Raw genomic sequence first — 54,413 nt, forward strand, 5'->3', positions numbered from 1 at the left:
ATCAGAATTTGGAACAGCATGAGCAGCCAGCTGACCCAGCCGATCTCTCCCCCGAAAACGCCCCACACCTGTTTGAAATAGCCTGGCTCTGCACCGACGCTGCGCAGCAGGGCGCGCTCTTCGGCGTTCAGGGCCTCATCGATCATCATCTCGAGTTTGTCGGTCACGGCGTTTCTCCTTCCAGTATCGCACGCAATTTGCGGCGCGCATTCATCAATCGTGTTTTTACCGTCCCGGCCGGAATGGCGAGGGCAACGGCAACCTCGGCAACGCGCATATCTTCGAAATGATAGAGCGCAATTGCGGCACGTTCCCCTGCGGGTAACTGCCTGATGGCCTGCCTCAGCGGCTCGGTCTGGGCCGGCTCGTCCGGGGCCGCACACAGGTCGTGCGGCTCGGCGGCTACGGCAGCTTTCAGGTCCCGTTCGCGCACTGCGCTACCAATTTCGCGGGCGCAGGATCGAGAGACGATACGGTAAGCCCATGCGCCGAAGGCCCGGTCGTCTTGAAGTCCGCGTATTCCTCGCAGGATCTCTCGCCATGCGTTCTGCGCCGCCTCGCGGGCCATTTCGCGCTCACCAGTCAGGCGCCAGGCGTGAGCGACCAGTTTTGGATGCCAGCGGCGGGCCAGCTGCTCCATCGCGGCGCCTTCGCCTAGTTTCGCCGATGCGACCAGATACTCGTCCAGCGCCCGCTCTCTATTCAGTCTGGCAGTTGCTGAACCCATCAATCACACCCCGGTTTCTGCCTGATAGGTGCCTGTAACACGCCGGACGGTTCATTTGGCGGCACAAAAAATATGCTGAGTCGCCGGCGCGAGGGGGTTGGATTTGCCCTTAGCCTGTCTCGCTGCGCAATTCATCGGCCTATGAATGGCATTCATCCAGAAGTATATGACGTTTGCCGCTGCCTGGTTGAAATATTCTGCCAAAGGCGCATTTTTGCTCGTGGAGGTAGTGATCAGCCGGATCATTGCCGACACGATCGACCAACGATGCAGCGGCACGAGTAAAATTCGGGACTGTGCTCCGCTTGCTGGTCTGTCCTGGCCGATCATCCACATCAAGAAGGATGATCCAATGCAAATATTCACGAAAGCCGTATTGGCCGCCGGTCTGGCGGTAACCGCAACCACCCCTGTCATCGCGGCAGAGGACCAAGATATCGTTGTCTCATCTCGCACCGCGCTGCAGCAATGGGTCGCCAAAACCAATCACCGACTCGACCGTCAATTGGAGGTCACGACAAGGCTGCAAAAACTGGGTGCGCCGCGCGGAATTGTTCAGATCCGCTTCGATCAGGGGGAAAATGGCCGCCCTGCGAATGTTGAGATCTATCGCAGTTCAGGCGTCCCATTGATCGACCGCACAGCAGCGTGGGCGGTGCGGCGGATGAGCGGTCTGGATGAAGTGCCTGTCGCAGGCGCGGCCAAGGCTAAATTCCAGGCAAACATCATTTTCGCCACTGGTCCTGAAGAAAAGGCCAAATATTTCGCGCAGCTGAGGCAATCGGAAAAGGTCCGTCTGGCGAGCAGCGCGGCGGAACGGGCCGTTATCTCGCTCGGCAGCTGACCGGGCCAATAGATTGCCGCTGATGCCCGCGCATCATAGCGATGGAATGCGCCGCTCCGGTCTTGGGGCGGCGTTTTTCAATTGGCCGCCGCGCTCGTCCAATCTTGCCGATGGCGGGCAAGTGGGTCATGTACCGCAATGACACCGCAAGCGTGGTAAACGCAGCAATCAGGGGCAAGGCAAGTTATGGCACAGGCGACCGCCAACGGGATTACCATCGAATATGAAGATCACGGCGACCCTTCGCACCCGCCAATGCTGCTTATCATGGGGTTCGGCGCGCAGCTGACCCTATGGCCGATCGAGCTGGTAGAAGCCTTGGTCGACCGCGGCTTTCGCGTCATACGGTATGACAATCGCGACATCGGCCTGAGCCACAAGTTCGACGGGGTGAAGGCTCCGGGGCTGATCAAACTCACCATCCTCAGCAAGCTGGGGATCACGCCCAAGGTGCCTTACACTCTGGCCGACATGGCTGATGACGGTGCCGGATTGCTGGACGCACTGGAAATAGAGCGCGCGCATATCGTGGGTGCGAGCATGGGCGGGATGATCGCCCAGCACGTTGCTGCGAGGCATTCGGACAAGGCGCTGTCGCTGACGTCGATCTTCTCGACCACCGGCAACCCGAAACTGCCGGCGGCGAAGAAGGAAGCGATGAAGGTTCTCGTGACCCGGCCCGCGAGCATGGAAGAAGAGGCGCTGGTCAATCACGGGGTCAAACTGTCGCGTACGATCGGCAGCCCGGGATACCCTGCGCCGGAAGAAAAATTGCGTGACCGGGTGCGCGAAAGCGTCCGCCGCAGCGTCTATCCGGAGGGGCCGACCCGGCATTTGTCTGCCATTGTCGCAGACGGCGACAGGCGGCCCATGCTCAAGGATGTAACTGTGCCCACACTTGTTCTGCACGGCGAGGATGATCCGCTGGTTCCGGTCGAAGGCGGTCGGGATACAGCCGCAAGCATTCCCGGCGCGACCATCCGGACCTTCCCGGGATGGGGACATGACCTGCCGATGGAACTGGTCGAAGCAATCGCAGACGAGATCGCGGGACACGCCAAAGCATCTGCCAGCTGATCAGCGCATGGCGTTCGGCGATTTCCGGCCACGCTTGCGGCCCTGGTTGCGACCCTCCTTCAAGGACGCATGAAAACTGCGTCCGGCGGCAGCGCGGACAGGTTGCGCGGAGCGGCCCGAACAAGACCGAAAATTGCGCTGCACGAGTCGATTGATTCAAAGCCCTGAAACAGGCTTTTCCCGCGAAATATTTTTTCACGGATTCATTTTTGGGCTTGCGTATCGCGCCAGCCAAGCTTTTCCGGCGCGTCGCTGCGTTTTAGCAGACTAACACACCCCACATATTGTGTTCGAAAGCTTGGTTAATCACAATTTACCCTCTTGCTTCAAATCGGCGTCTGATTCACTATTTGGGTGTCGGGCCTCGGGGGCACCTACTAGACCTAGTGATTTACGGCTACACGCCACAGGGCGTGGGCAAGGTATGATTCGGTCTGGCGCAAGGTGAGAAAAGGGCTGGCTGTGGGTAGATCGGGGATAAGTAATTCGCCGTTCGCCAGTGAAAAAATGCTAGGTGGGATGCTTCCCGCCGAATCGAACGGATTAGGAACATCGGTATCGCACTACCGTTGTTCGAACTGAGGACGGGGCGGGAAAAATATGGAATTCAGAACTGGGGATGACGCGGCCATGGGGCTTGAGCAGGATAGCGAAAACACGAGCAGCCAGCCGGCAGCCGCACCCACCAAGAAGACGGCTGATAAAGGCCCCGAAGCGAAAGCAGTGACAATGGAAGCGAGTGACAGAGGCAGCGACGAACTGGTCGCGGAAAAGGCCAGCGAAGCCATGGCCGGCGCCTTGGGCGAAGCGATGAAGGCCGCTGCGAAGCCAGTGGACGACAGCAAGAAAGTCAATGATCGCCGCTTCACCATCGTGACCGACGAATCGCGCGATGAAAAGCTGACCGAGTTCGGCAAGGAAACGCTGATCGACCGTTACCTGCTGCCCGGTGAAAAATTCCAGGATCTGTTTGCGCGTGTGGCCGATGCCTATGCCGACGATCAGGAGCACGCCCAGCGTCTCTATGACTATATCTCGAACCTCTGGTTCATGCCTGCAACGCCGGTGCTGTCCAATGGCGGCACATCGCGCGGTCTGCCGATTTCCTGTTACCTCAATTCCGTGTCGGACAGCCTCGACGGGATTGTCGGCACCTGGAACGAGAATGTCTGGCTGGCTTCGAAAGGCGGCGGCATCGGCACCTATTGGGGCAATGTTCGCGGCATCGGCGAACCGGTTGGCCTGAACGGCAAGACCAGCGGCATCATCCCGTTTGTCCGGGTAATGGATTCGCTCACCCTCGCGATTTCGCAGGGCAGCCTGCGCCGTGGATCGGCCGCGTGCTATCTCGATGTGTCGCACCCTGAAATCGAGGAATTCCTCGAAATCCGCAAACCGTCGGGTGACTTCAACCGCAAGGCGCTCAACCTGCACCACGGCGTGCTGTTGACCGACGAATTCATGGAAGCGGTCCGCAATGGCGACCGTTTCGAGCTGAAATCGCCCAAGACCGGCGAAGTTCGCGGCGATGTCGATGCGCGCTCGCTGTTCCAGAAACTGGTCGAAACCCGCCTCGCCACGGGTGAGCCGTACATTGTGTTCAGCGACACCGTGAACCGCATGATGCCCAAGCATCACCGCGAACTGGGCCTGAAGGTTTCGACATCGAACCTGTGCAGCGAAATCACTTTGCCGACCGGTATCGACCACCTCGGAAATGACCGTACTGCGGTTTGCTGCCTGTCATCGCTCAACCTTGAAAAATGGGATGAGTGGAACGGAGAAAAATCGTTCATCGAAGACGTCATGCGCATGCTCGACAACGTCCTGCAGGACTATATCGACCGCGCACCCGACGAAATGGCTCGCGCCAAGTATTCGGCGATGCGTGAACGCAGCGTCGGCCTGGGCGTCATGGGCTTCCACTCTTTCCTCCAGGCAAAGAATATCGGCCTCGAAAGCTCGATGGCGAAGGTCTGGAACCTGAAGATGTTCAAACACATTTCGGGCAAGGCAGAAGAAGCCAGCATGGTCCTCGCGCATGAACGCGGCCCGTGCCCCGACGCAGAAGAAATGGGTGCGATGGAGCGGTTCAGCTGCAAGATGGCGATCGCACCGACCGCGTCGATCAGCATCATCTGCGGCGGCACCAGCGCCTGTATCGAACCGATCCCGGCCAATATTTACACGCACAAAACCCTGTCGGGCAGCTTCATCGTGAAGAACCCGTATCTGGAAAAGCTGCTGCGCGAAAAGAGCAAGGATTCGACCAATGTATGGAATTCGATCCTGGAAATGGGCGGCAGCGTCCAGCACCTCGATTTCCTGAGCGACGAAGAAAAGGCCGTGTTCAAGACCAGCTTCGAAGTCGATCAGCGTTATCTGCTCGAATATGCGGCTGACCGTGCGCCGTTCATCGATCAGGCGCAGAGCCTGAACCTGTTCATCCCGGCTGACGTGGATAAATGGGACCTGATGATGCTGCACTTCCGCGCATGGGAACAGGGCATCAAGTCGCTCTATTACCTGCGGTCGAAGTCGGTCCAGCGCGCTGGCTTTGCCGGCGGGGTGGAAGCGGACAACACCGTCGACGCCGCAAAGATCGAGTTGATGGCTGGTGCCGAGCAAACCGATTATGAGGAATGTCTGAGCTGTCAGTAAGCCAGCTTTACGGCGATAACTCGAAGTAAATCGGCACCGGCAGGATTATCCCGCCGGTGCCGTTTCTTTTGCGGCTCATGGATTGCGTCAGTCCAAGTCCGGCGGATAAGGCTGCGCAGCACCGTGATCGTAGCTGAGCGATTCTAGCAGCCTGAAGCGCCTTTCTTCGGGCATCCATTGCCACACGTGCATATAGCGCGCGCCGCCGGTCATTTCCCATTCGCCGCTGTCACCATCCTTGTCAGCGCGCCATTCGTGGAATGTGTGCTGGCCCTGTTCCAGCGCGCCCCATTGGCCCATCCGTCTGATAATTCGGCTGCCGGGAACCAGAAGTCGCCGGTTGCTGTACCCCTCACTCGAACCACCCGGCTTGCGCGCCTCGCAGCGTTCGCTGGCCTGTTCCAGCATGAAATCCCTGTTTGGAATCGCCAAACCTTCAAGATCGTGCACCATCCGGAAATCGGGATGGATCACCTCCGCCTGCAAGGCCGGATCGCACCCTTCGAAAAACGCCCAGAACAGCTGGGCATCGGCCTTGCGGATCCGCTCGTGCATTTCGGTTTCTTCCGGAAACGGGTGAGCGCTTGCCGGGGCAGAGGGCGAAGATGCCTGCAACGCGGCCGCAGCGAGAATTGATAGCATGGGAGCTCCCTGTGTGATTTACTGTAGTAATACAGTGCATATGCTGTATGTCAAAGGCTCCGCAGCGCGCCTGACTTGCTTGTTGCTCCGCCGGGCTTGCGCGCGTTACAATCCCGGCGGGAGCTTCCCGGGGAGTTTATAATGCGCCGTATTTTGCCAGTTCTTGCCATCACTCTTTTTCTCTCGGCCTGCGCGTCGCAGATCGATGCGGGCGTGGCGAAGGAAGCCGGATCGCCCGGTTTCTGGTGGGGGCTGTGGCACGGGTTTATCTTCCCGTGGTCGTTCATCGGGTCGCTCTTCAACCCGGACATTGCGGTTTATGCCGTGCCCAATCGCGGGGGGTGGTATGATTTCGGCTTCTTCCTTGGCATAACGGTGCTGGGCGGCGGGTCGTTCTTCGGTTCGAAGAAGAGCCGCGGCTAGCATCAGGCTCAGATAAACCGGCATCCAGACCGGGCAGGGACGGGGACAGGCGCAATGATTGGGGTACTCGGGCTGCTCGCCGGAATGGGGCTGCTGATTTTTCTCGCACTGCGAGACGTGAACATCATTTTCGCATCTGTCCTTTGTGCTTTGCTGGTGATCGTTTCCAACGGTCTGCCGTTCGCTGAAAGCCTTACCCAGTCATACACCTTCGGCGACCTTGGCGCGTTCACTTTCGCCGGACGGTTCTTCATGCTGTTTGCTGCAGGGGCCGTGTTCGGGCGGATCATGGGGGAAAGCCATGCCGCAACCAGCATCGCGATGGCGCTGGTCCGCCGGCTGGGCGCGCACCGGGCGCTGTGGATCACCGTGCTGGCATGCGCACTGCTGACCTATGGCGGGGTGGTGGTGTTCGTTGTGATTTTCGCCATGTATCCGCTCGGCCTGAGACTGCTGAAAGAGGCGGACATTCCCAAGCGCCTGTTCTGCGGCGCACTGGCGCTGGGGGCGGGAACATTCACGCTTACTGCGTTACCGGGTACGCCATCGATCCATAATGTGATCCCGACGTTGAAGCTGGGGACTGACCTGTTCGCCGCCGCCTGGCTCGGACTGTTCGGAGGGGCGGTCATGTTCGCGCTCGGCATGTTCTATCTGGAACGTGAGCGGAAGAAGGCCCGCGCCAACGGCGAGGGGTTCGAACCCGGTCCGCGCGACGTTATCCCGGATTTTGCGGCAATCGAGAAAGATGTGCCTCACTGGGCGGTGGCGATCTTGCCGCTCGCGTTGGTGATCGGGACGATCTTGGCGCCGCGGCTCCTGACCATGGCGGACATCGGAAGTGGCAGCGAATTGCTCGCCTTCGCCAATTCGCAGCCGATCCTGTGGCCTTCCATCGCGCTGATCCTCGCGAGCATCGCTGCGATTGTGCTGTTCCCGGCAGTACGCCGCGCGCCCTTGCACAGCATGGGGCTGGGCACGCAGGACGCGATCATGCCGCTGATGGCGACATCGGCAGTAATCGGTTTTGGCGGTGTGGTGGCGCAGACGGGCGGGTTCGCCAGTTTTACCCAAGCCGTAGTCGGGCTGGATGTGCCGCCGCTGGTTTCCATGTTTGCTGCGGCCAGCACGGTATCGGGCATCACCGGTTCTTCGTCGGGCGGGTTGCAGATATTCATGGCGACAATGGCCGATTCCTATCTGGCCATGGGTGTGCCACCGGAAATCCTCCACCGCCTGGTTGCCATGGCAAGCGGCGGGTTCGACTCCCTGCCGCACTGCGGCGCGGTTATCGCCATGCTCACGATTACGCAGCTTACGCACAAACAGGCCTATAAAGATGTTGGTGTGGTGACGGTAATTGTCCCGGTAGTCGCGACCTTGCTGACCACTGCACTGGCGATGATGGTCTGACTTCGGTGGCTGAACTTGTTTTTCTTGCCGCGTCTCTGCTGGTCTTGCTGATATTGGGATACGTGTTCTGGGGCGGCGTTGGCAGCAAGCGGCGCGATATCGGCCGCGGGTTCGCGGTCGCGGCGTTCGGATTGGCCGCCTATGTCGGTCATATGCTGTACGACAAGCTCACCTGACCGGGGCTGTGCACAGGCGCAGAGCACAAAAAACCCCGGCGCGCTCTACCGCTGATGCGGGAGCAAGCGCCGGGGTCTGATCAGCCTGCCGTTACCGGCGGCTTTTCATCCCGCAATTATGCGGTTTCTGTTGCCCGTGTTCCGAGACCGTCTGGAATGCGTGCGCTTTCCTTCAGGTAAATCCGGTTGTCATCGATCTTCTCGACATCATCGAGCGAAAGGAAGTGGTGCATTTGATCGCCGCTGTCCGATTTGGTCAGCTTGATCGCATCGTCCTGTACCGCGTCGACCGTGCCGACATGCAGTCCTTCCGAATTTGCGACTTCCATATGTTCCTTGATCCGTAGCTTCTCAAACATGAATTCCCTTTCGTTTTCATTTACTTATACTATACTAACGGGCTGCTCGCGGGTTCGTTCCTCGGCTCACCGCAGCCACAGAACGCCTCATTCGCCGGATCGCCGAAACACGTGACATTTCGCGACAGTTTTGCGCTTGCGCCCTCAACCGTTGTTGGTAATGCGAACCAATTGCATTTAACCAACAGGGTTTCGGGAGTTTCTATGCGCAAGTGGCATCGCTGGTTGTCGGTCTTTTTTGGCGTGATCATGATCTGGGTCGCGGTTACCGGCCTGCTTCATTACGCTGCGGTCTGGTGGCCATCGGGCGAACCCACTGCAGAGGCTGTGGCCGCTGCTGCGCCGCCACCCGGCTTCAAATGTCCGGAGGGATGGCGCTGCCGCCCGCCGAGCGTGGAAACTGACAACCCGCTGCGCCCCTATCTCGGGCTTTTCCACCATCTGCACTCGGGCAGCGAAGGGGGTGTCTGGGGCGAGATTATCGTCATGCTATCCGGTCTGGCGCTGATGTTCTTCACCGTCTCGGGCCTGTGGATGTATATCCGCATGTGGAGCGACCGGAAGCGGCGCGGCGCGAAGAACCGCTGGTTCTGGAAGTAATCCGCCCGGCCAGGCCGACCCGAAAACAAAAAGCGCCTCCGTCCCGTAAGGGAGGAGGCGCCGAGGGAGCGGAACTGAGCCCGCGAAAGGGGAAAACGGCCTCAGCCGCGATCGCCCTCGTATAGTGGTCTGTTCGCCGCTGCCTTCACGCTAAGGTCGGGCCGATCAGATGTTTCGCCCACAATATGCTGGTCACCCTGCATCGGCGGGACTTGCGACAGCGCGATGTCCTGTTCCATCTGGCCGTCCTGATTGCGCGAATTGCCATAGCCCATCTGAGTGTCTGCGCCCGTGCCACCTTCATCGTTGCGGTTTCGGGGTGCGGTGTTGCTGTCGGTACTTGCCATTGAATGTCTCCGTTTGATCGTTACATAATCAATGGAGAAAGCCGCCGCGCGGTTCCGAAATTTTTGTTGGAACACAATGCAGGCGGGCGACTCATGGACTTGCGCCGCATAGCCATGGTGCAAGCAGAATTTCGGGTAATTTATCCACGTGCAATCTTTGCACTTGCTCTCGATTCCCGTTTCTGATTCTGTACAACACAATCAACCTACAACAGGTAGCTGTTCACAGCCCGATGGAGCCACAAGATGTCGTTGACCGAAGCCAGAAAGACCTACAAGCCGTTCGAGTATCCGTGGGCCTATGATTTCTGGAAACGCCAGCAGCAAATCCACTGGATGCCGGAAGAGGTTCCACTGGGTGAAGACTGCCGTGACTGGGCGCAGAACCTGAGCAATCACGAACGGAACCTGCTGACGCAGATCTTCCGTTTCTTCACCCAGGCCGACGTCGAGGTGCAGGATTGCTACCACGAAAAATATGGCCGTGTGTTCAAGCCTACCGAAGTCAAGATGATGCTGGCCGCGTTTTCCAACATGGAAACGGTCCACATCGCTGCCTATTCGCACCTGCTCGACACCATCGGGATGCCGGAAAGTGAATACGGCATGTTCCTCGAATACGAGGAAATGAAGAACAAGCACGATTACCTGCAGGAATTCGGCGTCGACAGCGACGAGGATATCGCCCGCACGCTGGCGATGTTCGGCGGCTTTACCGAAGGACTTCAGCTGTTCGCGTCGTTCGCCATGCTGATGAACTTCCCGCGCTTCAATAAAATGAAGGGCATGGGGCAGATCGTCAGCTGGTCGGTTCGCGATGAAAGCTTGCACTGCGAAGGTATCACCCGCCTGTTCCACGCATTCTGCAACGAACGCGATTGCCTGACGAAGGCGGTGAAGGAAGACATCATCGATGCCTGCCAGAAAACCGTTCGCCTGGAAGACGCATTCATCGACCTCGCTTTTGAAGACGGTCCGGTTCCGGGCATGACGCCGAAAGAAATCAAGAAGTACATCCGCTACATCGCGGACTGGCGACTGGGCCAGCTGGGCTTCCAGCCGATCTACATGGTGGAAGACCACCCGCTGCCATGGCTCGCCCCGCTGCTCAACGGTGTGGAGCACGCCAACTTCTTCGAAACCCGCGCAACCGAATATTCAAAGGGCGCGACCAAGGGCAATTGGCAGGACGTCTGGTCCAGCTTCGACAACCGCAAAAAAGCCAAGGCCGCGAACGAGGAGGAAGCCGAAGACAACGGCCCTGGCCTGTTCGAAGATAATGGTGAAGGGACTGTCGCGGCGGAGTAACCAGTCCGCATATATTCCTCGAAATAAGAGTATTAGAGTATAACTTCGGCGTGCATCAGCGAATCGCTGGTGCGCGCCGAGTGGTTTGTCGTGTCTGTCCTATCGTGATTACGGACTAAGAACCCATAACCCCCAACAAAGGGGGCGATATGACGAAAACGCAGGCAACTTATACTGGTTCAGCACTGGCATTGGTGCTCACTTTCATGGTTCCGACTCAGGCTCTGGCTCAGGCGAACGCGAGCGAAAAAGATTCCGCGTGCACGCTGCAGCCGGAACTTGGGAATGTGGCCGCGGTCGAAAGCAAGCGGGCCGATCTGGTCGCGCTGCAAAGCCAATTCGAGTCTGAAAAAGGCCTAGCAAACGATCTCTACGCTGAAACTTCAAAGGCCGCCGATGAATGGTTTGTCGGCTACAAGAATTTTCGCGACCAGCTCAATAAATATCGGGAGATTGAAAAGCGCCTAGAGGTGCTGGGCAAGCTGCCTTCAGATACGCCGGGCGCAGAGGCCGCGGCAGAGTTAAGCGCACAGATCGAGGCCGATACAAAGGCACTCAAGGCAGCATGCAAAGCCGTTGGCGCTGCCCGCACCCCGCTGTCGGAGAAAGGCGCAATCTACACCCGTTTCACGCGACTCGCGGCGATATCTCTGGCTTACGGCGTGCCGGCACCGGCAACGCCGGGCGATCAAGAGGAACGCAAAGAGGCGCGTCTTGGGCGGGCGCAGGCCAAATCCTGCCCCCCAGGCAAGAGTTACGCCGATACACAAGAAGACGCCTACAATTTGCCCTGTGCAACAATGCGTAAGGGCTTTGAACTTGCGAAACGGAATTACGGCGCTCCGAAAAACCTGTCCGCTAGCCGATTTTCGGTGCCGGGCCGGGCCTTGGACAAACGCGGCGTCACTTCAGCCGTTTCGGCAACAAAAAGCGGCAGCAATATATCGCTGGGCTTCAAAGATGAATTTCGCTTTCGGCGCCCGGACTACAGAGGCACCGGAAACCAGCGCATCTCGACAATCGGTTACGGCCTATCCCTGACGACCGGCGCTGACCCTTTCTTCTCCCGCACCGACAATGAAAGAGCAAATGATCCGGCTGAGGAATCTCTCGACCGGATCGCCACTGACACGAAAATCGGGGCCAGCCTCTCCTGGAACTTCTACCGGCCGGAAACGGCCAGCAACGTACGCGATCGAGCGAATAAAATGCTGACTGCAGCGCAAACGGCTTGCTTCAGCGAACAAAAGGTCGGGGCAGAATACCCGTCTTCGTGCGAGGGTGACGCGTTGTTGGCATGGATTTTTGCCATCAACAAAAAGACGGGTGACTACGCGCACCCTGCGACGGTCAGCGCCTGGAATGCGGTTTACTGGGGAACAAAGGATGGCGAGAAGAATGCCCGTTTCGGTTTCGGGTTAAGTGCCGAAGTCGGCTGGAATGACTTCAGTTTCTATAATGGGACAGCGTCAGCCGCCGACTTGGGAAAAATCTCGACGTCGAAAAGCAAGACCGATTTCTCGATCGCGCCATACATCTATTGGGCTCCGACGCAGAAGCTGTCGCTCGTTGGCCAGCTTTCATACAAGGACGAATGGAAGGCCGCCAAAAAGGCGCGCTTTTGCTCTCCATCCGACGCGGCGCCTGATTTTGAAGGCAGTCTTGAAAATTGTGTAGACCTCGCAGTGCAGGGTCCGAGCAAAGTGGACACATTCGTTCCTTCAATTGAGGCCCGATACCTGTTCAGCGGATTTCGGCGGGGCAGGATCCTTATCCCCGATCTGGGCATTGCGCCGAAGCTGGCACACGACACAAACGACAATCGTTGGGAAGCGGAGTTTCCGATCTATTTCGTGGCTGACGAGGGCAAGCTGACTGGCGGATTGAAGCTGGTCAATGAATGGGGCGGAAAAGACCCGGCAGAAATCGGCGTGGCAATCTTTGCGAGTACGACATTCTCCATCCAACCGTGACTGGGAAGCAGTCTCGAAAGACCAAGTCTGGAAAGTTGCTGCAAATAGCCTTGCGAACGGATTTTCAGCCGATAAATCATAGCGATGGCCCTGATCATCGCCGAAATCGTCACCTACTACCTTATTTTCATCAACCTCATCACCTTCCTGGTTTTTGGATTCGACAAGTTGCGCGCTGAAAATGGGTGGCGGCGGACACCGGAGGCGGAATTGCTTATCTTGGCCGGGATGGGCGGCACGCCGGCCGCTTATGCTGCGCGTGCGCTGTTCCGGCACAAGACACGAAAACAGCCGTTCAGCAATCAGCTTCACATGGTCGCGGCGGTGCAGCTTTGCGTTGGTGTGTTCATCGCGGTGCTGACTTTCTGAATTGTATTCAGCCATGGGCCTTCACTCACCGGCGTTCAGGCATCAGGGCACGCCGCCGCTATGTTCGTCCGCACTCTGCTCCGCCATCTTGCCAACCGGTTTGGCGCTGCTAGTCTTCGCGTCATGAAAAGCCTCAGCAAAATTGCCGCGCTTGTGCCGGCGCTCGCCCTTTCCATGGCGCTGCCACTGTCCCCGGCATTGGCGCAAAACGAAGACGCCGATCCGATGGAAATGGTGGAGGAAAGCGATCCGGTGATGAACGCCGCGATTGCGGAGGCGCAGGCGACCTTGCCCGAATGGCTCGCCGTGCTGGAAGATCCGCCTGCCGGTTATGAGTATATCGTGTTTAAATTCCCGCTCGAAGGGTGGGAGCATATCTGGGTCGAGAATGTCCGCCGCGATGGCGATGTGCTGGTCGGTACTCTGTCGAACAATCCCTATAACGAGAAGTACGCGCTGGGCGATACGGTGCGGGTGAACCTCTCCGATGTTAGCGACTGGGCCTATTATGACGAGCGCGGAATTGCCCATGGGCACCGCACGACCGCGGCGCTGTTCGGGCAGATGGATGCTGAGACCGTTGCCAGTATCAAGAGCAGCCTTGGCTGGGACCAGTAAGGGCCAAAAGAGAGTAAGGGATTGCCGCACTTGCCGCTGCCGATATGCAGTGCAACACTTGGCCGCAAACACAAGCCAAGCCGTTTCTGACAGGAGAACACACATGAACACCGTCACATTTTCCCGCCTTGCCAAAGCTGCCATTCCCGCACTTGCCGCGATGGCGCTTGCGGCTTGCGCCGAGCAGGAAGAAAAAACCTATGAGGCCGATGCGGAAGATCTGAGCGGAGGCGAACTGATCGTCACGGAACAGGATCCGGCTGCGGTCGAGGTGGACATTCCGGAAACCGAAATGACCATGGTCCCCGGCGGCGAGGTTGAAGCGCAGGAAAGCGAAGCGCCAGAAGCCGAAGTTCCGCCAGCAGGCTAACCCGCAGGCAACCGGCTGGCAGCTGCCAGCAGTACTCAGCTGTCCTCGAAGCCCCACGGTGCCGGCGGCGCGGGGACTGGCTGGGTCAGGTCGAATTCGACCATGAAATCGCGATCAGCCGGCGCGCCTTTCGCAGCCCGGCGAGTCAGCTTGTAAGCATAGATCGCATCATCCTGGCCTGCCAGGTCGACCCGCACCCGCCAGACATTGGTGACCGATGCGTCGAGCCCTTCGCGTTTGAACAGCTCGATGCTTTCCTGATCGACCGGGAAAGCCTGCGCAACGCCCTCTACGGCGGCCGCAGTCTCGCCACCATACATGGTCACAGCATCAGGCTCGCCGTCTTCGTGCCGGTGGTCGTGCTTCAGACGGTAACCATTGTCCGTGCGGGTAAAAACCCAGGTGCGCGACCGGTCCCATTTACCGTCGGCACCCTGGATATGAAACGGCACCGCGATCCGGTCGTCGCTGCATTCGCGCACATGCATAACCATGGGTGCGCCCTGCATGTCGGCATCGGCCGCGTCATCGCTAACGAGGCCGCCCTGATAGGCGTTGCCGCAATGCGAAGACAGCGCAGCCCAGAAATCTTCCCCGGGTGCAGGGGCCGGATCGGCAGATGAATTGCAGGCCGACAAAATGAAAAGCGGCAGAGCGGACAGCAGTGATCGTTTGTTCATGGGCATGGTGTTGCAGGCGCCCCGGCAGAAGGCAAACAGTTTGACCGCTTGCGCCGCTGCCCGGCTTGCGTCACCTTCCTGCTGAGGGAGATACGGGCAATGGACACAGGCACACCGCGCCGGGCGCATTCGATCGAGGAACTGGCGCAGGTCATGGGTAATCTCGCACCCAGCGAGCAATTGCTCGCCTCATCTGTACCGCTCGCTGTTCGCCCCAGCGACGTGATCATCACGCCGTACGGCAAATGCGGCACCACGATGATGCAGCAAATGTTCCATCAGCTGCGAACGGCAAAACTTGGCGGGGATATGGATTTCGACGATATCAGCCGCGTCGTGCCATGGATCGAAACGGCACCGGCGCTTGGCATCGATGTCAACGCAGAACAGGTTGCGGAGCCGCGCGGTTTCAAGAGTCACCTCGACTATGAAAGTCTTCCGGAGGGCGCGCGCTATGTCGTGACGCTGCGCGATCCAAAGGAGGCTTTCGTGTCGATGTACCATTTCTTCAGCGGGTGGTTTTTCGAGCCTGGCACGATTGAGCTGGAGGAATTCATGCCGGTATGGCTGATGGGCGGGCCGAGCGGGTTGAATTACTTCAGACATCTGCTCAGCTGGTGGCCGCGGCGGGATGAGGAAGACACGCTAATCATGGACTACCGCAGCGTGATCGCAGACAAGCGCGGGGCGATCGGCAGGCTGGCTGAACATTGCAGCATTGATGCAGACGAGGCAGCGGTGGACCTGGTCGAGGCCCGGACATCGCGCGAGTTTATGGTTGCCAATGCCGGACCGTTTGCGGATCCGATGATGCGCGAAATGAGCGAGGAAAAAGCGGGCCTGCCGGCGAACAGCGATTCCGCCAAGGTCCGGGCGGAGGATGCAGAGCGCCGGGCGCTCCCGCAAATAATTTCAGAACAACTGGATGCCGAGTGGGCAAGGCTGGTTACGCCGGTGACCGGGCACGCGAACTACGCTGAAATGGCCGCCGATCTGACCGGTTAACTGCACCAACCGCCGCGCGCGAAGCCCCAGCCGCTTTGCTGGGCAAGGTCCCGGCGGATCATCCAATCGGCAAGCCAATCATTGCCGCGCCGGAATTCCCGCAATTCCCGGCCGTATTTGTCATACGGCGGCTCATCGCCGCCACCCATCAGGAACGGACCGGCGTTAAGCCACTGTAAAAGCGCCGCGCGAGATTTGAGAGCCAGTGTTTTTTCCGCGCTGCATTCTCCGGCAAGTTCGGGTGCGTTGTACCCGCTCATCCGGATTTTGCGCTTGCCGATCATGATGGTGTCGCCGTCGATCACGCAGGCAGATGACGAGCGGTTTTCGCACAGCGTGAACGCGGTATTCTGCTGGACCCAAATTTCACCGTTACCCGGCTGGCGCACAAACCAGCCAATTGCCCCGGCAGCGATCGCGATGACCAGCCATGCCGGTATCCGCCGCCAAAACCGTGCACGCGTCTGCCTGCGTCTGTGCCTTTTGCGGCCTGAATCAAATCGGAGGGGCTTGGCCATGCGGCCTTGTTCCAGATTGTTCGTCAGGCTGGAAGGGCAAACGGGCGGTGATCAAAACCAGTTCTTGCGGCGCCCGGTCCAGCTTTCTGCCAGCCCTTCGTTGACCAGAATACCGCCCAGCGACTTCCCGCCGCGCATGGCAACGCGCAGCTTGCGGCCATAGCGATCTTCATCGCGGCCCGCGCGGACCAGCTGGAACGGCCCTTCGTTCAGGAGCGTCTGCATCCTTGCCGTTGCCCGGTTCCCCAGCTCCCGTTCGCGGGGGCACGACGGGAGGGAAGTTTCCGGCGTGTTCACATCCGCGATCCGAACCTTCGTTCCGTCATGCCAGAACGTATCGCCATCGACGATGCAGGTTACGCGCTTCGCACTGCCGCATTTCTCAAACGTCGCCTCCACCGCATCGCCGCCCTTGATCTGGCAATTTGCCGCGGCCGGGGCCGCCATCAATAGCGCGAAGAACAGGATCCGAAGCATGGCCATTGTGTGCGCTTCACAGGCGGGGCAGCCAATTCAGGCTTAATGCCTAAGCAGAAATACGTGGGCCTGGCCGCGCGGCAGGTTCTTTCCCTTGGGCCGGTCAACCGCTAAGCGCAGCGGGGAACGGCCGGTGGCGGCCTGCGGCAAGGATTGTGCGATGAGCGCGAGCGAGAACACCATTACCCTGAGCAAGGCGGAAACGCTGATCGAGGCGCTACCCTATTTCCAGCGCTATGCCGGGCGTACTTTCGTGGTCAAATATGGCGGCCATGCGATGGGCGATCCCAAGGCCGCGCGGGAATTTGCCGATGATATCGTGTTGCTTAAAGCGGTCGGGATCAACCCTGTGGTCGTGCATGGCGGCGGGCCGCAGATCGGGGCCATGCTAAAGAAGCTGGGCGTCGAAAGCGAATTTATCGACGGGCTGCGGGTGACCGACAAGGCCACTGCAGAGATTGCTGAAATGGTTCTGTCTGGCGCGATCAATAAAGAACTGGTCGGCTGGATCGCCAAGGCCGGCGGCAAGGCGATCGGCATTTCCGGCAAGGATGGCGGCCTCGTAACTGCCCGCAAGGTGCAACGGACCGCACGCGACCCGGAAAGCAATATCGAGCGGGTCATCGACCTCGGTTTCGTCGGTGAACCTTCTGAAGTCGACACGACGATCATCGACACGGCGGTGGCGGCGGGGATGATTCCGATCATTGCCCCCATCGGCGCAGACGAAGATGGACACACCTACAATATCAACGCGGATACCATGGCTGGCGCAATCGCGGCGGCACTTGGCGCAGCGCGCCTGTTCCTGCTGACCGATGTTGCCGGGGTTCTGGACAAGGAGAAGCGTCTGCTGACCGATCTCAAACCTGCCGATATCGCCCGCCTTCGCGAAGACGGGACAATCAGCGGCGGGATGATTCCCAAACTGGAAACCTGCGTTCAGGCGGTGGAGTCCGGGTGCGATGCGGCGGTCGTGCTGGATGGCCGCGTGCCCCACGCAATGCTGCTGGAATTCTTCACCAGCCGCGGTGCGGGTACGCTGATCAGCGCAGGTTAGATGCTCGTCGAAAGCCGCGTCTTAGGGTGTTGATACACCCCCTTCGGATCGCGTAAGGCATCTGCAACCGCCTCTCGCTTGAAAGACCCAATATGATCGCCTTCATGCAAATCCTTGGAATGCTGATCAACGTGCTGGTGATGCTCGTCATCGTCCAGTTCGTCATCGGCCTGCTGTTCGCGTTCAACGTGATCAATCACAGCAACCAGTTCGTGGTGCAGATTTACAATTCGATCAATTCTCTGCTGGAACCGGTTCTGTCGCCGATACGGCGGATCCTGCCGCAAACCGGTACGATCGATTTCTCCCCGCTGGTGCTGATCCTGCTGCTCAACGCGCTGATGATCGTGCTTTCGAACGTTGCCTATTCATGACCGCGACACGGATCGACGGGAAGGCGTTTGCTGCCAATCTGCGCGAACGCGTTGGCGCGATCGCTGCCGATTTCGAATCGCAGGCAGGACGTAAGGCGGGACTGGCCGTGGTGCTGGTCGGCGAAGATCCGGCCAGCAACGTCTATGTCCGCTCCAAGGGCAAGGCGACGTTGGCCGCCAACATGGAAAGTTTCGAACACCGCCTGCCCGCGGATACGACCGAGGCTGATTTGTTGGCGCTGGTCGAACAGCTCAACAACGATCCGGCAGTCGATGGAATACTGGTCCAGCTGCCCCTGCCTGCACATCTCGATGAACAGGCGATCATCTCGGCTATCAGCCCGGACAAGGATGTCGACGGGTTTCACGTGATCAATGCAGGCCGCTTGTCCGTCGGCCAAACCGGCTTTGTGCCGTGCACACCGCTTGGCTGCATCATGCTGCTGACCGACCGCTTGGGCGATCTTTCCGGCCTTGAGGCTGTCGTTATCGGTCGCTCGAACATCGTGGGCAAGCCGATGGCGCAATTGCTGCTGGATGCGAATGCGACCGTTACGATTGCGCACAGCCGGACCAAGGATTTGCCAGCTGTGGTTCGCCGCGCCGACATCGTTGTTGCCGCAGTCGGCCGGCCCGAAATGGTCAAGAAGGATTGGCTGAAAGACGGTGCCACGGTAATCGATGTGGGTATCAACCGCCTGCCGCCGGAACCCGGCAGCGACAAGGGCAGGCTGGTCGGCGATGTCGATTTTGGCGAGGCCAGTGAAGTTGCCGGGGCAATCACACCTGTGCCCGGCGGTGTCGGACCGATGACCATTGCCGTGCTGCTGCGCAACACGCTGGTTGCCGCGCATCGCAATGAAGGAATGGAGCCGCCGGAGGGGCTTTGACCCTTGGGCGGCAGGCTCATTCATTCCTTCGACAAGCTGGCGCTGAATGGCTATGGGCCATCCATGCTCAGGAACCTGCAAATCCTCACAGTCACAGCGGCCGCAGTCACGCTGTCTGCGTGCGCCCCGTCCGGTCCGCGCCCTATGGCGCGCGATCATTTCCAGCGCGCTGTCGCCGGTGCGCCGGGTGCGGCCCAGCCCAGCAGGGTGGTCGCGGCTGAACTCGCCTTTGCCCGCGCTGCAAAAGAAAACGGGCAGTGGACTGCTTTCCGCGAATTCGCCGCCTCTGATGCAGTGATTCACCTGCCCGACGGACCCGCCGCTGCGCAAGCTTGGCTGGCTGGCCGGGCAGACCCGGAAATTGCCGTGCGGTGGAACCCCCGCGCTGTGTGGATGAGCTGCGACGGGTTGCTCGCCGTGAGCCAGGGCCGCTTCCGCGATGCTGAGAACAAGGTCGGCAATTTCGTCACTGTGTGGGAACGCCAGAAGGACGGCGAGTACCGTTGGACCTATGATGCGGGCGTGCTTGACGATCCGCAGCCACCGGCGCGCGCCGTACTGGAACCGGCCGGTGAAGACGATATCGTCGTCAGCGCATTCGACGCGGTCGAAGGCTTTGTTGCTGACTGCCCGAAACGCGGTGAAGCCGTGCCTTCAGCGCCGGCCTATGCCGCTGCTCTCGATGTGCAAAGCGCGGCAACACTGGCCAAGGATGGTACTCTGCGCTGGCGCTGGGAACATGAACCGGGCAAATCGCGCCGGGTGATTGCCGATTACCTTTCCGGCGGAAGCTGGGAAGTCGCCTTGACGCAGGAACTGGGCGGGGCTTCACCGCAGCAGGCTTCCGAATAAAGAGCGAACGAGAGATATGACCGAGCTATTCATCTCTGCCTTCATCACGCTGTTCGTGGTTATCGACCCGCCCGGCTGTGCGCCGATCTATGCCGGGCTGACAAAAGGCGCGACCCCGGCACAGGCGCGGTCGATGGCGATCCGGGCCTGCGTTATCGCGGCGATTATTCTGCTGATATTTGCGCTGTTCGGCGAACAATTGCTGGCCGCGCTGCATATCGAACTGGACAGTTTCCGCATTGCAGGCGGTTTCATGCTGTTCTGGATCGCGTTCGAGATGGTGTTTGAGAAACGCACCCAGCGGCGCGAGGAACGGGCTGACAAGGTTGCCGCGACGCCGGAGGTGGAAGACGTTTCGGTGTTCCCGATGGCTATGCCCATGCTGGCCGGACCCGGCGCGATTGCCGCGATCATGCTGCTGACCAACGAGGCGGAAGGAGACGCGGAAACGCTGGTCGTGCTGGGCGCGCTGGGCGCGGTATTGCTGTTGACCATGCTTGCGCTGATCGCCGCCGGCCCGCTGATCCGCCTGCTCGGCGACCGGGTGGAGGCGGTGATTACCCGCTTGCTGGGTGTCTTGCTGGCAGCGCTTGCCGCGCAATATGTGATTGACGGCTTGAAGGGCAGCTTCGGGTTCTAGGCCATGGCCCTCGGGCCAGACAGCCTATTGCAGCGTGATGATCTCGTCATCGCCGTCGCGGCGGCCATAGAACTGCATCAGCTGAATCAGGGTTTCACAACGGGACCTGAGGTCGGGTGCCTCCAGCAGGGCCTGTTTGGATGCCGGATCGAACGGGGCGATCTGCGATACGCCGTCGATCAGTGAAATATCATCGAGCCGGGTTACCGATTCCCAGTCCACACTGTATCCTTGCGCGTCGGCAAACCGTTTCGCCTCGCGTTCAAAGCTTGCACGTTCGATGCTGCTGAGGAACTCTTCTTCCGGTTCGTCGATCAATTCAGCCTCGACCTGACGGAACATGGTGGTGACGTCGAGCTCGCGAACGACCCGGAACCGGCTCTCACCTTCCAGAACGATGTTGTAACGCCCGTCATCCATGGCCTCGACATCGCCGATCCGCCCGACACAGCCGATATCGAACAGCGGTGCGCAATGGGCCGGGCCCTTGGGCTGGATCATCGCAATGCGCCGGTCACGCGCCAACGCGTCGCTCACCAGAGCGCGGTAGCGCGGCTCGAAAATGTGCAGCGGCATTTGCAAGCCGGGAAACAGGATTGCGCCTGTCAGCGGGAAGATGGAGAGGCGCTTGCTCATAGGCTCACCCGAACAGGATTTTGGAAAGACGGCGGCGGGTCGTGACAACCCAAGGGTCCTCCAGACCGACTGCCTCGAATATCTGCAGCAGTTTGGCCCGTGCGGCACCCTCGTTCCATTCGCGGTCGGCCTCGACCATGGTCAGCAGGGTATCGGCTGCCTCGTCCCGTTCGCCAGCGGCAAATGCCCCTTCGGCAAACGCGAACTGCTTGTCCATGTCGGCGGGGTTTTCGGATGCGGCAGCGCGCAGCGCCTGCAATTCGCCGTCATCGACCTTTGTTGAGGCCAGCTCCAGCGCGGAAAGCGCCTGCTGAATTGCGGCGTCTTCTTTCAGTGCCGGCTCCAGCGCGTCTGCGATGCTCTGTGCTTCTTCGGTGCGTCCGCCGGCCACCAGCGCGCGAATCAGCCCGCCATGTGCGGCTGCGTTGTCGGGCGCCATCTGGACAACCTGCATGAAAACGCCGCCAGCCCGTTCTGCATCGCCTTCGGCCAGAACCTGCTCGGCCATTTCGATGAATTGCCCGACATCCTGCTGCGGCTGCCCGCCAGCACCGCCCGCTGGGTCGAGCGGCAGTTTCTCGATCAATTGGTCGAGCACCTGCTTGAGCTGGCTTTCGCTGCGTGCCTGCGTCAGGTCAGCGACAGGCTGGCCCTGGAACATCGCATAGACGGTGGGGATCGACTGCACCTGGAACTGGCTGGCAATGAATTGCTCCTCGTCCACGTTCACCTTCACCAGAATCACGCCCTTGTCGGCGTATTCTGCAGCGACCTTCTCGAGCATCGGCGCGAGCGCCTTGCACGGGCCGCACCACTCGGCCCAGAAGTCGAGGATCACCAGCTTGGTCATGGAGGGTTCGACCACTTCGGTCTTGAACCGCTCGACTGCTTTTTGCTCCTCGATATTCAAGCCCATGCTTGCCACGCGAATTTCCTTTTCAATGCCTTGGTATGAACCATAGGTGGTCTTTCTACCGGATATTTGAAGGGTGAAACAGGCGCAGCGAAAATTCCTTCGCTTCGCTGCAATTTTACACTTGCTGGCACATCAAACCGCTGCTAACTGCCCGCTTCCCCACCGGGACAGAGCGAATTTCGCCAGTCCGGGGGCCGGATTTTTCCGGATGCGTCTAGTGAGCGGGCGTAGCTCAGGGGTAGAGCACAACCTTGCCAAGGTTGGGGTCGGGCGTTCGAATCGCCTCGCCCGCTCCATTTCTAAAATCGCAGGAAGATATGCTGCGCCGTTCGGGCCGGACGGCGTCCTGGGCGGCAGATTCTACGCGCCATGCGGTTCGTCGCACGAAAAACCACATTCGTCAGTTTTAGCACTTGCGCCGATCTAACTCGCTGCTAGGAGCGCGATATGTTGTATCATTCCCATATTTCGCGGCTCCTCGCTGGCGCCGCCTTCATCCCTGTTGCGGCAGTCCTCTTTCCCCAGATGGCTACGGCGCAGGACACTGCTGCTGTGCAGGAAGAACTGGACGACGATGTTCACGACCGCCGGCTGAACGCAGCCGGCGAAATCGTGGTCAGCGCAGTCGGTGTCACGCAGCTTGACGTTCTTGCCGGGACATCGGTTGTCGAAGGTGTCGAATTGCAGCGTAACCTTGCCGGCCAGGTTGGCGACGTCCTCGAAAAACTGCCCGGCGTTTCGGCCACCAGCTTTTCACCGGGTGCTTCGAGACCTGTCTTGCGCGGCTTTTCCGGTGAGCGGGTGAAGGTTCTGGTCGACGGTATCGGCGCGATCGACGTGTCCAACACATCGGCCGATCATGCCGTCACGATCGACCCGCTAACCGCAGAGCGTATCGAGGTGCTGCGCGGCCCAGCCGTGATGCTGTACGGCAGCCAGGCGATTGGCGGTGCAGTCAATGTTATCGACAAACGGATACCGCAGCGCCGAGTCAACGAACCGATCCACATCGACGCTCTGGTTTCCGCAAACACGGCGGCGAACCTTTATGAAGCAGGCGGTTCGATCGACGTGCCAGTGGGCGACAGCGTGGTGTTTCATGTAAACGGTTCGTACCGGAACACCGATGATGTCTCGATCCCGGGCTTCGTGGTTGCGGATGACTTGCGCGCGGACCTGCTTCAGGATGCAGCTGCTGAAGAGGCGGAGGGCGAAATTGAAGAGGCTGAGGAGCTTCGCGAGGCGGCTTTGCAGAAGGGCACCTTGCCCAACAGCGCGACGGAAACCTGGAGCGCAGATGTCGGTGCGGCTTTCTTCAAGGGCGATAGCAGCCTTGGTATTGCGCTGGGGGTTTACGACACGAGTTACGGCGTGCCTGGGCGGCCCGGTGCCGGTCATCACCACGGCGAAGAAGAAGGTGCTGGCGAGGCCGGTGCCGCTGAAGAGGAGGAGGGCGATGTCCCCGTCTCCATCGATATGCGCCAGTACCGGGCAGATTTGCGCGGCTCGCTCGACATGGGTGACGGGCTGTTTTCCGAACTGCGTACGCGGGCCGGTTTCAGCGATTACACCCACACTGAATTCGAAGGCGATGAAGTAGGAACGGTGTTCGATGTTACGGGCGTGGAAGCGCGCGCCGAACTTGTGCAGAATACCCGCGGCACCTGGAAGGGCACGATCGGTGCGCAATATTATTTCCGCGATTTCCGTGCAGAGGGCGCCGAAGCGTACGTGCCCGACAATGACACCGATCAGTTTGCCGTCTTCGCCTTGCAGGAAGTGGGACTGGGGCCGTTCCAGCTGGAAGGTGCCGGGCGCTACGAAACTACAAACGTACGGTCGCAGATCGTTGGAGTTGACCGGAATTTCGATGCAGTTTCAGGCGCACTCTCGCTGGCCTATGAAACGGAAAATGGCCTGCGCTTTGGCATCACCGGATCACGCGCCGAACGTGCGCCATCGGCGGAGGAGCTTTTCTCCAACGGGCCGCATATCGCGACGCAAGCTTTCGAAATCGGCGACACGCAACTGAGCACGGAAAAGGCTTGGGGGGCCGAGGCATTTGTGCGGGGACGCATTGGTCAAGCCAGCGTCAATATCGCCGTGTTCCAGAACTGGTTCGATGATTACATCTATCTATCCGCAACCGGGGCAGAGGAAGATGATCTGCCAGTGTTTCAGTACCTGCAAAGCGACGCCCGCTATTTCGGGGTCGAAGGCGAATTGAGCTATCCGATTATCGACAGTGGGCCATTTTCGCTGATCGCGGACCTGCGCGGTGATTACATCCGCGCTGAATTGTCCGACGGTACGCCGCTGCCGCGCATCCCGCCGCTGAGCCTGCTGGGAGCATTGGAAGCGCAGACAGATCGATTCGACATCCGCGGCGAAGTGCAGTGGTATGACAAGCAGGATCGGCTTGCCCCGTTTGAAACCGCAACCGACAGTTTCGCGCTGGTCAATGCGTCCATCGCATGGCGCCCGTTTGGCGAGCAGAACCGGATTACCGTGCTGCTTCAGGCGGACAATATCTTCGACACCGATGGACGGCGGCACGCCAGCTTCACCAAGGATTTCGTGCCGCTGACCGGCAGGAACTTCAAACTGAGCGTGCGGGCCAGCCTCTAGCCGGGCCCGCACGCGCAGCCGAAATCAGCTTTCCAGTGCGAAGCTGATTTCGGCATTGTCTTCGAGACGTTTCACCAGGTCTTCGCCCAGGAACGATCCCGGTGTTCCGATGCCGCCTTCCGCGCTGCACGATAGCAGGGCAATGCCCGTCTCGGTCAGCATCCGGCTGGTGGAGCCATAGCCGGGATCGTATTTGCCTTTCACGCCGTATTCGATGGTTTCGCCATCGGGCATTTCACCGACAAACAGCACATCGTAGAACCCGTTTTCGCGCTCTTCCTTTGTCGGGCCTTCGCCCGGCTTTGGCGGCTTTGCGCCGAAGGGATTCTTCAACATTTCAGTCGCCGCTTTCGCTGCCTTTTCACCGATTTCACCGGCGCTGGTCAGCATCATCTCGTCGTACTTGAAATCCTCCCCATAAGGGTGGCCGAGCAGGAAATTGGTGCGGTGAACATTCTTCGTGTTGATCGTCGCCATGATGAATGGCGCGGCCCATTTGCCCAGCTTCTTGTCATATTCCGGGATCAGTCCCATCGGCTGATCTGGACCTTCGAACCCCGGTGTCAGGCCGAACGGGCTTTGCAGCACAGAAATAAGCTTGGGGTTTTTGGCGACCGACTTCATCGTCGCAGTCAGACTTGCCGCAGTGCCGCCGCTGAACGTACCGGCCATGGCGCGCACCCGGCCTTTGACGCGCGGTGCGGGCTTGCCGAATTTTGCCTTTGCTTCCTTCTGCAGCATGAACACGCCGAGATCGAACGGGATCGAATCGAAACCGGACGAGAAACAGATCCGCGCGCCACTCGCCTTGGCGAGTTCGTGGTTCTTGTCGATCTGTTCGCGCATCCAGCCAGGCTCGCCGCACAGATCGGCATAATCGGTGCCTTCGCGGGCGCAGGTTTCGACCAGTTCATTGCCGTAAAGCTGGTATGGGCCGACGGTGGTCAGCACCACCTTCGTGCGTTTGCACATGTCTGTCAGGCTATCGGGGTCGGATGCGTCGGCGACGATCAGCGGGGTGTCTTTCGGCGCACCGATCAGGTCGCGAACATCCTCCAGCTTTGACTGGTTTCGGCCTGCCATGGCCCATTTGGGGGCATCGTCCCGCCCGCCGTAATGATTCACCAGATACTCGGCGACCAGCCGCCCGGTATATCCGGTTGCGCCGTAGACGACGATATCAAATTCACGATCAGCCTTGCTCATGCAAACTCTCCTTTTCAGGCGCATGAATGCGCGCCCGGGTTCAGAGAGTCAAAGACGCAGCGTCACTGCGGGTTCCGGAATAGGGCGAGAAAATCACGCCCTATAGTTTCGGCAGGGTGACCCCGCGCTGGCCCATATATTTTCCGGCGCGGTCAGCATAGCTGGTCTCGCATGGCTCGTTGCCCTTCAGGAACAGGAACTGACAGGCACCTTCATTGGCGTAAATCTTAGCTGGCAGCGGGGTGGTGTTCGAAAACTCCAGCGTCACATGGCCTTCCCAGCCCGGCTCCAGCGGGGTGACGTTCACAATGATGCCGCAGCGGGCATAGGTGCTCTTGCCAAGGCAAATGACCAGCACATCATCGGGCACCCGGAAATATTCGACGGTGCGGGCAAGCGCGAACGAATTGGGCGGGATGATGCAGACATCAGTCTCGCGGTCGACCAGGCTTTTCCCGTCGAAGTTCTTCGGATCGACAATCGCGCTGTCGACATTGGTGAATATCTTGAATTCGGGCGCGACGCGCGCATCGTACCCGTAGGAGCTGAGCCCGTACGAGATGCAGCCATCTCGCCGCTGTGCTTCCACGAACGGTTCAATCATGCCCTTTTCCTGGGCCTGCGTCCGAATCCATTTATCGCTGAGAATCGCCATGAGTGAGTGATTCCCGAGTGCGGCGCGTGCGGCAAGCTATGGCGCGGTTTTTTCCCCGCTACCGAACATCAGCCGACCGGCTTGGCGCCAAGCGAGGGGTTGAGCCCGGTTATATAATTGAGCCACTTCTTGGGGCGGCGCAGCATTTTGTCGGGAAATTCGACGCGTAGTCCGGCGATCTTCGCCAGTGCACCGACGAAATGGATGCAATTGCGCGTGTCGAGATCGTAATATTTGCCCGGCGCATCACGCCATTTCGCCAGCTCTGCCTTGACCTTGCGGTATTCACTGTCGCTCAGCGTGACGGTGAAGTGGCGGTTGGTTTTCTTGATGTACTTCGGTGTCTCGACCAGAATGTCATGTTCAACCGGGCCGGACAGGATCGCTGTCGATACGGTCTTCGCAGTGAAGCCGAAATTCTCGCTGATTTTTTGTCCGCTTTGCTCCAGCGTTCCCTCCAGAACGACGAAGGTGTGCGGATAGCGCCCGAACAGGACTGAGCCGTTGAAGCTGTGAAAGCTCATCTTCACTTGAGCCGAGGCGGGGAGCGACCAACTGGCGGCGACGAGCGACAGGATCAGGGTCAGGAAACGCAACATGCGCGCTTCCTAAACCCTTTCCAGTGTCATGAAAACAGTCCTTTAGCTTGCCAGCAAACTGGCATTGCCGCCGGCTGCAGTCGTGTCGATGCAAACAACGCGTTCTGTCGCAAACCGTGCGACATAATGCGGTCCGCCTGCTTTCGGTCCGGTGCCCGACAAGCCTTCGCCGCCGAAAGGCTGGCTTTCCACCACCGCGCCGATCTGGTTCCGATTGACGTAGAAATTGCCGACCCGCGCGCGCGCCTCGACAAACCGGCGCGTGTCTTCGATGCGGCTGTGCAGGCCCAGCGTCAGGCCATAACCGGTCGTGTTGATCTCTTCGACCACGTCCCCCAGATGCTCTGCCTTGAAGCGCGCAACGTGAAGCACCGGACCGAAGTTTTCGCGCTTCAGATCCAGGATCGAATCGAGTTCGATAATCGTCGGCGCGACAAAGCATCCGGCGCCGGTACCCTTGGGCAGTTTGCGCCGCCAAACCTTGCGACCGGCCTTTTTGCGCCGGGCGATGTGGCGTTCTAGCGCGGCCTTCGCATCAGGATCGATTACCGGACCGACATCGGTTGCAAGCCGCACGGGATCGCCAATCTCCAGCGCCTCGAATGCGCCGATGATCATTTCCAGTGTCTCGTCGTAAATATCGTCCTGCAAATACAGCATCCGCAAGGCAGAGCAGCGCTGGCCTGCGCTCTGGAACGCGCTGGCGACCACATCGCGGGTAACCTGTTCGGGCAGAGCGGAACTGTCGACGATCATCGCATTCTGCCCACCGGTTTCCGCGATGAATGTCGCGATCGGGCCTTCTCGTGCAGCGAGAGAGCGGTTGATCGCCTTGGCGGTTTCGGTCGATCCGGTAAAAGCGACACCAGCAAGCCGCGGGTCGGATGTGATCAGTTCACCGACATCGCCCGCGCCCGGCAGCAATTGGAACACCGCATCAGGAATCCCTGCCTCGTGGCACAGCTTCACAGCCAGCGCCGCGATAAGCGGGGTCTGCTCGGCAGGCTTGGCGACCACAGTGTTGCCGGCAGCCAGTGCGGCAGCCGCCGGGCCGATAAAGATTGCCAGCGGGAAATTCCACGGACTGATCGTGGCGAAGACACCGCGCCCCGCCATGCTCAGGCGGTTTTCCTCTCCGGTTGGCCCGGGCAGGATGAAAGGTTCGGAGAACATCGCCCGCGCTTCGCCTGCGTAATAGCGGAGGAAATCGACTGCTTCACGCAGTTCGAGAACCGCATCCATCAGCGATTTGCCCGCCTCGCGCTGGCACAGCGACAGGAATTCGTCTGTGTGCTGTTCGAAAAGATCAGCTGCCGCCTCCAGCAGGACCGCACGTTTTTCACCGCCCAGCGCATTCCACCCCGGCTGGATGGCAGAGGCCTGCGCGATAGCTGCATCGATTTCTTCGGGCAGGCTGTCCCGGCGCGTGCCGACCTCGCTGGTCAGATCGTGCGGTTTGTTGATCGGGGCGATCTCCGCCTGGAAATCGGGATCGTCCGAACAGAATGTCGGCTGGGCATGCCAGTGCACCGATTCCAGCTGTTTCAGCCGTGCCATCAGGGGTTCGCGAACCAGTGGGTCGGTTATGTCGACGCCGGCGCTGTTGATCCGATCCGGGAAAATATCGCACGGCAGCGGGATTGCCGGATTCCGCTTGGGATCGAGCGCAGCCATGTCGGAAACCGGATCGGTCGCCAGTTCAGCCGCCGGTATCTCGGCATCGGCCATCCGGTTCACAAATGACGAATTGGCACCGTTTTCAAGCAGGCGGCGAACGAGGTAGGCGAGCAGGTCCTTGTGACTGCCGACCGGTGCATAGATGCGCACCGGGGTGCGCCTGTTGCCTTCCGCCTTTGCCAGTTCGCCGTAGATATCTTCGCCCATGCCGTGCAAGCGCTGGAACTCGAATTCGCTTTCGTGGCTGGTGCTGCCGGCCAGCGCCTTGATCGCGCCAACAGTATAGGCGTTGTGGGTTGCGAAGGCCGGATAGATTGCATCGCCTGCCTCAAGCAATTTTGCGGCGCAGGCGAGATAGGAAACGTCGGTCGCAACCTTGCGGGTGAAAACGGGGTAATCCTTGTACCCGCCAACCTGCGACACCTTGATCTCGGTATCCCAATACGCCCCTTTGACGAGACGAACCATCAGGCGCCGGTCGTGGCGCCGGGCCAGTTTCACGATCCAGTCGCACAGCGGTGCTGCGCGTTTCTGATAGGCTTGCACGGCCATGCCGAACCCGCCCCAGCTGGTGCCGCCGGCCTTGCGGAAAATGTCGTCGTCGCCGGCCAGCGTCTCGATAATGTCCATCGACAGCTCAAGCCGCTCGGCTTCTTCGGCGTCGATTGTGAAATGCATATTCGCCTCGCGCGCCTTGATCGCGAGGTCTTTCAGGATCGGGACCAGAGCGGCCTTGGCTTCGGCGGCATGGGTGTAAAAATATTTCGGATAAAGCGCTGAAAGCTTGACGGAGATGCCCGGCGAAGTGGAAATTCGGCCATCGGTTTCGCCAGCCAGCCGCTCGATCGCGTTCTCATATGCGAGGCGGTACCGTTCCGCATCGGCATAGGTCATGGCCGCTTCGCCCAGCATGTCGAAACTGTGGGTCAGCCCTTCGCGCCGTTCGGGTGCGGCACGCTTCAGCGCTTCCTTGATCGTCCGACCGAAAACGAACTGCCCGCCCAGAATACGCATCGCCTGCAAGGTGGCTTTGCGGATCACCGGCTCGCCCAAGCGGCCTACGGTACGTTTCAGGGTAGTGCGCATCCCCTTCTGGTGGTCTTCGGGCCGTTCCAGAACCTCGCCCGTCAGCATCAGCGAGAATGTCGCGGCGTTGACGAAGGTGGAGGAGCTTTCACCGAGATGTTCGCCCCAGTCGATGTCGCCGATCTTGTCACGGATCAGCATGTCGGCGGTGGCACTGTCGGGCACGCGCAGCAGCGCCTCTGCCAGGCACATCAGCGCGATACCCTCTTCGGTGTCGAGCCCGAACTGGTGCAAGAACGCGTCGATCCCGCTCGCCTTGCGGCGGCGCGCACCCTCGATCAGCTGGACCGCGAGATCGGCGGATTGCTGGTGCAGTTTCGAAGCAGGGTCCGCCTGCTTCATCCGCTCGATCACGCAGGCATCCTCTTCCTGCCGGTAGGCGTGGCGGAAGTTGGAACGGTCCAGCGGAGCGGGTTTGGTCATAGGCGGCTCAATTCTGTGTTGCTTGATTATTGATACTGGCTGTCGATCTGGACCCCATGGCGGTTGCATTCAAGGGGTAGCGTGCCGCATGAGGCGCGAAAGACAAATTGCAGGAGCATTACAATGGCCGGACGGTATTTTGACGAGTGGACGATTGGCGACCGGATCGATCACGAAATTCGCCGGACCGTTACGGAAACCGACAATCTGCTGTTCACCACCATGACCCATAATCCGCAGCCACTACACCTTGATGTGGAGGCGGCGAAGCAAAGCGAGTTCGGCCAAATTCTGGTAAACGGGACCTTCACGTTTTCGCTGATGGTCGGCCTGTCGGTTGGTGACACCACGCTGGGTACGCTGGTGGCCAATCTGGGGTATGACAAGCTGGTGATGCCAAAGCCCGTATTCATCGGCGACACGCTGCGCGCGAGCAGCGAAGTGACCGAGCTGCGCGAGTCCCGCTCGCGCCCAGATGCGGGGATCGTCACTTTCACGCACGAAGCAATCAACCAGCGCGGCGAAGTGGTTTGCCGCTGCCTGCGTTCGGCGCTGCTCAAGCGGTCTTCATAGCGCGGGTAAGCTGTACGGGCAGGGGGGCGGGGAGCAATCGCGCCATTGGTGCGTAGTATTCGGTGCAAGGAGATACATGGCCGAAGACCCGCACAGCATAGAGGACGTGGCCGAAGGGCTTGAAGACGTTGTAGAGGGGGCCGACGAAGTCTCCATTGGCGATGTGCTGGACGAATTCGGCTATCGCAGCTTTGGCCCGCTGCTGTTCTTTCTGCCGTTGCTGGAGCTGTCACCGCTAGGCGGCATTCCTGCCGTTCCGACTGTCATTGCGGCAATTATCGCCTTGATCGCTTTACAGATGGTGTTCGCCAGAGAGCATATCTGGCTGCCAGAATTTATCGAGAAACGTTCTATCAAGGCGTCGCATGTCAAATGGGCGGGCGAGAAGCTGAAGAACGTTGCCAGGCATATCGACGGGGTGCTGCATGAAAGGCTGCGCAGCCTTTCGAAAGGGGTGATGTTGCGGGTAATCGGCTGCGTAATCATTGCCTTGTGCGCGATGGTCCCGCCGCTTGAAATAGTCCCGTTTGCCAGCTCGCTGCCCATGCTCGGGATTGCTGCGCTGGGTCTCGCGATCATTGCCCATGACGGCTTGCTGGTCCTGCTTGCCGGGTGCCTGTCGAGCGGGTCGGTCTATCTGGCCGCCACGAGCCTGGGTTCAGGTGGCAGCGGATAGCAAGCCGCGCGGCTTGACGATTGCGGTAAGTCTGGCATCTTCCCCGTCTGACTGCGGAAAACCGCGGCGGGGGAGGACATTCATGAAAAAGATACTCGGCATCGCATTGGTGGTGATCGCGGCTGGGGCAGCGATCTGGTGGTTCTTCCTGGGCGAAAATCCTGAACGTGATGCAGCAAGGGCGGCAGAGGCGGAAGCGGCTGTGAGCGTGGCTGAGTACCCGCAACAGGTGTTGTGGGGGGACACCCATCTCCACACCGACAATTCGATCGATGCCTTCGGTTTCGGTACGCGTCTCGGCCCTGAAGCGGCGCTGCAATTTGCGCGCGGCGACAAAGTCATGTCGACCACCGGAATCGAGGCGCAACTGGCCCGCCCGCTCGATTTCCTGGTTATCGCTGATCATAGTGACGGTCTTGGTGCCACTCGCAGGCTGTATGATGCGCCGCGAATGCTGATCCAGGACCCGACGTTAAAGCGCTGGCACGACATGATGCACGAATCGCCGGAACAGTCGCAGATGGCCATTGCCGAACTGATCACCGCCGCATCCGACGGCACCCTGCCAGAGGCGTTGCGCGATCCGGAAACACAGGAAAAAAACACCCGCAATATCTGGCAGAGCCATCTTGCGACGCTCGACAAATATTACCAGCCGGGCAAGTTCACCCCGATTGCCGGATACGAATGGACCCTGATGCCGGGCGGCAACAATCTGCACCGCGTGGTGATGTACCGCGATGGCTATGACAAGACCTCGAAAACGCTGCCATTCCCGGGCATCGATGGAAATATCGAAGGTTTGTTCGACTACATGGATGCCTACGAGGAAGCGACCGGCGGCCGGGTGCTGGCAATCCCGCACAATTCAAACCTCTCCAACGGCATGATGTTCGAACTGACACAGGCCGATGGTGGTCCGATGACAGCCGAATACGCGCGTCGCCGGGCGATGCGCGAACCGGTGGTCGAAGCGACGCAGATCAAGGGAGACAGCGAAAGCCATCCGTTCCTCTCACCGAATGACGAGTTTTCCGGTTTTGGCGATATCGGGTGGGAACTCGGCAATTTGCCTCTCACCGCAGCGAAGGAGGATTCCCAGTTCGCCGGCGAGTATCTGCGCGAGGCGCTGAAACGCGGCCTCTCGATCGAACAGCAGACCGGCGCGAACCCGTACAAGTTCGGCATGATCGGATCGACTGACAGCCATACGTCGCTCGCCACCGCGGACGAGGACAATTTTTTCGGCAAGCACACAGGCAACGAACCGAATGCCAAGCGCGCGAATGAATCGCAGAATCTCGGCACGCGTCAGGGCCGCTTCGGGTGGAATTACCTGGCTGGCGGATATGCAGCGGTTTGGGCGCGGGCCAATACCCGTGCAGAGATCTTCGACGCGATGATGCGGCGCGAGGTTTACGCGACAACCGGACCGCGCATGACCGTGCGGTTCTTCGGCGGGTTCAATTTCAGCGGCACCGATTTTGCGTCTGACTGGGTTTCCGGTGCCTATGCCGCCGGTGTGCCGATGGGCGGGGAACTGAGCGACAACGGGACGGCGCCGCAATTCATCGTCTCGGCGCTCAAGGACCCTGACGGCGCGCATCTCGACAGAGTGCAAATCGTCAAAGGCTGGACCGATGGTCACGGCACCTTGCGCGAAAAAGTCTATGATGTTGCGTGGTCGGATCAGGGTACCAGGCGCTCTGTCGCCGGCAAGGTCCCTGCGGTTGGCAACACTGTCGATCTGGCCACCGCCAGCTACACCAACGACATTGGCGCGCCTGAATTGCAAACCGTGTGGACCGACCCCGATTACACCAAGGGGCAGCGAGCATTCTATTACGTTCGCGTGCTGGAAATTCCGACCCCGCGCTGGACATTGTTCGATGCAGTGAAATTCGGTTTCAAGTTGAGCGAAGACGCGCTTCGTGATGCCGTGGCCCAGGAACGCGCCTACACCTCGCCTATCTGGATCGGCCCAGCGTCAGACGGTTCCTTGCCAGACAGCACCTTGCCAGATCGTGCCGCTCCGTAAATATGCGGCAATGACGCTAAAAACCTTGGTGCGGGAGCCGCTGGCTCATTTCCTGATCGCGGGGGCTGCACTGTTCGCATTCTTTGCGTGGAAGGGGGAGCCTGCCGACCCTGCGAGCCGGACCATCACGATCAGCCAGGAAGACCGCGCGCGGCTGGCGCTGCAATGGCAACAGACCATGCAGCGGCCGCCAACCGATGCGGAACTCGACAGTCTGACGGAAACGTGGCTGCGCGAGGAAATCCTCTACCGCGAGGCATTGCGGCTGGGTCTGGATCAGGGCGATGCCGTCGTGCGCAAACGCCTCGCCAACAAGATGGACTATCTTGCCGCCAGCGCGGCCGAGACTGAGCAACCTTCGGACCGGACGTTGCAGCAATGGCTGGCAGAGCGCCCCCAGCGCTTTGCCGAGGATACAGTCTACAGTTTCGATCAGCTCTATTTTTCAGAGCGAACGCGCGCGGAGGACGCGCTGGCCAGCCTTGATTCCGGCGAGGGCTGGCAGGCGCTCGGACAGACAATTTCCCTGCCGCCAACCGCTGAACAGCAAACCGTCGATGCGGTGGAGGGCCGCTTTGGCATCGCCTTTCGTGAACAACTGGAAGACATCGCGGAGCTGGGCCAATGGACAGGACCGCACGTGTCCGGATTTGGCTGGCATCTGATCCGCCTTCGCCAGCGCGATACGGGTGAGGTGCCGCCGTTTGCGCAGATACGCGAACAGGTCGAGAATGACTGGCGCGCGCAGACCCTCGAAGACCGGAAAGCCAAGGCTTACCAATTGCTGCGCAAAGCCTACGATGTGACCGTGGAGAAATGATCCGCGCCTTCGTTTTGATCGCGTTGATGCTTTGGCCTGCCGTGCTGCATGCAGATGACTTGCGGCCCGGCTACATGGAGTTGACCGAGCAGACGGAAGGTGCGTGGCAACTGGTCTGGAAACAGCCGGTCGTCGCCGCGCCTGCTACCCGGCCTGCGCCGCCACGTCTGCCGGGAAATTGTGCCTTTGCCGGGGTGCCCGATATCGGGATTGCCGCGCAGGCAATCATCGGATCAGCGCAGGTCGAATGTTCCGGGACGATCGGGGGCGGAACCATCGCGATGCCCGACATGCTGGGGCAATCGGATATGCTCGTCAGGATTGCCCCGCTTGATGGGCCGCCGCAGGCCATGCGGCTGACGGCCAGCGAACCGGCCGCGCTGATCGCGCAGCAGCCCGGAACCTTGCAGGTACTGCAAACCTATTTCGTGCTCGGTGTGGAACATATTCTTGCTGGCTGGGATCACCTGCTGTTCGTGATTGCGCTGGTCTTGCTGGTTGGCCGCTGGAAAGCCGCAATTGCCGCCGCCACAGCCTTCACAGTTTCCCATTCCATTACTCTGGCCGCGGCTTCGCTGGGCTTTGTCGGATTGCCGGGCAGGCCGGTGGAGGCGCTGATTGCGCTGTCGATCGTGTTTCTGGCGGTCGAGGTGCTACGGTTACGCAGCGGCCGCGCAACGCTGACCCGGCGTTTTCCGTGGGTTGTCGCCTTCCTGTTCGGCCTGCTCCACGGTTTCGGCTTTGCCGGCGCGCTTAATGCGATTGGCCTGCCCGAAGGGGAAGTTGCCCCCGCCTTGCTTGCCTTCAATATCGGGGTGGAGGCCGGGCAGTTGCTGATCGTGGGCGCAGTACTGCTGATCCTTGCCGCAACCCGCCGGTTCGCCGCAGCCGCATATCTGCCGTCGATCCGGCTGGCCGCCTACGCGATCGGAATCACGGGGGCTTACTGGCTGGTGGAAAGGGTTGCATCCTGACCGGCAGGAGTGCCTGCATCGCCGCCAAGCGCCTGCCAGAGTAGAACCCGTGCACGCTGGGCCCGGCCACGTGATGCCGCCGCGCGCTCGCCCGAACTGTCCGCCGCGCGCCGCGCATCCAATACGGTGAGAAAGTTCGACAGGCCGGCCCGGAACCGGACTTCTGCCAGTTCAGCGGCGCGGGCCGCGCTTGCGCGTTCACGCTCCGCCGTTTCAAGCTCTCGGTCGGCAGCCGCGACCAGTCCATAGGCAGCCTCCGCCTCGCCCAGCGCGGTGAAAACCTGACCGCGATAGGCCTGAAACGCGGCGCGTTTGCCGGCAGCGGCACCGTCTATCTGCGCTTCTATGCGCCCGAAATCGAGTAACGGGGCAAGCAGAGATCCGCCGACTGAACCAACCACCGCATCGTCATCGAACAAGTCGCCAAGATCGAAAGCGAGCAGCCCGAGCACGGCAGAAAGGCTGAATTGCGGAAACCGGTTTGCTGCAGCAGCATAAAGATCAGCGTCCGCCGCCGCGAGCCGCGCTGCGGCCGCTTGAACATCGGGACGATTGGCGAGCAAATTCGACGGAGTGCTTGCTGGCGGTGCAGGGGCATCCGCAGAGGGGGCGTCGCTGGCGAGCGAATTGCGCACCGATTGCGCGGACCGTGCGGTCAGCGTGGCCAATCGGCCGACTATGCGTGCCTTCTCGCTTGCCAGCGCTGCGATCCGTGTGCGGCTGGCCTCTGCCGCGGTTTCTGCGCGCACCCGGTCGAACCCCGGCGCAATGCCCGCACGTTCACGAATGTCGGCCAGCGCAACCAGCGATTCTGCTGCAACAAGGTCTTCCGAAAGTGCGGCTTCGCGTGCCTGAACCGTGCGCCAGTCGATAACGCTGCCCGCGATTTCCGAAAGCAGCGCAAGGCGGATGGATGCCGCGTCTGCGCCAGCGGCATCCGCAAGGTTTGCGGCAGCGCGTTCTTGTGAGCGCAAGCGCCCGAAGATATCCGGGTCCCATACCGCCGCAAGATTTGCGCCGTAGGCCACTCGTTCGGTGTCGATCCCAATCCCCGCAGGCAAGCCTGCACCGAACTGGCTTGGGTTGGTGCGTGTGCCGGTGATGGATGCATCGCCGGTTACCAGTGGCAACCGGTTCGCGCTTGCACCGCGCGCGCGCGCAATTGCGGCATCGACCCGTGCCGCCGCCTCCAGCAGGGTTGGCGCGCCTGCAAGCGCCTTGGCAGAAAGATCGGCGAAGGCTGGATCGTTGGCAGGCAGCAGAGCATCGAGTGAAGCTGCTGTGGCTGCATCCGGCGCAAAGGCGAATGTTGCCGGCAGTTCCGGCGCGGGCACGGCGATATCCGGTGCCGGGCCAGCCACGCAGGCGCTGAGCGTCAGGCTGGAAATACCCGCCAATATGAGCGCTGCGTGTTTCATTCGGCGGTTTCCTGCGTTTTGCCGCCGCCATTATTTTCGCCATCCACGGCGGGGATAAAGGCATCGACCTGCTGGCCGACGCGGAAGAGTTGCTCCGCCCCCTCTGCATCTGCTGGCAGTTGATACAGCACTTGCAGCACGCGGACATCGACCCGTTCACTGGCGCTGTTGGTCAGCGATGTCTTCGGCACGACCAGTGGTTCGGCGCGGACGAATTCGGCATTTACCTGACGATCGGCTGCACCGCGCGGGGATACCAAAGCGGGCGCACCCAGCTTGATCCGGGGCGCTTCGGATTCGTCAATGTCGATCCGTATATAAAGCGGCCGGGTCTCGCCCATGCGGATAAATGGCTGCGAATTTCCGCCCATTGTCGAAACAAATTCGCCGGGCCGGATGTTGACCGCAAGAATCTCGCCTGTGATCGGCGCGCGTACTGTCAGCCGGCCCAGTTCGGTGCGCGCGCTGGACAAGGCGGCCTGCGCTGCGGCCAGCCGGGCGCGGGCCAGTTGCAGGCGGCTGCGGGCGGAGGATGCGTCACCCTCGGCCTTAATCACTTCGGACCGGCTGACTGCGGCTGAATCTTCTACACTGCGATAGAGCGCCAGCTGCGCCTCTGCCGTGCGCTGCGCGGTTTGCGCCTCGGCGATGGCAGCGCGGGCTTCGCCGATTGCCGCGTTGGTTTCGCCAATGCGCGCACGGGCGGCGCGGTCATCCACCGTGAACAGCGGCTGGCCCTTGGTCACATAGTCGCCGGGCTGCACCCGCAAATCGGTAACCAGGCCGGACAGCGCGGTGCCGATGTCGATAATCTCGCTGGAAGGTTCGACAAGGCCCGCCCCCGCCACGCGTGAGGAATTGGCCAGCGCGCCGGTCGCCCGGGCCGGTTCCTGATCGGGTTCGGACAGGCTGCGATCGGGCAGGCCGCGCCAGATGAAGAAGACCGCGAAGGCCAGACCGACAAGCGCAATGATCGGCAGAATCCGGCGCGAGAAACTGAGGTTTTGTGGGAGCAAGGCCATGTCTGGTGTCCGTCTCTAGTGATCTTCCGGCATGTCGGTGCCGTCATGCGTGATGCGCCCATCCTCAAGCACGAGGATGCGGTCTGCGAGGTCGAAAATGCGGTTGTCGTGAGTAACGATGATAACGCTGCGGTCCTCGGCAACGCCAACTTCGCGAAGCAAATCCATGACCCTGCGGCCCGATTTTGCGTCCAGCGCTGCGGTCGGTTCGTCACACACGACCAGACGGGGTTCATGGACCAGCGCCCGCGCGATTGCCACGCGTTGCTGCTGACCGCCGGATAGCTGGTTGGGCAATTTGTCTGCCTGATCGGCAATGTTGAGCTTTTCCAGCATCGCGACGGCCCGTTCGCGGGCGTGCTTGCGGTCCATACCCTGCGCAATCAGCGGCACTGCCGCATTGGACGCAGCGTCGATCGACGGGATCAAATTATACTGCTGGAAGATGAAACCGATATTTTGCAGCCGGAAATTGACCAGCTCAGTATCCGACAAGGCATAGATATCGGTTCCAAACACCTCGACCTCGCCCTGCGTCGGCCACAGAATTCCGCACATGATCGAAATCAGCGTGGTTTTGCCGGACCCGGATTCGCCGACCAGATAGGTCAGCTCTCCCGATTGCACCTCGAGGTCGATACCGTGCAGAACGGTGATCGTATTCTGTCCCGCCGAAAAATCCCGGGTGACCCCGCGGGTGCGGATTGCGGTGGTCGTGTTTTCTCCGCTCATCGGAACACCGCCGCCGGTTCGGTTTTCATCACCCCGCGCAGGGCGACCCAGCCGGTCAGAGTGATGATCAGCACCATCGCTGCAAACGAAATGAGCGGTATCTGCCAGGGAATATAGAACCCCTTGAAAGTGGGATTGTTGGAAAAGGCGGAAATGAACCCGACCGTTCCCAGGACGCCCAGACCGTATCCGATCATGCCGACCATTCCCGCCTGAATGGCGACCATCTGGGCGATCTTTCCATTGGTAACGCCGATCGCCTTGAGCGCGCCGAACTGCTTGATGTTGTCGCGGATAAACAGGCTGAAAGTCAGGCCGACAATCGCCACCCCGACAATGAAACCCAGCAGCACGGTGATCCCGAAATTGAGCGGGATACCGGTATTCTCGATAATGAAATTGACCCCGCCTTGCGCGAATTCGTCACGCGTTTCGGCTTTCAGGCCGGTTTGCGTTTCGATTCTTTCGGTCAGTTCTTTTGCACTTATGCCATCGGCGGCACCGACAAGGACGAAGCTCAGCCGGTTGCGCGTGCCCGGCACATATCGCAGCGCCTGGCTGTATTTGGTGTACAGCACCACGGTGCTGGTAAAGCTGGGAATGGCATCGGCAATCCCGCGGACGACAGCTCGCTGGTCATTGAGTTCCAGCCGTTCTCCCATCGGGGACGCTCCGGGGAACATGCGCGCCGCGCCGACATCGTCGATGATGACTGAATCCGGCTGCGACAGGACATCAGTGCTGCCTTCTATCATGCCTTTTGGCAGACCGATCAGCGTGGCATCGTCGACCCCGATGATCGCAACGCCTTCCAGATCGCCATCCTTGGTCCTGACGGAGGCCTGACCCCGGATATGCGGCACCGCCCATTCAACGCCCGCGACACCGCGCACCTGGTCAAGCGCGGTAGACGGCATGGCATAAGCGACATCGCTGGTCCGGCTGACCGGGTCCATCACCCACACATCTGCGCTGGAAACGTTATAAACACCGCTTGCCCCGCGTTCGAGCAGATTGACGAAGATCGTCAGCTGCTGCGTGATCAGGAGGGTGGAAAACGCGATGCCGAACAGCAGCCCGTAGAACTTCTGCCGATCGCCTGTCAGCATGCGGATCGCGATCCAGAGCACTAGCCACCTCTTGCGCGGCGCAGGGTTGTGATTTCGCGCCACTTCCCTACATATTGAACGTTAGCGTTTAATTGAACGGAGCCGTTCATTTTGTCAACGGGCGACCAGAAGAAAACCACTCAGCGTCTCGGTCGCCCGACCGATGATGCAAAGCGTGCGGCCATTGTCGAGGCCGCCGCGCAGATGTTCTTCGACGTCGGTTTTGCTGCCACTGCGATTGAACAAGTCGCTGCAAAGGCAGGGGTTTCAAAAGTCACCGTGTACAATCACTTCGGTGACAAGCGCGGGCTGTTTGCGGCCGCTGTCGAATGCGAATGCGAAAAGATGCGCGGGCATTTTTCCATCGATTCCAGCAACACAGAGGATCTGCACGTGTTGTTCCGGCGAATCGGTGAGGGGATGATCGCGTTTCTTTCCCGGCCCGAGATGATCCAATTCGAACGCCGGATTGCTGCGGAAACCGTGCATGATCCGGAACTGGGTATCGCATTTCTCGACGCCGGGCCGCGGCGTATGAAGCGGGCATTCTCGGCTCTGCTCGACAGTCTCGTTGCGGCTGGCAGGCTGGACATCGAAGACACTATGGTGGCCGCTGAACAATTCGCCTCGATGTCGAAGGGGTTCGGCGATCTGGAGCGGCGATTCGGCGCTGCGATAGATCGTGATTTGAACCGCAGACGCCTCGAGGGTGCGGTTGAGGTTTTTCTTGCCGCCTACCGCAGATCAGACTGATCGCATTTTTCGCACCTGCCGGTGAACGGCGTTAGCTTGCCATTCACTCGCGTGCTCCTACATTATCAGGGATAGATAAGGACCTTCTCGCCGATGAACGACGAAAACGAACCGCAGACACCCAATCCCTGGGTAAAAAGCCTGATGGTATGGGGCGGCATTTTCATGGCGCTCCTGCTGGTGGTGACCATGTTCGGCAATGCCGGACAGCCCAACGCGACTCTGATCGATTATTCCGGCTTCCGTGACAAGGTGGCCGAGGGGTCGGTCGCGAAGGTCGAGATCAGCGCGGACAAGATCACTGGCACGATGAAGAATGGCGAGACGTTCTCCACGGTGCCGGTCGGCAACGATTCTGGCCTGACCAAGCTGCTCGACGAAAACGAAGTCAGTTATACCGGTGTCGCGCGTGAGACGATGAACCCGCTGCTGTACATCCTGATCCAGTCGCTGCCGTTCATCCTGATACTCGGCATCGCGTTCTTTGCCCTGCGCCAGGTCCAGAAGGGCGGCGGTGCAGGCGGTGCGATGGGCTTTGGCAAATCGAAGGCTAAATTGCTCACCGAACGTCAGGGCAAGGTGACGTTCGAAGATGTCGCGGGTATCGACGAAGCCCGCGAGGAGCTGGAAGAAATCGTTGAGTTTCTGAAGGATCCTCAGCGCTTTTCCAAGCTGGGCGGGCAAATCCCCAAGGGCGCGCTGCTGGTCGGTTCGCCCGGTACCGGTAAAACGCTGCTCGCGCGTGCAATCGCGGGCGAAGCGGGCGTGCCGTTCTTCACCATTTCAGGCTCCGACTTTGTCGAAATGTTCGTCGGCGTCGGCGCAAGCCGCGTGCGCGATATGTTCGAACAGGCCAAGAAAAACGCTCCGTGTATCGTCTTCATCGACGAAATCGACGCGGTTGGCCGCCACCGCGGTAACGGGGTTGGCAATTCCAACGACGAACGCGAGCAGACGCTCAACCAGCTGCTGGTCGAGATGGATGGTTTCGAGGCGAATGAAGGCATCATCATCATCGCGGCAACCAACCGCCCTGATGTTCTTGACCCGGCACTGCTTCGTCCCGGCCGCTTCGACCGTCAGGTCGTGGTTCCCATTCCTGATATCGACGGGCGCGAGAAAATCCTCGGCGTGCACATGAAGAAGGTACCGCTGGCACCTGACGTGAATGCCCGCACAATTGCGCGCGGCACGCCCGGCTTCTCCGGCGCGGACCTTGCCAACCTCGTCAACGAGGCGGCGCTACTGGCTGCCCGGCGTAACAAGCGTCTGGTTGCGATGCAGGAATTCGAAGACGCCAAGGACAAGGTCATGATGGGCACCGAACGGCGTTCCATGGTGATGACCGACGACGAGAAGAAGATGACCGCCTATCACGAAGCCGGCCATGCGCTTGTCAGCCTGAATGAAGAGGCTTCTGACCCGATCCACAAGGCTACGATCATTCCGCGCGGCCGCGCGCTGGGCATGGTCATGCGTTTGCCGGAACGGGACAATTACTCTTATCACCGCGATAAAATGCATGCGAACCTTGCAGTTGCCATGGGCGGCCGCGTTGCCGAGGAAATTATCTTCGGACACGACAAGGTGTCGAGCGGCGCATCGAGCGATATCCAGTACGCAACCGATCTGGCCCGTAACATGGTGACCAAATGGGGCATGTCCGACAAGCTCGGCCCGCTCCAGTATGAAGCCAGCCAGGAAGGGTATCTCGGCATGGGCCAGACCCAGCGGACCATGGCCGGTGCGGAAACCAACAAGCTGATCGATGCGGAAATCAAGCAATTGGTCGAAGACGCACACAAGCGTGCGACCGATGTTCTGAAGAAGCAGGAAGACAAGCTGCACCTGATCGCGCAGGCGATGCTCGAATACGAGACGCTGACAGGTGAAGAGATCGACCAGCTGATGGACAATGGCAAGATTGACCGTCCCGACGCGCCCAAGGGCCCCGCTGTAGTCAAGCCGATGCATGGTTCCGCGATCCCGAAGGCGGGCAAGAAGTTCGGCGGTTCCGGGGACAGCGCACCGCAGGGTGCCTGATAGCTGAGTGGCCAGGTTGTCACCGGCTGACCGGCGGCGGCTTGGCTTTGTCTATGACTTGATGCTGGGCGGCCAATGGCTGCTTAAGCGGGCGTCGGTGCTGGTTCTTGGTCTTATCGCAATCGGACTGGTGCTGAACGCCGACAAGCTCCCCGGGCTCTTTACCGATGCCTTAGTTGGCGTGCTGATCCTCGCTGCGATGAACCTGTTTTGGGTTATGATACTTCGGTTGATTGATGGCGTTCTGGCATATCCTGCCGGACAGCAGCGCGGAGTGGGCGATCCGGTGTCAGGCGACTACGATGCCGATCATGATCAGGATAAACAGGGTCATCGTGATCCAGATGCTGACTGACAGGACCAGCATTCGCCAAATTGCGCCGAAACGGCTCAGCCCGTAAGCCCCACGCAGAGAGCGGTAGAGGTGGAACGGAGCATACAGCGCAGGCAGCGCGATCAGCGGCCAGATTCGATACGCGATCCCGACGGACATGATCACTGCCAGCATCGTCATGAAACTGATTGAATAGGTGACGACCACGGTGTGATCATACAGTTTGAACCTGCGGCTGAACGGGAACAGGATCCACATGAATGGCAGGCTGAGTGGGATCAACAACCAGCTGAGTTTGTAAGCATTGGTCTGCAGTTTATAGAGCAGCAGGCCGGGATTATCCCGCGCCTTTTCCCATGACTGTTCCAGCCAGTTGCCAGCTTCGTCGGTGGCGGTTTCTTCCACGCTTGACGCAGTGGCGGCATCGTTAGTTTCGCCCTTAACGGCCGCAGCCAGATCACTCGGATCGACTGTGATCGTCGGTTTGATCAATGAACCGCTTCCATCGCTTGCCGCGCCTGTTTCCGCCAGTTTTGCGATCAGATCGCGGGAGGCCGTTGCGCCGCGGATCCTCTCCCGCAGGGCTACCCGTTCTTCGGCGGTCAATTCTGCCGAGGCGAGCTGATCGTTAAGGTCGGCAACTGTGCGGTCAGCCTGTTTCAGGCTCTCCTGCAGTTCTGCCGAGGTGGCGCCTTGAACTTCCGGTGAGATGTCGCCGAACCCGCCATTTGCGTTGAACAGGGCGAAGCTGACGAACACAGTGAACAGGAACAAGGCTATCGGGCTGAGGTACTTGGCCCGTTTGCCGTCGATATATTCGCGCATCACCTTGCCTGGCCGCCAGATCAGCAGCGGCATGGTTCGCCAGAATTTACCTTCGAAATGAAGCACGCCGTGCACCAAATCGTGCATGAAGCCGCGCAGGGACCGGTGGACGTGCGCGCGCTGGCCGCAATTATGACAATGCGCACCCATCAGCGGCGTGTCGCAGTTCAGGCAGGCGGATTCGTGCGTGTGTCCGTCTGGTCCCGGTGTGTCCGTTCCGGTCTTTGGTTCAACCGCGCCGGCCAGGCCCGCGCCCAGCACGCCTTCGCCGACAGCACCTGATATATCGCCTATTTCCCCGCTCATCCGGTACAAATACCGCGCCGGGCCGAATTGGTCGAGGGGGCAGCGGAAAATCGCAGCAGTCAGCTGCCGATCAGCTTGCGCTCGATTGCGGTCCAGAGCTTCTCGAGGCTCTGCGCTGCCGGGGTGGATGGGGCAAACGCACCAATCGGTTTCCGGCGCACCGCACATTGCTCGATCGCGCTGGCAAAGGGGATTGCGGGCCAGTCGCTGGCGGCTTCGCGCGCCTCGACATGCAGCCTGCGCCGCATATCGAGCATGTTGAGCACCGGAAGGATCGGCGGGTGTTTCCTGCCTGAAGCCTTTGCAGCCCTGGATATCTGGTCGAACGACCGGGTCGACAGCGGGGAAGGAGGCAAGGGCACGATAATAACATCCGCCACCCGCAATATTTGCGTGCTCAGTTCATTCATGACCGGCGGGCAGTCGAGAATGATCCGGTCGAAATCCCGTTCAAGCGTATCCGCCATTCGCGACAGCCGGTTGCGATATCCGACGCGGTTGAGGTGGGCATCAAGCGTGCGCACGCTTTCGTCTGCGCCCAGCAGGCTCAGCCGCGGGTAAGGTGTGGCCGAGACCAGTTCGGCAGGCACGCGGTCGCTCGAGAAAATTCGCGCTACCGGTTTCGTTGCGGCTGGTTCGGCATCGAGCAGAAATCCGGCTCCGCCCGACGGATCGAGATCCCACAACAGAGTCGCACGCTCAGAAATGCTGGCCGAACACCACGCCAGATTTGCAGCAAGCGTGGTTTTTCCAACGCCGCCTTTCACACTGTAGATCGCGATTACCGCCATAGGGCTTCCACAAATCCGGCAGGTACATCACCGTGCCTGTTTCGAACGCACTGGTTCTCAAAAGCAAAAGGGGGTTGCAAACGCAAAAGGCCGCCCCGTCAAGGAGCGGCCTTTAAATGCCCCGCAGAGGGACTAGTTCGCAATCGGTCAGCCGTCGTAATCGGCGCCAATCGAAGTTGAACGGGTGGGCGCGGATGCAGTGATCCGAAGCGCTTCTGCCGACTGGCTGAGCGAGCCGACTTCATCCGCTTCGTCTTCGTCGTCAGGCAGAATTTTCTGCAGGCCGGTGATGACGCTTTCCTTGAGTTCCTTGGGCTTGATCGTCTGCTCTGCAATTTCACGCAGGGCGACAACCGGGTTCTTGTCCCGATCGCGATCGATAGTGAGTTCTGCGCCGCCCGAAATCTCGCGGGCACGCTGTGCAGCAAGCAGAACGAGGTCAAAACGGTTAGGGACCTTGTCGACGCAATCTTCGACGGTAACGCGCGCCATGGGCACTCCAGTAAAACTTGTGTTTCAGGAAAGCGCGTCGAATAGGCGCAAGCCCGGCGAGAGTCAAGAATTTGCGGCGTGCTGCGCAACGGCCTTGCCTAGACTATCGCAGAGGGCCAAATGGGTCGGATGGAAGCTGAACCAGATGCCTGTGAGCACGCATATCCAAAGCCGTTTCAGGTAGAAGCGCAGGGCCATGTTTTCGAGTTTCTGCCCGACGGGGTTCACCGGTTCGACGCGCTCCTTGCGATGATCGCCCGGGCCGAAAGCACGCTCGACCTGTTCTATTACATGTTTCAGGATGATCCTGCAGGGCGGATCGTGCGCGATGCTCTGGTCGAGGCGCAGAAACGCGGTGTCGACGTTCACCTGGTGGTCGACCGATTCGGGACCGATGCGAAGCAGGATTTCTTCCAGCCAATCGTCGATGCGGGCGGAAAATTCGCGGTCTTCAATCCCAAGAAGACGCTCCGCTACCTGATCCGCAACCATCAGAAGATGACCATCGTGGACAAGGAAACCGCGCTGATGGGCGGGTTCAACGTCTCCGAACATTATTTCAAACCGCCCGAAGAAAACGGATGGGCCGATCTGGGCGTTATCGTGCGCGGGCCGGTCGTGAAGGATATCTGCGCTTGGTTCGGTCAGCTTTCGGAATGGACCTCCTCGCCAAAGGCGCAATACCGCGCAATCCGCACCATGGTGCGCGATTGGGACCCGGGTGAGGGCAAGGTTCGTTTTCTGGTCGGCGGCCCGACCCGCGTGCCCAGCAACTGGAACCTGAACGTCAAACGCGATCTGGCCAAGGCATCGCGGCTGGATATGGTGATGGCGTATTTCTCGCCGCCGCGCAGCTTCCGCCGTTTAATCCGCAAAATTCCCCGGCGCGGAACCGCGCGTCTGGTGATGGCGGGGAAATCGGATAATGGCGCGACAGTCGGCGCGGCGCGGGCCACCTATGGCGGGTTCCTGAAAGACGGCGCGAAGATCTACGAATTCCAGCCCTGCAAGCTGCATATGAAGCTGATGGTTATCGACAACGCGGTCTATTTCGGCAGCGCGAATTTCGATCACCGGTCGATCCGGGTGAATATGGAGCTGATGATCCGGGTGGAAGACGATGAGGTGGCGGACAAGGTGCGCTGCCTGATCGACGACATGATCGACTCATCGATGGAGATCACCCCGGAACTGCACCGCAAGCGGCGCGGTCCGATCAGTATCCTGCAATGGTGGGCTGGCTGGTTCCTTGTCTCGGTGCTCGACTACACCGTCAGCCGGCGTCTGAACGCCGGTTTGTAACCCAGCCTCGGGCCGGCTCCGCTAGCCCTCGTCGTACTCACCGCGAATATCGTCATCTGCGAGATCGCTGAACTTCGTAATCCGCGCTTCGAACCGCATCCTGACCTTGCCGGTCGCACCATGCCGCTGCTTGGCCACGATCAGTTCGGCCAGTCCGAACACGCGCTCCATTTCCGCCATCCACGCGGCATGTGCTTCGTGCACTTTCTGGTCGTCCGTTTCGATCGGACGCTTGGGCTCCTTAGATGCGACGTAATAGTCTTCGCGGTACACGAACCAGACCATGTCGGCGTCCTGCTCGATGGAGCCGGATTCGCGCAAGTCGGACAGCATCGGGGTTTTGTCTTCGCGCTGTTCAACCGCACGGCTGAGCTGGGACAGCGCAATAACCGGAACCTCCAGTTCCTTGGCCAGGGTTTTCAGGCCCCGGCTGATTTCCGAAATCTCGTTCACGCGGTTGTCGTTGGCGCGGCCGGTGCCCTGCAGCAATTGCAGGTAGTCGACGATGATCAGGCCGATATCATGCTTGCGCTTCAGCCGGCGGGCACGGGTGCGCAGCGCGGCGATGGTCAGTGCCGGCGTGTCATCGATGAACAGCGGCAATTCGGCCAGGCGCTGGCTGGCAAAGCTCAGCTTCTGGAAATCGTCACGGCTGATCTTGCCCATGCGCAGCGCTTCGGAAGAAATGCCCGCCTGTTCGGACAGGATACGTGTTGCGAGCTGGTCGGCGCTCATTTCCAGACTGAAAAATGCCACCGGCGCGCCGACTGTTTCCTCGATCCCGTCAGCCTTGTCGCGCAGGTAACGGTCGGCACAGTTGAACGCGATGTTGGTGACCAGCGATGTTTTGCCCATACCCGGACGTCCGGCAAGGATGATCAGATCCGAATCGTGCAGGCCGCCGATCTTCTGGTTGATACTGGACAGGCCGGTTGTCTTGCCGGAGATATTGCCGCCCGAATTGATCGCCATTTCGATCAGGCCAAGCGCCTTGTGCGAGGCGGCGGAGAATGATGATGCCTCGTTCTGGCCCCCGGCGCCCTCTGCCACCTTGAACAGCGACGCTTCGGCTTCTTCGATCTGCTGCATCGGCGCGACGTCTTCGGAGGTGTCGAGTGCGCCCTCCACCAGAGTGCGGCCAACCGTCACCAGTTCGCGGAGCAAGGCGAGGTCATAGATCTGTTCGGCAAGTTCGCGCGGGGCGAGCAGGCCCTGACCATCGGCGGTAAGGCGTGCGAGATAGGTGATCCCGCCTAGTTCCTTCAGCGCTTCGTCGGTTTCGAAATAGGGTTTCAGCGTGACCGGCGTGACCACGGCATTCCGGTCCAGCAGGGTCAGCACACGGTCATAGACGCGTTGGTGCACCGGTTCGAAGAAATGTTCGGGCCGAATCGGTATCGGCAGTTCCTCGATCACCTTGTTGTCGATCAGAACTGCGCCCAGAAACGCTGCCTCAGCCTCGATATTGGAGGGGAGGCTGCGGCCCATCGGCAGTTTCTCACCGGATTCACCAAGGGAATCGGCAGACGCTCCTGCATCAGGGCGGACAAGCAATTGTTCATCGGACATGGCGGCCTTTTGCGCGTGAGGTGACCTGATTTGCAAGGGGCTGGCGGCAAAAATTGAGTGCCAGTTTGCCGCATTGACCTGTGGATAGCGGGGATGAGTTTGGTTTAGCTTGCAAGTCACCCTTCGCATCTGCGAAAGCGGTCACAGATGTCCGGCTCCACCAAACCAGATTGGCGTATCGCCCATATCGCGCTCGACGAGGATACGATCCTGTGGCGCAATGCCGATGTGGAGCAGGAACGGCGCGTGGCGATCTTCGACCTGATCGAGGAGAACACGTTCAAGCCGATCAGGGCGGCGGAGAAAGGGCACAACGGCCCGTATCATCTGGCGCTGGCTGTGCGTGATGGCCGTTTGGCACTGACCATCATGGATACTGATGAAAACGTCTTGGAGGAGCTGATTCTAGGCCTCGCCCGGTTCCGCCGTCCGATCCGGGAGTATTTCGCGATTTGCGACAGCTATTATCAGGCGATTCGCAAGGCCACGGCTGCAGAGATCGAAACCATCGATATGGCGCGGCGCGGGGTCCACAACGGCGCAGCGGAATTGTTGCTGGAACGGCTTGAAGGCAAAGTGGAAACCGATTTCGCCACTGCACGCCGTCTGTTCACGCTGATTTGCGTTCTGCACATCAAGGGTTGAAGGCACCCGGGTAATGGCACGCAGGAAAAAACCGGTCAGCTGGCTATGGCGTATCATCGCCATCATCGCGCTGCTGGCCGCTGGCGCGGCGGCATGGCTGTGGTGGGATGTCCAGCGCTGGACCCCGGATGAAGATGCCTACCCGGACCAGGGCGCACTGATCACGCAGGCAGACGGGCTGGTCAATTTCAACACACTCGCTGCACTGGGAGCCGACTTCGTATATCTCGCATCCAGCATTGGAACAGAGGGCAGAGATCAGCGGTTCGCGCGCAATCTTTCGGCCGCTAACCAGGCCGGTCTGGATGTCGGCGCGGTCCACATCTTCGATCCGTGCACGCTTGCCGATGGGCAGACGGCCAATTTCGTCACCATAGTGCCGCGCGGCGGTAATATGCTGCCGCCGGTCATCGCGCTCAGCCAGACAGCAAAGGATTGCCCGAAACGCGTCAGCGCGGCGGCGGTTGAAAGCGAGCTGATGACGCTGATCAACCAGATCGAAAACCATACCGGCAAACCCGCGATCCTGAAGATCGAGCCGGAGTTCGAATCAGCCTACGGCATATCCGCGCGGCTGGAGCGCAATCTGTGGGTTAATCGCACGCGATTTGCGCCGACTTATGCCCGGCGGCCATGGCTGCTGTGGTCGGCAAACGAGAATTTGCAGAGCGCGGCATCGGATGAGCCAATAGAATGGGTCGTGGTTCAGCCATGACCGGATCAGGAGCGGGAAATGAATGACGACCAGTTGATCGATGCAGCGCGCGCTGCGGCGCAGACATCCTACAGCCCCTATTCCGGTTTTGCGGTCGGCGCGGCGTTGCTGTTCGAAGATGGCAGCGTGGTGACCGGCACCAATATCGAAAACGCCAGCTACGGCCTGGCCCTGTGCGCGGAAACCGTGGCCGTATCAAAGGCGATGGCAGACGGCGTTCGCGGCGGGCTGAAGGCGGTGGCGGTCACCGGGCCCGGTGATGAACCGATTACCCCCTGCGGCCGCTGCCGGCAGGTGCTGAACGAGCTGGCGCAGCTGGGCGGGACCGACCCGGAAATACTCTGTGTCGGCCCGAAGCTGGTGAAACGTATCAAGCTGTCGGTGTTGCTGCCGGAAGCGTTCGGCCCGGCCAGCCTGACTTAACGGTCAAGCCATTCCAGCAGCGCGGCAAGGCAGTCACGGCCCAGCATCTTGCTGCGTTCCGGGCTCCAGTTCTGCTCCGCATCGGGGTGATCGTCATTGTCCTTGTACGGCATTTCCAGCGTCATCGCGGGGCATTTGTACCGGTGCGCAATCTGCGTCGTACACATCGACAGATTGGCCTTGCCTGGCGCTGACTTGGGATAGCCCTTGACAGTCTGGAAGTCCGGCGTGCGGCGTTCCAGTATGGCTTCGTAGCTGGTGAACTGTTCGTAATGTTCGTCGGTCAGGTCCGGAATGCCTTCATAGGCGGCCAGGAACACAGCGGGGATAGCTTCATCACCGTGCACATCCATCGCGAAGTCGACGCCTGTTTCGTCCATCTTGCTGCGGATGGCGAGTACTTCGGGCGAACGATCCGCCGTCGGGTTTTCCCACTCGCGGTTTAGATTTGCACCGCAGGCATTGGTGCGCAGGTGCCCGCGGCGTGAACCGTCCGGATTGCAATTGGGGACCATGTGGAACGTGCAGCGCTGGCGCAGCACGCGGCCCACCGTGTCGGTCGGATCGGTCAGGCACTCCAGCGCGCCTTCCATCCACCATTCCGCCTGCGTTTCGCCGGGATGCTGGCGGCCGGTGATCCAGACTTTGGTCTCACCTTCGCCAAAAGTCAGGTAATCGAGCGGCTGCCCGTCCAGTGTCTCGCCGAGGCGTTCATAGTGCACGCCCTCGCTCGCCGCGCATTCGGCAATCAGATCGTGATGGCGGTCCATCGAATAGGGGGCGAAATATGCGAAATAGGCAATGTCGCTGGCCGGGGTGTAGCGAATGGTCAGCGTGCCATCGCCTTCGCTCTTGTCATAAGAGCTTTCGGCCGCACCCCAATATTCGCGATCTTCACTGACGCGGGCGTTATAATCGGGCCAGCCCAGCGGATAGGCGGAATTGTTGAGTTGATCGATCTTGAGCACAAGTTCGCGCCCCGCAGCCCCGCTGACGCGGAAATGGAACCACTGCTTGAATTCGGATTCATTGTCCGGCCGGATTGCCAGGCGCGCGCTCGCGCCATCAATTGACAGGACTTCGATATTGCCGCTGTCGAAATTGGCGTCGATCTGAATATTATGCATGTTTTCCATTCTTTACTTGGCGATCCGCACTTCAACCGTTTCACCGTTATTGCCGGGAAACTCGCTGAAGAGAGCGTCGGCAATCGCCGAGGCGTTGGCTCCACTATCGGCGAATTCTGAATTATCACTTACCGAGAAAGACGCGCGCCCTTCCCATATTACATTGTTCGTAGCGGCGTCGCGGATCATGACCCCCAGATCGGTCGCCAGCATCTCTCGCGGGCCGCCGCCCAGATTGATGCCGATGCCGACCCCGACGCCCGAGCCATAGCTGCCGACGGAGCCGCCGCCGCCAACCGTTACCGGGCTGCGCCGCTCGCCCGGCTTCGAGACATATCGTTCCATTCGGACCTGCGCGATCTGCGCGGCTTCGCTGCGCGGCGTCTCGCGGTAGCCGAGCTGTTCCAGTTCTGCGGCAACCGCAGCCTTGAACACAGAAATGTCAGCGGTGTCGGTATCCTGACCCGGCGCGGTTTCGACGAAGATGCTGCCTTGCCCCAATTGCGCCAGCGTGCCGGCCTGGTGGAAACGGGTGACTTCGATAGGGCTGACCTTGGGCGCGGTTGCGCAGGCCGCAAGCGATGCCGATGCAGCGGCGGCCAACAATAGCAGTGCCGGTTTCATATGTGTTCTCCTGCCCCGAATTAAGTGGCCCCGTTTGCCGGTCATGCTTGCCCTGACTGCGATATGGCCAATAACAGCAGCCGTGTTAACCATTATATTTCCGAGGCGTGCTAGCGCGTGACTATGGCAAATACGAAGAAAGTCCCTGTTCTGGTTACCGGCGGTGCCGGATATATCGGTAGTCATGCCGTGCTGGCGCTGCGCGATGCTGGATGGCCGGTGGCGGTGATCGACAATCTGACAACCGGGTTCCGCTTTGCCGTCCCCGAAGGCGTACCGTTCTATGAGGGCGATATCGAAGACGGCGATTTGCTGGCGCGGATCTGCGAAGAGCAGGGCATTGGCGCGATTATGCATTTCGCCGGGTCGATAATCGTACCGGAATCGGTCGAGAATCCGCTCAAATACTATCACAACAACACGGTGAAGAGCCGCGCGCTGATCGATGCGGCGGTGAAGGCGGGAGTGCCGCACTTCATTTTCAGTTCGACCGCTGCGACCTACGGCGTTCCGGATGTGTCACCGGTGGGCGAAGACACGCCGCAGCGGCCCATCAATCCCTATGGCTGGTCAAAGCTGATGACCGAACAGATGCTGGGCGATACAGCATTTGCGCATCCGCTGAATTTCTGTGCGCTGCGATATTTCAATGTCGCCGGTGCCGATCCGCAGGGGCGCAGCGGCCAGTCGACTGCCGGCGCGACCCATCTTATCAAAGTTGCGGTTGAGGCAGCGCTGGGCAAGCGCGACCATGTTGCCGTGTTTGGCACCGATTATGACACTCCCGATGGAACCGGCGTTCGCGATTACATTCACGTTGCCGATCTGGCCGCCGCGCATGTGCTTGCGCTGGAGGCGTTGATGGAACAGCCGGACCGTTCGCTGATCATGAACTGCGGCTATGGCCGAGGTTTTTCGGTTATGGAGGTGCTGGATGCCGTCGACCGTGTTACCAATCGCACGATCGACCGCAGGATGGAGCCGCGGCGCGCAGGTGATCCGGCGTCTCTGATATCGGACCCGTCACGCATCCGCTCGACCATTCCGTGGGAGCCTCAGCATGCCGACCTCGATGGAATCATTGCCCACGCGCTGCAATGGGAACGAAAACTGGCCGAAATCAGAGGTGACGTCTGACCTTGTGCCTTGACGCCATCTGATTCGCCCCCTAGTTGCTGCGCTTGAAATTCCGGCATCGGAGACTACCTCCGGTGCCCTTATTTTTGGAAAACCAAACCATGAAGATCCGTAACAGCCTCAAGTCGCTGAAGAACCGTCACCGTGATTGCCGCGTCATCCGTCGTCGCGGCCGCACCTATGTGATCAACAAGACCAACCGCCGTTTCAAGGCCCGCCAGGGCTAATGGTGGTCGCACCGCGGCTCGTTCGCGGTGACGCCGGAATAGAGAGCCTCCGCGAAAGCGGGGGCTTTTTGCATGTCTGACGTAATCAAGGCTGTCGTCTTCGATGTGGGCCGGGTGATTGTCCAATGGGACATGCGCCTGTTGTTCGAAAAGCTGATCGAGGATCCGCAGGAGCTCGATTGGTTCCTGGGCAATGTCGTGACCGAAGAATGGCATATGCAGCATGATGCAGGACGCCCGATCGCAGACATGATCGCTGAGCGGATAGAGCTGTATCCAGCCTATTCCGCGCAGATAGAAGCCTATGGCGCGCGCTTTCTCGAAACGATACCCGACCGCGTGCCGGGCACGGTCGAGTTGATCGAACGGCTGGATGCGCGCGGCTGGCCGTTGTTCGCAATCACAAATTTCGGGACCGATTTCTGGGCGCAATACCGCCCGACCGAACCGGTGTTCGAACGGTTCGGCGACATTGTCGTCTCGGGCCATGAAAAGACGATCAAGCCAGGGCGCGAGATTTTCGACCTTGCGCAGCAGCGGTTTGGCCTGCCTGCCGGCAATATGTTTTTCATCGATGACAATGCTGCGAATATCGCGGCTGCGCGCGAATTCGGTTGGCAGGTACATCTGTTCGCCGGCGCCGCGCAGCTTGAAAGCGACCTTGCAGCGCGCGGCCTGTTGTAGCCTGAGCAGAAAAAAGGCCCCCGGCAATCTGCCAGGGGCCATGTAAGTTCACCCTTTCTGGAGAGGATCGGGTGGGGGTGAGTTTCTAGAAACCGATCAATCGTTGCACTTGGCCAGTTTTTCTTCGGCCAGTTCCTTGCCCTTGGCAGTGAAGGCGGTGATTTCACCGAATTCGCGCGCCGCGCGTGCGCACATCACGATGGGACGCGAATTGCCCTTGCCAGCGACGCAGCTGGTTCCTTCGCAGCGCCATACGACACCGCCGACAATTGCTGTTTCTTCAGCAGCCGGAGCAGCCAGTTCGGCAGTGTAGTAAACCGCGTTGCCGCGGGCTTCCGCCTGCGTCGGAGCGATCAGAGCACCCATGGTAAGGGCAGAGTAAAAAACCGCTGCGGCAATAGCGCCTGTGCTGCGGAGGAGAACGTTGGGGGAGAGGGTCATCGTCTTTTCCTTGGTTGGATTTGAGGTTCTTGGGGTCGTCTAATTATCTAAATTGCACTGGTTTTTTACGGGTTTGACCTCTAGTCAGGCTTAATCCTGTATTCAGTTGCGAATCACTACCTAATGAAATAGGTAGCAAGTTGCAACTAAAAACTTAGTTTCAATTTTGAGACATGCGCAAAGCGCGCTAGGGTGCCTTACAAGAGAGGAAGAATATGGGCGATTTACGCGAACCGCTGAAGGAACTGACCGTTTGCGGTCTGCCCGAGGCGCTGGAAGTCATGGGCGAACGCTGGTCTTTCATGATCCTGCGGGCGAGTTTCAACGGCGTTCATCATTTCGAGGAATTTCTGGCCGAGCTTGGAATTGCCCGAAACATTCTGT

Annotated in this window: 60 protein-coding genes and 1 tRNA gene (2 of these 61 only partly in view); 36 read left to right on the forward strand and 25 right to left on the reverse strand. The window is 59.9% G+C overall.

Annotated features, from left to right (window positions below):
• Positions 1 to 167 carry the 5' end (the start) of a DUF6768 family protein gene (locus PO778_RS12685; RefSeq protein WP_271439909.1) on the reverse strand. Its footprint begins 202 nt before the window's first position, so the window shows 167 of its 369 coding nt (coding positions 1-167); the start codon lies at positions 165 to 167; its stop codon lies beyond the left edge, outside the window.
• Positions 164 to 727 carry an RNA polymerase sigma factor gene (locus PO778_RS12690; protein WP_271439910.1) on the reverse strand — a complete coding sequence of 188 codons (564 nt, stop codon included), beginning with the start codon at positions 725 to 727 and terminating at the stop codon, positions 164 to 166. Before PO778_RS12690 ends, PO778_RS12685 begins: the two co-directional genes overlap by 4 nt.
• Positions 728 to 872: 145 nt before the next feature.
• Here PO778_RS12690 and PO778_RS12695 point away from each other — a divergent pair, with 145 nt between their 5' ends.
• The 3 genes from PO778_RS12695 (at position 873) to PO778_RS12705 (ending at position 5,309) form a co-directional block, all read left to right on the forward strand.
• Positions 873 to 1,571, forward strand: coding sequence for an energy transducer TonB family protein (locus PO778_RS12695; protein ID WP_271439911.1), 699 nt, complete (start codon positions 873 to 875; stop codon positions 1,569 to 1,571).
• A 186-nt stretch (positions 1,572 to 1,757) separates the two neighbouring features.
• Positions 1,758 to 2,648, forward strand: coding sequence for an alpha/beta fold hydrolase (locus PO778_RS12700; RefSeq protein ID WP_271439912.1), 891 nt, complete (start codon positions 1,758 to 1,760; stop codon positions 2,646 to 2,648).
• Positions 2,649 to 3,248: 600 nt separating this feature from the next.
• On the forward strand, positions 3,249 to 5,309 hold the full coding sequence (locus tag PO778_RS12705) for a ribonucleoside-diphosphate reductase subunit alpha (protein ID WP_271439913.1): 2,061 nt from the start codon (positions 3,249 to 3,251) through the stop codon (positions 5,307 to 5,309).
• Positions 5,310 to 5,396: 87 nt separating this feature from the next.
• On the opposite strand, the gene PO778_RS12710 is transcribed toward PO778_RS12705, so the two are convergent.
• Positions 5,397 to 5,951: a DUF4440 domain-containing protein gene (locus tag PO778_RS12710; RefSeq protein ID WP_271439914.1), complete on the reverse strand. Its 555-nt coding sequence runs from the start codon at positions 5,949 to 5,951 to the stop codon at positions 5,397 to 5,399.
• Positions 5,952 to 6,092: 141 nt separating this feature from the next.
• On the opposite strand from PO778_RS12710, the gene PO778_RS12715 reads away from it, so the two are divergent.
• The 3 genes from PO778_RS12715 to PO778_RS12725 are packed head-to-tail and all read left to right on the forward strand — an operon-like array spanning position 6,093 to position 7,963.
• Positions 6,093 to 6,374: a putative periplasmic lipoprotein gene (locus PO778_RS12715; protein ID WP_160730896.1), complete on the forward strand. Its 282-nt coding sequence runs from the start codon at positions 6,093 to 6,095 to the stop codon at positions 6,372 to 6,374.
• A gap of 54 nt (positions 6,375 to 6,428) precedes the next feature.
• Positions 6,429 to 7,787, forward strand: a complete 1,359-nt coding sequence (locus PO778_RS12720; RefSeq protein ID WP_271439915.1) for a GntP family permease — start codon at positions 6,429 to 6,431, stop codon at positions 7,785 to 7,787.
• A 5-nt stretch (positions 7,788 to 7,792) separates the two neighbouring features.
• Entirely contained in the window at positions 7,793 to 7,963 is a 171-nt protein-coding gene (locus PO778_RS12725; protein WP_271439916.1) for a hypothetical protein, read from the forward strand.
• Positions 7,964 to 8,079: 116 nt separating this feature from the next.
• Here PO778_RS12725 and PO778_RS12730 read toward each other — a convergent pair whose 3' ends face one another.
• Positions 8,080 to 8,322, reverse strand: coding sequence for a DUF2171 domain-containing protein (locus PO778_RS12730; RefSeq protein WP_160730893.1), 243 nt, complete (start codon positions 8,320 to 8,322; stop codon positions 8,080 to 8,082).
• Positions 8,323 to 8,526: 204 nt separating this feature from the next.
• Between PO778_RS12730 and PO778_RS12735 the strand changes: the two genes are divergently transcribed.
• The gene (locus PO778_RS12735) at positions 8,527 to 8,922 is read left to right on the forward strand and encodes a PepSY domain-containing protein (RefSeq protein ID WP_271439917.1); all 396 of its coding nucleotides are present in this window, start codon (positions 8,527 to 8,529) and stop codon (positions 8,920 to 8,922) included.
• Positions 8,923 to 9,023: 101 nt separating this feature from the next.
• Here the strand turns inward: PO778_RS12735 and PO778_RS12740 are convergent, their stop codons facing one another.
• Positions 9,024 to 9,269 (reverse strand): hypothetical protein, encoded by a 246-nt coding sequence (locus tag PO778_RS12740; RefSeq protein WP_271439918.1) that lies wholly within the window; start codon positions 9,267 to 9,269, stop codon positions 9,024 to 9,026.
• Between the two features lie 246 nt (positions 9,270 to 9,515).
• On the opposite strand from PO778_RS12740, the gene PO778_RS12745 reads away from it, so the two are divergent.
• The 5 genes from PO778_RS12745 (at position 9,516) to PO778_RS12765 (ending at position 13,907) form a co-directional block, all read left to right on the forward strand.
• Positions 9,516 to 10,577, forward strand: a complete 1,062-nt coding sequence (locus PO778_RS12745; RefSeq protein ID WP_160730890.1) for a ribonucleotide-diphosphate reductase subunit beta — start codon at positions 9,516 to 9,518, stop codon at positions 10,575 to 10,577.
• Positions 10,578 to 10,726: 149 nt separating this feature from the next.
• The gene (locus PO778_RS12750) at positions 10,727 to 12,550 is read left to right on the forward strand and encodes a hypothetical protein (protein WP_271439919.1); all 1,824 of its coding nucleotides are present in this window, start codon (positions 10,727 to 10,729) and stop codon (positions 12,548 to 12,550) included.
• Between the two features lie 84 nt (positions 12,551 to 12,634).
• On the forward strand, positions 12,635 to 12,919 hold the full coding sequence (locus PO778_RS12755) for a DUF1294 domain-containing protein (protein ID WP_271439920.1): 285 nt from the start codon (positions 12,635 to 12,637) through the stop codon (positions 12,917 to 12,919).
• A 123-nt stretch (positions 12,920 to 13,042) separates the two neighbouring features.
• Positions 13,043 to 13,537: a DUF2314 domain-containing protein gene (locus PO778_RS12760; protein ID WP_271439921.1), complete on the forward strand. Its 495-nt coding sequence runs from the start codon at positions 13,043 to 13,045 to the stop codon at positions 13,535 to 13,537.
• A gap of 103 nt (positions 13,538 to 13,640) precedes the next feature.
• Complete coding sequence (locus tag PO778_RS12765) at positions 13,641 to 13,907, forward strand: hypothetical protein (protein WP_271439922.1); 267 nt, start codon at positions 13,641 to 13,643, stop codon at positions 13,905 to 13,907.
• A 35-nt stretch (positions 13,908 to 13,942) separates the two neighbouring features.
• Here PO778_RS12765 and PO778_RS12770 read toward each other — a convergent pair whose 3' ends face one another.
• Complete coding sequence (locus PO778_RS12770; RefSeq protein ID WP_271439923.1) at positions 13,943 to 14,587, reverse strand: hypothetical protein; 645 nt, start codon at positions 14,585 to 14,587, stop codon at positions 13,943 to 13,945.
• 99 nt (positions 14,588 to 14,686) lie between these two features.
• Here PO778_RS12770 and PO778_RS12775 point away from each other — a divergent pair, with 99 nt between their 5' ends.
• Entirely contained in the window at positions 14,687 to 15,592 is a 906-nt protein-coding gene (locus PO778_RS12775) for a sulfotransferase domain-containing protein (protein WP_271439924.1), read from the forward strand.
• On the opposite strand, the gene PO778_RS12780 is transcribed toward PO778_RS12775, so the two are convergent.
• Together PO778_RS12780 and PO778_RS12785 are read right to left on the reverse strand one after the other, a co-directional pair.
• A complete protein-coding gene (locus PO778_RS12780) occupies positions 15,589 to 16,110 on the reverse strand; it encodes a thermonuclease family protein (protein ID WP_271439925.1) in 522 nt (173 codons plus the stop codon). The two genes, PO778_RS12775 and PO778_RS12780, sit on opposite strands and share 4 nt — an antisense overlap.
• 51 nt (positions 16,111 to 16,161) lie before the next feature.
• Complete coding sequence (locus tag PO778_RS12785) at positions 16,162 to 16,593, reverse strand: thermonuclease family protein (RefSeq protein ID WP_271439926.1); 432 nt, start codon at positions 16,591 to 16,593, stop codon at positions 16,162 to 16,164.
• A 154-nt stretch (positions 16,594 to 16,747) separates the two neighbouring features.
• Here PO778_RS12785 and argB point away from each other — a divergent pair, with 154 nt between their 5' ends.
• The 5 genes from argB (at position 16,748) to PO778_RS12810 (ending at position 20,403) form a co-directional block, all read left to right on the forward strand.
• Positions 16,748 to 17,647: an acetylglutamate kinase gene (gene argB / locus PO778_RS12790; protein ID WP_271439927.1), complete on the forward strand. Its 900-nt coding sequence runs from the start codon at positions 16,748 to 16,750 to the stop codon at positions 17,645 to 17,647.
• 104 nt (positions 17,648 to 17,751) lie between these two features.
• A complete protein-coding gene (locus tag PO778_RS12795; RefSeq protein ID WP_235903711.1) occupies positions 17,752 to 18,021 on the forward strand; it encodes a YggT family protein in 270 nt (89 codons plus the stop codon).
• Positions 18,018 to 18,911, forward strand: a complete 894-nt coding sequence (gene folD, locus PO778_RS12800) for a bifunctional methylenetetrahydrofolate dehydrogenase/methenyltetrahydrofolate cyclohydrolase FolD (protein WP_160730880.1) — start codon at positions 18,018 to 18,020, stop codon at positions 18,909 to 18,911. The genes PO778_RS12795 and folD overlap by 4 nt, the downstream gene beginning before the upstream one ends.
• A 3-nt stretch (positions 18,912 to 18,914) precedes the next feature.
• Entirely contained in the window at positions 18,915 to 19,763 is an 849-nt protein-coding gene (locus tag PO778_RS12805; RefSeq protein ID WP_271439928.1) for a Cif family virulence factor, read from the forward strand.
• A 16-nt stretch (positions 19,764 to 19,779) separates the two neighbouring features.
• A complete protein-coding gene (locus PO778_RS12810) occupies positions 19,780 to 20,403 on the forward strand; it encodes a MarC family protein (protein ID WP_160730879.1) in 624 nt (207 codons plus the stop codon).
• 24 nt (positions 20,404 to 20,427) lie between these two features.
• On the opposite strand, the gene PO778_RS12815 is transcribed toward PO778_RS12810, so the two are convergent.
• Entirely contained in the window at positions 20,428 to 21,039 is a 612-nt protein-coding gene (locus PO778_RS12815; RefSeq protein ID WP_271439929.1) for an LON peptidase substrate-binding domain-containing protein, read from the reverse strand.
• Between the two features lie 4 nt (positions 21,040 to 21,043).
• Complete coding sequence (locus tag PO778_RS12820; protein WP_160731665.1) at positions 21,044 to 21,955, reverse strand: tetratricopeptide repeat protein; 912 nt, start codon at positions 21,953 to 21,955, stop codon at positions 21,044 to 21,046.
• A 221-nt stretch (positions 21,956 to 22,176) separates the two neighbouring features.
• On the opposite strand from PO778_RS12820, the gene PO778_RS12825 reads away from it, so the two are divergent.
• Both PO778_RS12825 and PO778_RS12830 read left to right on the forward strand, forming a co-directional pair.
• Positions 22,177 to 22,251: transfer RNA gene (locus PO778_RS12825), tRNA-Gly, on the forward strand.
• Between the two features lie 229 nt (positions 22,252 to 22,480).
• Positions 22,481 to 24,583, forward strand: coding sequence for a TonB-dependent receptor (locus PO778_RS12830; protein ID WP_271439930.1), 2,103 nt, complete (start codon positions 22,481 to 22,483; stop codon positions 24,581 to 24,583).
• A 24-nt stretch (positions 24,584 to 24,607) separates the two neighbouring features.
• On the opposite strand, the gene PO778_RS12835 is transcribed toward PO778_RS12830, so the two are convergent.
• The 4 genes from PO778_RS12835 to putA form a co-directional block, all read right to left on the reverse strand.
• Positions 24,608 to 25,789: a saccharopine dehydrogenase family protein gene (locus tag PO778_RS12835; RefSeq protein ID WP_160730876.1), complete on the reverse strand. Its 1,182-nt coding sequence runs from the start codon at positions 25,787 to 25,789 to the stop codon at positions 24,608 to 24,610.
• Between the two features lie 100 nt (positions 25,790 to 25,889).
• The gene (gene dcd, locus PO778_RS12840; protein WP_160730875.1) at positions 25,890 to 26,444 is read right to left on the reverse strand and encodes a dCTP deaminase; all 555 of its coding nucleotides are present in this window, start codon (positions 26,442 to 26,444) and stop codon (positions 25,890 to 25,892) included.
• Positions 26,445 to 26,512: 68 nt separating this feature from the next.
• Entirely contained in the window at positions 26,513 to 27,043 is a 531-nt protein-coding gene (locus PO778_RS12845) for a hypothetical protein (protein WP_271439931.1), read from the reverse strand.
• A gap of 42 nt (positions 27,044 to 27,085) precedes the next feature.
• Positions 27,086 to 30,229 (reverse strand): bifunctional proline dehydrogenase/L-glutamate gamma-semialdehyde dehydrogenase PutA, encoded by a 3,144-nt coding sequence (gene putA, locus PO778_RS12850; RefSeq protein WP_271439932.1) that lies wholly within the window; start codon positions 30,227 to 30,229, stop codon positions 27,086 to 27,088.
• 123 nt (positions 30,230 to 30,352) lie between these two features.
• Here putA and PO778_RS12855 point away from each other — a divergent pair, with 123 nt between their 5' ends.
• From PO778_RS12855 to PO778_RS12875, 5 genes are all read left to right on the forward strand, one after another.
• The gene (locus PO778_RS12855) at positions 30,353 to 30,802 is read left to right on the forward strand and encodes a MaoC family dehydratase (protein WP_160730872.1); all 450 of its coding nucleotides are present in this window, start codon (positions 30,353 to 30,355) and stop codon (positions 30,800 to 30,802) included.
• Positions 30,803 to 30,878: 76 nt separating this feature from the next.
• Entirely contained in the window at positions 30,879 to 31,478 is a 600-nt protein-coding gene (locus PO778_RS12860; RefSeq protein ID WP_271439933.1) for an exopolysaccharide biosynthesis protein, read from the forward strand.
• A gap of 82 nt (positions 31,479 to 31,560) precedes the next feature.
• Positions 31,561 to 33,516, forward strand: coding sequence for a DUF3604 domain-containing protein (locus PO778_RS12865; RefSeq protein ID WP_271439934.1), 1,956 nt, complete (start codon positions 31,561 to 31,563; stop codon positions 33,514 to 33,516).
• A 10-nt stretch (positions 33,517 to 33,526) separates the two neighbouring features.
• Positions 33,527 to 34,336 (forward strand): peptidyl-prolyl cis-trans isomerase, encoded by an 810-nt coding sequence (locus PO778_RS12870; RefSeq protein ID WP_271439935.1) that lies wholly within the window; start codon positions 33,527 to 33,529, stop codon positions 34,334 to 34,336.
• Positions 34,333 to 35,310 (forward strand): HupE/UreJ family protein, encoded by a 978-nt coding sequence (locus PO778_RS12875; protein ID WP_271439936.1) that lies wholly within the window; start codon positions 34,333 to 34,335, stop codon positions 35,308 to 35,310. The genes PO778_RS12870 and PO778_RS12875 overlap by 4 nt, the downstream gene beginning before the upstream one ends.
• On the opposite strand, the gene PO778_RS12880 is transcribed toward PO778_RS12875, so the two are convergent.
• The 4 genes from PO778_RS12880 to PO778_RS12895 are packed head-to-tail and all read right to left on the reverse strand — an operon-like array spanning position 35,280 to position 39,591.
• On the reverse strand, positions 35,280 to 36,728 hold the full coding sequence (locus PO778_RS12880; RefSeq protein WP_271439937.1) for an efflux transporter outer membrane subunit: 1,449 nt from the start codon (positions 36,726 to 36,728) through the stop codon (positions 35,280 to 35,282). The genes PO778_RS12875 and PO778_RS12880 overlap by 31 nt on opposite strands.
• Complete coding sequence (locus tag PO778_RS12885; RefSeq protein WP_271439938.1) at positions 36,725 to 37,750, reverse strand: HlyD family secretion protein; 1,026 nt, start codon at positions 37,748 to 37,750, stop codon at positions 36,725 to 36,727. The genes PO778_RS12880 and PO778_RS12885 overlap by 4 nt, the downstream gene beginning before the upstream one ends.
• Before the next feature lie 15 nt (positions 37,751 to 37,765).
• Entirely contained in the window at positions 37,766 to 38,482 is a 717-nt protein-coding gene (locus PO778_RS12890) for an ABC transporter ATP-binding protein (RefSeq protein ID WP_271439939.1), read from the reverse strand.
• Entirely contained in the window at positions 38,479 to 39,591 is a 1,113-nt protein-coding gene (locus PO778_RS12895) for an ABC transporter permease (RefSeq protein WP_271439940.1), read from the reverse strand. The genes PO778_RS12890 and PO778_RS12895 overlap by 4 nt, the downstream gene beginning before the upstream one ends.
• Before the next feature lie 111 nt (positions 39,592 to 39,702).
• Between PO778_RS12895 and PO778_RS12900 the strand changes: the two genes are divergently transcribed.
• From PO778_RS12900 to PO778_RS12910, 3 genes are all read left to right on the forward strand, one after another.
• Complete coding sequence (locus PO778_RS12900; RefSeq protein ID WP_160730863.1) at positions 39,703 to 40,344, forward strand: TetR/AcrR family transcriptional regulator; 642 nt, start codon at positions 39,703 to 39,705, stop codon at positions 40,342 to 40,344.
• 93 nt (positions 40,345 to 40,437) lie between these two features.
• Positions 40,438 to 42,387 (forward strand): ATP-dependent zinc metalloprotease FtsH, encoded by a 1,950-nt coding sequence (gene ftsH, locus PO778_RS12905; protein WP_160730862.1) that lies wholly within the window; start codon positions 40,438 to 40,440, stop codon positions 42,385 to 42,387.
• 7 nt (positions 42,388 to 42,394) lie between these two features.
• A complete protein-coding gene (locus tag PO778_RS12910) occupies positions 42,395 to 42,742 on the forward strand; it encodes a hypothetical protein (RefSeq protein ID WP_271439941.1) in 348 nt (115 codons plus the stop codon).
• Here PO778_RS12910 and PO778_RS12915 read toward each other — a convergent pair.
• The 3 genes from PO778_RS12915 to rpoZ all read right to left on the reverse strand — a co-directional run bounded on the left by PO778_RS12915 (position 42,677) and on the right by rpoZ (position 45,135).
• Positions 42,677 to 43,852, reverse strand: a complete 1,176-nt coding sequence (locus PO778_RS12915) for a DUF3667 domain-containing protein (RefSeq protein ID WP_271439942.1) — start codon at positions 43,850 to 43,852, stop codon at positions 42,677 to 42,679. The two genes, PO778_RS12910 and PO778_RS12915, sit on opposite strands and share 66 nt — an antisense overlap.
• A 59-nt stretch (positions 43,853 to 43,911) precedes the next feature.
• A complete protein-coding gene (locus PO778_RS12920) occupies positions 43,912 to 44,643 on the reverse strand; it encodes a ParA family protein (RefSeq protein WP_271439943.1) in 732 nt (243 codons plus the stop codon).
• A 147-nt stretch (positions 44,644 to 44,790) separates the two neighbouring features.
• A complete protein-coding gene (gene rpoZ, locus PO778_RS12925; RefSeq protein ID WP_160730858.1) occupies positions 44,791 to 45,135 on the reverse strand; it encodes a DNA-directed RNA polymerase subunit omega in 345 nt (114 codons plus the stop codon).
• A gap of 129 nt (positions 45,136 to 45,264) precedes the next feature.
• Between rpoZ and PO778_RS12930 the strand changes: the two genes are divergently transcribed.
• A complete protein-coding gene (locus PO778_RS12930) occupies positions 45,265 to 46,437 on the forward strand; it encodes a phospholipase D-like domain-containing protein (RefSeq protein WP_235903709.1) in 1,173 nt (390 codons plus the stop codon).
• 21 nt (positions 46,438 to 46,458) lie between these two features.
• Here the strand turns inward: PO778_RS12930 and PO778_RS12935 are convergent, their stop codons facing one another.
• Positions 46,459 to 48,006, reverse strand: coding sequence for a replicative DNA helicase (locus PO778_RS12935; RefSeq protein ID WP_202391689.1), 1,548 nt, complete (start codon positions 48,004 to 48,006; stop codon positions 46,459 to 46,461).
• Between the two features lie 147 nt (positions 48,007 to 48,153).
• On the opposite strand from PO778_RS12935, the gene PO778_RS12940 reads away from it, so the two are divergent.
• Genes PO778_RS12940 through PO778_RS12950 form a run of 3 tightly spaced genes read left to right on the forward strand, consistent with a single transcriptional unit; the run spans position 48,154 to position 49,789 of the window.
• Complete coding sequence (locus PO778_RS12940; RefSeq protein ID WP_160730856.1) at positions 48,154 to 48,651, forward strand: UPF0262 family protein; 498 nt, start codon at positions 48,154 to 48,156, stop codon at positions 48,649 to 48,651.
• Positions 48,652 to 48,664: 13 nt separating this feature from the next.
• Entirely contained in the window at positions 48,665 to 49,366 is a 702-nt protein-coding gene (locus tag PO778_RS12945) for a glycoside hydrolase family 25 protein (protein WP_160730855.1), read from the forward strand.
• An 18-nt stretch (positions 49,367 to 49,384) separates the two neighbouring features.
• Positions 49,385 to 49,789: a cytidine deaminase gene (locus PO778_RS12950; RefSeq protein WP_271439944.1), complete on the forward strand. Its 405-nt coding sequence runs from the start codon at positions 49,385 to 49,387 to the stop codon at positions 49,787 to 49,789.
• Here PO778_RS12950 and PO778_RS12955 read toward each other — a convergent pair.
• Together PO778_RS12955 and PO778_RS12960 are read right to left on the reverse strand one after the other, a co-directional pair.
• Positions 49,786 to 50,916: a M14 family metallopeptidase gene (locus PO778_RS12955; protein WP_271439945.1), complete on the reverse strand. Its 1,131-nt coding sequence runs from the start codon at positions 50,914 to 50,916 to the stop codon at positions 49,786 to 49,788. The genes PO778_RS12950 and PO778_RS12955 overlap by 4 nt on opposite strands.
• Positions 50,917 to 50,928: 12 nt before the next feature.
• Positions 50,929 to 51,540 carry a DUF4136 domain-containing protein gene (locus PO778_RS12960; RefSeq protein ID WP_271439946.1) on the reverse strand — a complete coding sequence of 204 codons (612 nt, stop codon included), beginning with the start codon at positions 51,538 to 51,540 and terminating at the stop codon, positions 50,929 to 50,931.
• 123 nt (positions 51,541 to 51,663) lie between these two features.
• On the opposite strand from PO778_RS12960, the gene galE reads away from it, so the two are divergent.
• From galE to PO778_RS12975, 3 genes are all read left to right on the forward strand, one after another.
• The gene (gene galE, locus PO778_RS12965) at positions 51,664 to 52,677 is read left to right on the forward strand and encodes a UDP-glucose 4-epimerase GalE (protein ID WP_271440041.1); all 1,014 of its coding nucleotides are present in this window, start codon (positions 51,664 to 51,666) and stop codon (positions 52,675 to 52,677) included.
• 101 nt (positions 52,678 to 52,778) lie between these two features.
• Positions 52,779 to 52,904, forward strand: a complete 126-nt coding sequence (gene ykgO / locus PO778_RS12970; protein WP_007165381.1) for a type B 50S ribosomal protein L36 — start codon at positions 52,779 to 52,781, stop codon at positions 52,902 to 52,904.
• 72 nt (positions 52,905 to 52,976) lie between these two features.
• Positions 52,977 to 53,588 carry an HAD-IA family hydrolase gene (locus PO778_RS12975; protein ID WP_271439947.1) on the forward strand — a complete coding sequence of 204 codons (612 nt, stop codon included), beginning with the start codon at positions 52,977 to 52,979 and terminating at the stop codon, positions 53,586 to 53,588.
• 96 nt (positions 53,589 to 53,684) lie between these two features.
• On the opposite strand, the gene PO778_RS12980 is transcribed toward PO778_RS12975, so the two are convergent.
• Positions 53,685 to 54,029, reverse strand: a complete 345-nt coding sequence (locus tag PO778_RS12980; protein ID WP_160730850.1) for a CC_3452 family protein — start codon at positions 54,027 to 54,029, stop codon at positions 53,685 to 53,687.
• A gap of 215 nt (positions 54,030 to 54,244) precedes the next feature.
• Between PO778_RS12980 and PO778_RS12985 the strand changes: the two genes are divergently transcribed.
• On the forward strand, positions 54,245 to 54,413 hold the beginning of the coding sequence (locus tag PO778_RS12985) for a winged helix-turn-helix transcriptional regulator (RefSeq protein ID WP_160730849.1). The gene runs 386 nt beyond the window's last position; only the first 169 of its 555 coding nucleotides appear in the window; the start codon lies at positions 54,245 to 54,247; its stop codon lies off the right edge, out of view.

Source organism: Pontixanthobacter luteolus (genome assembly GCF_947494915.1).
GTDB classification, from domain to species: domain Bacteria; phylum Pseudomonadota; class Alphaproteobacteria; order Sphingomonadales; family Sphingomonadaceae; genus Pontixanthobacter; species Pontixanthobacter luteolus.

Bases quoted from the DNA above. Each gene is read 5' to 3' on its own strand.
- PO778_RS12880 (WP_271439937.1), bottom strand. From the start codon at position 36,728: ATGAAACACGCAGCGCTCATATTGGCGGGTATTTCCAGCCTGACGCTC.
- putA (WP_271439932.1), bottom strand. From the start codon at position 30,229: ATGACCAAACCCGCTCCGCTGGACCGTTCCAACTTCCGCCACGCCTAC.
- PO778_RS12770 (WP_271439923.1), bottom strand. From the start codon at position 14,587: ATGAACAAACGATCACTGCTGTCCGCTCTGCCGCTTTTCATTTTGTCG.
- PO778_RS12895 (WP_271439940.1), bottom strand. From the start codon at position 39,591: ATGCTGACAGGCGATCGGCAGAAGTTCTACGGGCTGCTGTTCGGCATC.
- PO778_RS12810 (WP_160730879.1), top strand. From the start codon at position 19,780: ATGACCGAGCTATTCATCTCTGCCTTCATCACGCTGTTCGTGGTTATC.
- PO778_RS12870 (WP_271439935.1), top strand. From the start codon at position 33,527: ATGACGCTAAAAACCTTGGTGCGGGAGCCGCTGGCTCATTTCCTGATC.
- PO778_RS12875 (WP_271439936.1), top strand. From the start codon at position 34,333: ATGATCCGCGCCTTCGTTTTGATCGCGTTGATGCTTTGGCCTGCCGTG.
- argB (WP_271439927.1), top strand. From the start codon at position 16,748: ATGAGCGCGAGCGAGAACACCATTACCCTGAGCAAGGCGGAAACGCTG.
- PO778_RS12755 (WP_271439920.1), top strand. From the start codon at position 12,635: ATGGCCCTGATCATCGCCGAAATCGTCACCTACTACCTTATTTTCATC.
- PO778_RS12885 (WP_271439938.1), bottom strand. From the start codon at position 37,750: ATGGCCTTGCTCCCACAAAACCTCAGTTTCTCGCGCCGGATTCTGCCG.
- PO778_RS12765 (WP_271439922.1), top strand. From the start codon at position 13,641: ATGAACACCGTCACATTTTCCCGCCTTGCCAAAGCTGCCATTCCCGCA.
- PO778_RS12830 (WP_271439930.1), top strand. From the start codon at position 22,481: ATGGCTACGGCGCAGGACACTGCTGCTGTGCAGGAAGAACTGGACGAC.
- PO778_RS12920 (WP_271439943.1), bottom strand. From the start codon at position 44,643: ATGGCGGTAATCGCGATCTACAGTGTGAAAGGCGGCGTTGGAAAAACC.
- PO778_RS12955 (WP_271439945.1), bottom strand. From the start codon at position 50,916: ATGCATAATATTCAGATCGACGCCAATTTCGACAGCGGCAATATCGAA.
- ykgO (WP_007165381.1), top strand. From the start codon at position 52,779: ATGAAGATCCGTAACAGCCTCAAGTCGCTGAAGAACCGTCACCGTGAT.
- PO778_RS12775 (WP_271439924.1), top strand. From the start codon at position 14,687: ATGGACACAGGCACACCGCGCCGGGCGCATTCGATCGAGGAACTGGCG.
- PO778_RS12845 (WP_271439931.1), bottom strand. From the start codon at position 27,043: ATGTTGCGTTTCCTGACCCTGATCCTGTCGCTCGTCGCCGCCAGTTGG.
- PO778_RS12785 (WP_271439926.1), bottom strand. From the start codon at position 16,593: ATGGCCATGCTTCGGATCCTGTTCTTCGCGCTATTGATGGCGGCCCCG.
- PO778_RS12860 (WP_271439933.1), top strand. From the start codon at position 30,879: ATGGCCGAAGACCCGCACAGCATAGAGGACGTGGCCGAAGGGCTTGAA.
- rpoZ (WP_160730858.1), bottom strand. From the start codon at position 45,135: ATGGCGCGCGTTACCGTCGAAGATTGCGTCGACAAGGTCCCTAACCGT.
- PO778_RS12980 (WP_160730850.1), bottom strand. From the start codon at position 54,029: ATGACCCTCTCCCCCAACGTTCTCCTCCGCAGCACAGGCGCTATTGCC.
- PO778_RS12705 (WP_271439913.1), top strand. From the start codon at position 3,249: ATGGAATTCAGAACTGGGGATGACGCGGCCATGGGGCTTGAGCAGGAT.
- PO778_RS12730 (WP_160730893.1), bottom strand. From the start codon at position 8,322: ATGTTTGAGAAGCTACGGATCAAGGAACATATGGAAGTCGCAAATTCG.
- PO778_RS12960 (WP_271439946.1), bottom strand. From the start codon at position 51,540: ATGAAACCGGCACTGCTATTGTTGGCCGCCGCTGCATCGGCATCGCTT.
- ftsH (WP_160730862.1), top strand. From the start codon at position 40,438: ATGAACGACGAAAACGAACCGCAGACACCCAATCCCTGGGTAAAAAGC.
- PO778_RS12690 (WP_271439910.1), bottom strand. From the start codon at position 727: ATGGGTTCAGCAACTGCCAGACTGAATAGAGAGCGGGCGCTGGACGAG.
- PO778_RS12700 (WP_271439912.1), top strand. From the start codon at position 1,758: ATGGCACAGGCGACCGCCAACGGGATTACCATCGAATATGAAGATCAC.
- PO778_RS12695 (WP_271439911.1), top strand. From the start codon at position 873: ATGGCATTCATCCAGAAGTATATGACGTTTGCCGCTGCCTGGTTGAAA.
- PO778_RS12710 (WP_271439914.1), bottom strand. From the start codon at position 5,951: ATGCTATCAATTCTCGCTGCGGCCGCGTTGCAGGCATCTTCGCCCTCT.
- PO778_RS12950 (WP_271439944.1), top strand. From the start codon at position 49,385: ATGAATGACGACCAGTTGATCGATGCAGCGCGCGCTGCGGCGCAGACA.
- PO778_RS12930 (WP_235903709.1), top strand. From the start codon at position 45,265: ATGGAAGCTGAACCAGATGCCTGTGAGCACGCATATCCAAAGCCGTTT.
- PO778_RS12820 (WP_160731665.1), bottom strand. From the start codon at position 21,955: ATGGGCTTGAATATCGAGGAGCAAAAAGCAGTCGAGCGGTTCAAGACC.
- dcd (WP_160730875.1), bottom strand. From the start codon at position 26,444: ATGGCGATTCTCAGCGATAAATGGATTCGGACGCAGGCCCAGGAAAAG.
- PO778_RS12780 (WP_271439925.1), bottom strand. From the start codon at position 16,110: ATGGCCAAGCCCCTCCGATTTGATTCAGGCCGCAAAAGGCACAGACGC.
- PO778_RS12935 (WP_202391689.1), bottom strand. From the start codon at position 48,006: ATGTCCGATGAACAATTGCTTGTCCGCCCTGATGCAGGAGCGTCTGCC.
- PO778_RS12815 (WP_271439929.1), bottom strand. From the start codon at position 21,039: ATGAGCAAGCGCCTCTCCATCTTCCCGCTGACAGGCGCAATCCTGTTT.
- PO778_RS12715 (WP_160730896.1), top strand. From the start codon at position 6,093: ATGCGCCGTATTTTGCCAGTTCTTGCCATCACTCTTTTTCTCTCGGCC.
- PO778_RS12835 (WP_160730876.1), bottom strand. From the start codon at position 25,789: ATGAGCAAGGCTGATCGTGAATTTGATATCGTCGTCTACGGCGCAACC.
- PO778_RS12735 (WP_271439917.1), top strand. From the start codon at position 8,527: ATGCGCAAGTGGCATCGCTGGTTGTCGGTCTTTTTTGGCGTGATCATG.
- PO778_RS12915 (WP_271439942.1), bottom strand. From the start codon at position 43,852: ATGAGCGGGGAAATAGGCGATATATCAGGTGCTGTCGGCGAAGGCGTG.
- PO778_RS12940 (WP_160730856.1), top strand. From the start codon at position 48,154: ATGTCCGGCTCCACCAAACCAGATTGGCGTATCGCCCATATCGCGCTC.
- PO778_RS12975 (WP_271439947.1), top strand. From the start codon at position 52,977: ATGTCTGACGTAATCAAGGCTGTCGTCTTCGATGTGGGCCGGGTGATT.
- PO778_RS12740 (WP_271439918.1), bottom strand. From the start codon at position 9,269: ATGGCAAGTACCGACAGCAACACCGCACCCCGAAACCGCAACGATGAA.
- folD (WP_160730880.1), top strand. From the start codon at position 18,018: ATGACCGCGACACGGATCGACGGGAAGGCGTTTGCTGCCAATCTGCGC.
- PO778_RS12760 (WP_271439921.1), top strand. From the start codon at position 13,043: ATGAAAAGCCTCAGCAAAATTGCCGCGCTTGTGCCGGCGCTCGCCCTT.
- PO778_RS12750 (WP_271439919.1), top strand. From the start codon at position 10,727: ATGACGAAAACGCAGGCAACTTATACTGGTTCAGCACTGGCATTGGTG.
- PO778_RS12945 (WP_160730855.1), top strand. From the start codon at position 48,665: ATGGCACGCAGGAAAAAACCGGTCAGCTGGCTATGGCGTATCATCGCC.
- PO778_RS12720 (WP_271439915.1), top strand. From the start codon at position 6,429: ATGATTGGGGTACTCGGGCTGCTCGCCGGAATGGGGCTGCTGATTTTT.
- PO778_RS12795 (WP_235903711.1), top strand. From the start codon at position 17,752: ATGCAAATCCTTGGAATGCTGATCAACGTGCTGGTGATGCTCGTCATC.
- PO778_RS12865 (WP_271439934.1), top strand. From the start codon at position 31,561: ATGAAAAAGATACTCGGCATCGCATTGGTGGTGATCGCGGCTGGGGCA.
- PO778_RS12855 (WP_160730872.1), top strand. From the start codon at position 30,353: ATGGCCGGACGGTATTTTGACGAGTGGACGATTGGCGACCGGATCGAT.
- PO778_RS12890 (WP_271439939.1), bottom strand. From the start codon at position 38,482: ATGAGCGGAGAAAACACGACCACCGCAATCCGCACCCGCGGGGTCACC.
- PO778_RS12745 (WP_160730890.1), top strand. From the start codon at position 9,516: ATGTCGTTGACCGAAGCCAGAAAGACCTACAAGCCGTTCGAGTATCCG.
- galE (WP_271440041.1), top strand. From the start codon at position 51,664: ATGGCAAATACGAAGAAAGTCCCTGTTCTGGTTACCGGCGGTGCCGGA.